This is a genomic window from Vibrio sp. 10N.261.45.E2 (genome assembly GCF_002875705.1).
Taxonomy (GTDB): domain Bacteria; phylum Pseudomonadota; class Gammaproteobacteria; order Enterobacterales; family Vibrionaceae; genus Vibrio.
On record NZ_MCZZ01000025.1, the window covers coordinates 1 to 57,671 of the forward strand.

Annotated in this window: 57 protein-coding genes (1 of these 57 running past the window's edge); 31 read left to right on the forward strand and 26 right to left on the reverse strand. The window is 44.3% G+C overall.

The genetic code is table 11. The features are described 5' to 3' along the window. Nucleotides 1-215: 215 nt before the first annotated feature. From BCT34_RS01205 to BCT34_RS01215, 3 genes are all read left to right on the forward strand, one after another. Nucleotides 216-1,205, forward strand: coding sequence for a rhodanese-related sulfurtransferase (locus BCT34_RS01205; RefSeq protein ID WP_076654035.1), 990 nt, complete (start codon nucleotides 216-218; stop codon nucleotides 1,203-1,205). A 183-nt stretch (nucleotides 1,206-1,388) separates the two neighbouring features. Next, nucleotides 1,389-1,646 (forward strand): YdcH family protein, encoded by a 258-nt coding sequence (locus tag BCT34_RS01210; protein ID WP_009846137.1) that lies wholly within the window; start codon nucleotides 1,389-1,391, stop codon nucleotides 1,644-1,646. Nucleotides 1,647-1,769: 123 nt separating this feature from the next. Then, nucleotides 1,770-2,246 (forward strand): GNAT family N-acetyltransferase, encoded by a 477-nt coding sequence (locus BCT34_RS01215; RefSeq protein WP_076654036.1) that lies wholly within the window; start codon nucleotides 1,770-1,772, stop codon nucleotides 2,244-2,246. Here the strand turns inward: BCT34_RS01215 and manA are convergent. The 6 genes from manA to BCT34_RS01245 form a co-directional block, all read right to left on the reverse strand. Next, nucleotides 2,243-3,448: a mannose-6-phosphate isomerase, class I gene (manA, locus tag BCT34_RS01220; RefSeq protein ID WP_076654038.1), complete on the reverse strand. Its 1,206-nt coding sequence runs from the start codon at nucleotides 3,446-3,448 to the stop codon at nucleotides 2,243-2,245. The two genes, BCT34_RS01215 and manA, sit on opposite strands and share 4 nt — an antisense overlap. Nucleotides 3,449-3,746: 298 nt before the next feature. Continuing rightward, a complete protein-coding gene (gene uhpC / locus BCT34_RS01225) occupies nucleotides 3,747-5,087 on the reverse strand; it encodes an MFS transporter family glucose-6-phosphate receptor UhpC (protein WP_076654040.1) in 1,341 nt (446 codons plus the stop codon). 8 nt (nucleotides 5,088-5,095) lie between these two features. Further along, nucleotides 5,096-6,592, reverse strand: a complete 1,497-nt coding sequence (gene uhpB, locus BCT34_RS01230; RefSeq protein ID WP_076654042.1) for a signal transduction histidine-protein kinase/phosphatase UhpB — start codon at nucleotides 6,590-6,592, stop codon at nucleotides 5,096-5,098. Beyond that, on the reverse strand, nucleotides 6,592-7,200 hold the full coding sequence (gene uhpA, locus BCT34_RS01235) for a transcriptional regulator UhpA (RefSeq protein ID WP_017061545.1): 609 nt from the start codon (nucleotides 7,198-7,200) through the stop codon (nucleotides 6,592-6,594). Before uhpA ends, uhpB begins: the two co-directional genes overlap by 1 nt. Before the next feature lie 147 nt (nucleotides 7,201-7,347). Next, nucleotides 7,348-8,742 carry a hexose-6-phosphate:phosphate antiporter gene (uhpT, locus tag BCT34_RS01240; RefSeq protein WP_076654043.1) on the reverse strand — a complete coding sequence of 465 codons (1,395 nt, stop codon included), beginning with the start codon at nucleotides 8,740-8,742 and terminating at the stop codon, nucleotides 7,348-7,350. Nucleotides 8,743-9,145: 403 nt separating this feature from the next. After that, nucleotides 9,146-9,484: a DUF1840 domain-containing protein gene (locus BCT34_RS01245; RefSeq protein WP_076654045.1), complete on the reverse strand. Its 339-nt coding sequence runs from the start codon at nucleotides 9,482-9,484 to the stop codon at nucleotides 9,146-9,148. A gap of 315 nt (nucleotides 9,485-9,799) precedes the next feature. Between BCT34_RS01245 and BCT34_RS01250 the strand changes: the two genes are divergently transcribed. Next, the gene (locus BCT34_RS01250; protein WP_076654179.1) at nucleotides 9,800-10,990 is read left to right on the forward strand and encodes a GGDEF domain-containing protein; all 1,191 of its coding nucleotides are present in this window, start codon (nucleotides 9,800-9,802) and stop codon (nucleotides 10,988-10,990) included. 25 nt (nucleotides 10,991-11,015) lie between these two features. Here BCT34_RS01250 and BCT34_RS01255 read toward each other — a convergent pair whose 3' ends face one another. Further along, on the reverse strand, nucleotides 11,016-11,297 hold the full coding sequence (locus BCT34_RS01255) for a hypothetical protein (protein WP_076654047.1): 282 nt from the start codon (nucleotides 11,295-11,297) through the stop codon (nucleotides 11,016-11,018). 157 nt (nucleotides 11,298-11,454) lie between these two features. Between BCT34_RS01255 and BCT34_RS01260 the strand changes: the two genes are divergently transcribed. Further along, on the forward strand, nucleotides 11,455-12,327 hold the full coding sequence (locus BCT34_RS01260; RefSeq protein WP_076654048.1) for a pirin family protein: 873 nt from the start codon (nucleotides 11,455-11,457) through the stop codon (nucleotides 12,325-12,327). 196 nt (nucleotides 12,328-12,523) lie between these two features. On the opposite strand, the gene BCT34_RS01265 is transcribed toward BCT34_RS01260, so the two are convergent. Then, nucleotides 12,524-12,805, reverse strand: a complete 282-nt coding sequence (locus BCT34_RS01265; RefSeq protein ID WP_017057600.1) for a pyrimidine/purine nucleoside phosphorylase — start codon at nucleotides 12,803-12,805, stop codon at nucleotides 12,524-12,526. Nucleotides 12,806-13,112: 307 nt separating this feature from the next. Here BCT34_RS01265 and BCT34_RS01270 point away from each other — a divergent pair, with 307 nt between their 5' ends. Together BCT34_RS01270 and BCT34_RS01275 are read left to right on the forward strand one after the other, a co-directional pair. Beyond that, entirely contained in the window at nucleotides 13,113-13,577 is a 465-nt protein-coding gene (locus tag BCT34_RS01270) for a DUF2850 domain-containing protein (protein WP_076654050.1), read from the forward strand. A gap of 396 nt (nucleotides 13,578-13,973) precedes the next feature. Then, on the forward strand, nucleotides 13,974-16,514 hold the full coding sequence (locus tag BCT34_RS01275) for a glycosyl hydrolase family 18 protein (protein ID WP_076654052.1): 2,541 nt from the start codon (nucleotides 13,974-13,976) through the stop codon (nucleotides 16,512-16,514). Nucleotides 16,515-16,671: 157 nt separating this feature from the next. Here BCT34_RS01275 and BCT34_RS01280 read toward each other — a convergent pair whose 3' ends face one another. Then, nucleotides 16,672-17,520, reverse strand: coding sequence for an alpha/beta hydrolase (locus BCT34_RS01280; protein ID WP_076654054.1), 849 nt, complete (start codon nucleotides 17,518-17,520; stop codon nucleotides 16,672-16,674). Nucleotides 17,521-17,655: 135 nt separating this feature from the next. Beyond that, the gene (locus tag BCT34_RS01285; protein WP_050620178.1) at nucleotides 17,656-18,249 is read right to left on the reverse strand and encodes a TetR/AcrR family transcriptional regulator; all 594 of its coding nucleotides are present in this window, start codon (nucleotides 18,247-18,249) and stop codon (nucleotides 17,656-17,658) included. A gap of 428 nt (nucleotides 18,250-18,677) precedes the next feature. Here BCT34_RS01285 and BCT34_RS01295 point away from each other — a divergent pair, with 428 nt between their 5' ends. Further along, entirely contained in the window at nucleotides 18,678-19,634 is a 957-nt protein-coding gene (locus tag BCT34_RS01295; RefSeq protein ID WP_048610304.1) for an AEC family transporter, read from the forward strand. A gap of 123 nt (nucleotides 19,635-19,757) precedes the next feature. Further along, nucleotides 19,758-20,798, forward strand: coding sequence for an acyltransferase family protein (locus BCT34_RS01300; RefSeq protein WP_076654056.1), 1,041 nt, complete (start codon nucleotides 19,758-19,760; stop codon nucleotides 20,796-20,798). Nucleotides 20,799-20,920: 122 nt separating this feature from the next. Here the strand turns inward: BCT34_RS01300 and BCT34_RS01305 are convergent, their stop codons facing one another. Both BCT34_RS01305 and BCT34_RS01310 read right to left on the reverse strand, forming a co-directional pair. Further along, nucleotides 20,921-21,799, reverse strand: coding sequence for a 6-carboxytetrahydropterin synthase (locus tag BCT34_RS01305; protein WP_076654058.1), 879 nt, complete (start codon nucleotides 21,797-21,799; stop codon nucleotides 20,921-20,923). A 231-nt stretch (nucleotides 21,800-22,030) separates the two neighbouring features. Then, nucleotides 22,031-22,855, reverse strand: a complete 825-nt coding sequence (locus BCT34_RS01310; protein ID WP_076654059.1) for an AraC family transcriptional regulator — start codon at nucleotides 22,853-22,855, stop codon at nucleotides 22,031-22,033. Between the two features lie 110 nt (nucleotides 22,856-22,965). On the opposite strand from BCT34_RS01310, the gene BCT34_RS01315 reads away from it, so the two are divergent. Together BCT34_RS01315 and BCT34_RS01320 are read left to right on the forward strand one after the other, a co-directional pair. Next, nucleotides 22,966-23,442 carry a YHS domain-containing (seleno)protein gene (locus BCT34_RS01315; protein WP_076654061.1) on the forward strand — a complete coding sequence of 159 codons (477 nt, stop codon included), beginning with the start codon at nucleotides 22,966-22,968 and terminating at the stop codon, nucleotides 23,440-23,442. Nucleotides 23,443-23,660: 218 nt separating this feature from the next. Next, nucleotides 23,661-24,296 carry an START domain-containing protein gene (locus BCT34_RS01320; protein WP_076654063.1) on the forward strand — a complete coding sequence of 212 codons (636 nt, stop codon included), beginning with the start codon at nucleotides 23,661-23,663 and terminating at the stop codon, nucleotides 24,294-24,296. A 41-nt stretch (nucleotides 24,297-24,337) separates the two neighbouring features. Here the strand turns inward: BCT34_RS01320 and BCT34_RS01325 are convergent, their stop codons facing one another. The 4 genes from BCT34_RS01325 to BCT34_RS01340 form a co-directional block, all read right to left on the reverse strand. Further along, a complete protein-coding gene (locus tag BCT34_RS01325; RefSeq protein WP_076654065.1) occupies nucleotides 24,338-24,862 on the reverse strand; it encodes a DNA mismatch repair protein in 525 nt (174 codons plus the stop codon). Nucleotides 24,863-24,870: 8 nt separating this feature from the next. Then, complete coding sequence (locus BCT34_RS01330) at nucleotides 24,871-25,257, reverse strand: MAPEG family protein (protein WP_076654066.1); 387 nt, start codon at nucleotides 25,255-25,257, stop codon at nucleotides 24,871-24,873. A gap of 634 nt (nucleotides 25,258-25,891) precedes the next feature. Further along, nucleotides 25,892-26,359: a YjiG family protein gene (locus tag BCT34_RS01335; protein WP_076654067.1), complete on the reverse strand. Its 468-nt coding sequence runs from the start codon at nucleotides 26,357-26,359 to the stop codon at nucleotides 25,892-25,894. Then, nucleotides 26,359-27,096 (reverse strand): nucleoside recognition domain-containing protein, encoded by a 738-nt coding sequence (locus BCT34_RS01340; protein ID WP_048610036.1) that lies wholly within the window; start codon nucleotides 27,094-27,096, stop codon nucleotides 26,359-26,361. The genes BCT34_RS01335 and BCT34_RS01340 overlap by 1 nt, the downstream gene beginning before the upstream one ends. Nucleotides 27,097-27,628: 532 nt before the next feature. On the opposite strand from BCT34_RS01340, the gene BCT34_RS01345 reads away from it, so the two are divergent. Both BCT34_RS01345 and nhaD read left to right on the forward strand, forming a co-directional pair. Next, nucleotides 27,629-27,799, forward strand: a complete 171-nt coding sequence (locus BCT34_RS01345; RefSeq protein ID WP_165690300.1) for a hypothetical protein — start codon at nucleotides 27,629-27,631, stop codon at nucleotides 27,797-27,799. A 243-nt stretch (nucleotides 27,800-28,042) separates the two neighbouring features. Then, the gene (gene nhaD / locus BCT34_RS01350) at nucleotides 28,043-29,482 is read left to right on the forward strand and encodes a sodium:proton antiporter NhaD (RefSeq protein WP_076654068.1); all 1,440 of its coding nucleotides are present in this window, start codon (nucleotides 28,043-28,045) and stop codon (nucleotides 29,480-29,482) included. 14 nt (nucleotides 29,483-29,496) lie between these two features. Here nhaD and BCT34_RS01355 read toward each other — a convergent pair whose 3' ends face one another. From BCT34_RS01355 to BCT34_RS01365, 3 genes are all read right to left on the reverse strand, one after another. Then, nucleotides 29,497-29,883 carry a hypothetical protein gene (locus tag BCT34_RS01355; protein ID WP_076654069.1) on the reverse strand — a complete coding sequence of 129 codons (387 nt, stop codon included), beginning with the start codon at nucleotides 29,881-29,883 and terminating at the stop codon, nucleotides 29,497-29,499. 116 nt (nucleotides 29,884-29,999) lie between these two features. Then, a complete protein-coding gene (locus BCT34_RS01360) occupies nucleotides 30,000-30,482 on the reverse strand; it encodes a methylated-DNA--[protein]-cysteine S-methyltransferase (protein WP_076654071.1) in 483 nt (160 codons plus the stop codon). Between the two features lie 64 nt (nucleotides 30,483-30,546). Further along, the gene (locus BCT34_RS01365) at nucleotides 30,547-31,923 is read right to left on the reverse strand and encodes an AlkA N-terminal domain-containing protein (protein ID WP_076654073.1); all 1,377 of its coding nucleotides are present in this window, start codon (nucleotides 31,921-31,923) and stop codon (nucleotides 30,547-30,549) included. A gap of 237 nt (nucleotides 31,924-32,160) precedes the next feature. Between BCT34_RS01365 and BCT34_RS01370 the strand changes: the two genes are divergently transcribed. After that, the gene (locus BCT34_RS01370) at nucleotides 32,161-32,364 is read left to right on the forward strand and encodes a hypothetical protein (protein ID WP_017072361.1); all 204 of its coding nucleotides are present in this window, start codon (nucleotides 32,161-32,163) and stop codon (nucleotides 32,362-32,364) included. Between the two features lie 187 nt (nucleotides 32,365-32,551). On the opposite strand, the gene BCT34_RS01375 is transcribed toward BCT34_RS01370, so the two are convergent. Next, nucleotides 32,552-33,442 carry a LysR family transcriptional regulator gene (locus BCT34_RS01375; RefSeq protein WP_017630336.1) on the reverse strand — a complete coding sequence of 297 codons (891 nt, stop codon included), beginning with the start codon at nucleotides 33,440-33,442 and terminating at the stop codon, nucleotides 32,552-32,554. A 154-nt stretch (nucleotides 33,443-33,596) separates the two neighbouring features. Between BCT34_RS01375 and BCT34_RS01380 the strand changes: the two genes are divergently transcribed. Both BCT34_RS01380 and nagB read left to right on the forward strand, forming a co-directional pair. Then, nucleotides 33,597-33,950: a DUF413 domain-containing protein gene (locus BCT34_RS01380; RefSeq protein WP_019819999.1), complete on the forward strand. Its 354-nt coding sequence runs from the start codon at nucleotides 33,597-33,599 to the stop codon at nucleotides 33,948-33,950. Between the two features lie 603 nt (nucleotides 33,951-34,553). Further along, on the forward strand, nucleotides 34,554-35,354 hold the full coding sequence (gene nagB / locus BCT34_RS01385; RefSeq protein ID WP_076654075.1) for a glucosamine-6-phosphate deaminase: 801 nt from the start codon (nucleotides 34,554-34,556) through the stop codon (nucleotides 35,352-35,354). A 262-nt stretch (nucleotides 35,355-35,616) separates the two neighbouring features. Here the strand turns inward: nagB and BCT34_RS01390 are convergent, their stop codons facing one another. The 3 genes from BCT34_RS01390 to BCT34_RS01400 form a co-directional block, all read right to left on the reverse strand. Next, on the reverse strand, nucleotides 35,617-36,153 hold the full coding sequence (locus BCT34_RS01390) for an MltR family transcriptional regulator (RefSeq protein ID WP_198593486.1): 537 nt from the start codon (nucleotides 36,151-36,153) through the stop codon (nucleotides 35,617-35,619). Between the two features lie 50 nt (nucleotides 36,154-36,203). Then, entirely contained in the window at nucleotides 36,204-37,352 is a 1,149-nt protein-coding gene (locus tag BCT34_RS01395; protein WP_076654078.1) for a mannitol-1-phosphate 5-dehydrogenase, read from the reverse strand. A 183-nt stretch (nucleotides 37,353-37,535) separates the two neighbouring features. Beyond that, nucleotides 37,536-39,434: a PTS mannitol transporter subunit IICBA gene (locus tag BCT34_RS01400; RefSeq protein WP_076654079.1), complete on the reverse strand. Its 1,899-nt coding sequence runs from the start codon at nucleotides 39,432-39,434 to the stop codon at nucleotides 37,536-37,538. Nucleotides 39,435-40,010: 576 nt separating this feature from the next. On the opposite strand from BCT34_RS01400, the gene BCT34_RS01405 reads away from it, so the two are divergent. From BCT34_RS01405 to norW, 4 genes are all read left to right on the forward strand, one after another. Continuing rightward, on the forward strand, nucleotides 40,011-40,877 hold the full coding sequence (locus tag BCT34_RS01405; RefSeq protein ID WP_076654081.1) for a glycerol kinase: 867 nt from the start codon (nucleotides 40,011-40,013) through the stop codon (nucleotides 40,875-40,877). Nucleotides 40,878-41,168: 291 nt separating this feature from the next. Continuing rightward, the gene (locus BCT34_RS01410; RefSeq protein ID WP_076654083.1) at nucleotides 41,169-41,825 is read left to right on the forward strand and encodes a nitroreductase family protein; all 657 of its coding nucleotides are present in this window, start codon (nucleotides 41,169-41,171) and stop codon (nucleotides 41,823-41,825) included. Nucleotides 41,826-42,081: 256 nt separating this feature from the next. After that, nucleotides 42,082-43,590, forward strand: coding sequence for an anaerobic nitric oxide reductase flavorubredoxin (gene norV, locus BCT34_RS01415; protein WP_076654085.1), 1,509 nt, complete (start codon nucleotides 42,082-42,084; stop codon nucleotides 43,588-43,590). A gap of 1 nt (nucleotide 43,591) precedes the next feature. Then, nucleotides 43,592-44,761, forward strand: coding sequence for an NADH:flavorubredoxin reductase NorW (gene norW / locus BCT34_RS01420; RefSeq protein ID WP_076654086.1), 1,170 nt, complete (start codon nucleotides 43,592-43,594; stop codon nucleotides 44,759-44,761). Nucleotides 44,762-44,863: 102 nt separating this feature from the next. Here the strand turns inward: norW and gltS are convergent, their stop codons facing one another. After that, entirely contained in the window at nucleotides 44,864-46,090 is a 1,227-nt protein-coding gene (gene gltS / locus BCT34_RS01425) for a sodium/glutamate symporter (protein ID WP_076654088.1), read from the reverse strand. A gap of 316 nt (nucleotides 46,091-46,406) precedes the next feature. Further along, nucleotides 46,407-46,763 carry a YibL family ribosome-associated protein gene (locus BCT34_RS01430; protein WP_076654090.1) on the reverse strand — a complete coding sequence of 119 codons (357 nt, stop codon included), beginning with the start codon at nucleotides 46,761-46,763 and terminating at the stop codon, nucleotides 46,407-46,409. A gap of 313 nt (nucleotides 46,764-47,076) precedes the next feature. Here BCT34_RS01430 and BCT34_RS01435 point away from each other — a divergent pair, with 313 nt between their 5' ends. Beyond that, entirely contained in the window at nucleotides 47,077-47,874 is a 798-nt protein-coding gene (locus tag BCT34_RS01435) for a DUF4344 domain-containing metallopeptidase (protein ID WP_076654092.1), read from the forward strand. Nucleotides 47,875-47,999: 125 nt separating this feature from the next. On the opposite strand, the gene BCT34_RS01440 is transcribed toward BCT34_RS01435, so the two are convergent. Beyond that, nucleotides 48,000-48,386, reverse strand: coding sequence for a tautomerase family protein (locus BCT34_RS01440; protein ID WP_017070218.1), 387 nt, complete (start codon nucleotides 48,384-48,386; stop codon nucleotides 48,000-48,002). Between the two features lie 252 nt (nucleotides 48,387-48,638). On the opposite strand from BCT34_RS01440, the gene BCT34_RS01445 reads away from it, so the two are divergent. From BCT34_RS01445 to BCT34_RS01490, 10 genes are all read left to right on the forward strand, one after another. Next, a complete protein-coding gene (locus BCT34_RS01445) occupies nucleotides 48,639-49,259 on the forward strand; it encodes an LON peptidase substrate-binding domain-containing protein (RefSeq protein WP_076654093.1) in 621 nt (206 codons plus the stop codon). Between the two features lie 110 nt (nucleotides 49,260-49,369). Further along, nucleotides 49,370-50,017 carry a sigma-70 family RNA polymerase sigma factor gene (locus BCT34_RS01450; protein ID WP_076654095.1) on the forward strand — a complete coding sequence of 216 codons (648 nt, stop codon included), beginning with the start codon at nucleotides 49,370-49,372 and terminating at the stop codon, nucleotides 50,015-50,017. Beyond that, the gene (locus BCT34_RS01455; RefSeq protein WP_076654096.1) at nucleotides 50,010-50,690 is read left to right on the forward strand and encodes a ChrR family anti-sigma-E factor; all 681 of its coding nucleotides are present in this window, start codon (nucleotides 50,010-50,012) and stop codon (nucleotides 50,688-50,690) included. Before BCT34_RS01450 ends, BCT34_RS01455 begins: the two co-directional genes overlap by 8 nt. Nucleotides 50,691-50,821: 131 nt before the next feature. Then, complete coding sequence (locus tag BCT34_RS01460) at nucleotides 50,822-51,769, forward strand: DUF523 and DUF1722 domain-containing protein (protein ID WP_076654098.1); 948 nt, start codon at nucleotides 50,822-50,824, stop codon at nucleotides 51,767-51,769. After that, nucleotides 51,766-53,181 carry a deoxyribodipyrimidine photo-lyase gene (gene phrB, locus BCT34_RS01465; RefSeq protein WP_076654100.1) on the forward strand — a complete coding sequence of 472 codons (1,416 nt, stop codon included), beginning with the start codon at nucleotides 51,766-51,768 and terminating at the stop codon, nucleotides 53,179-53,181. Before BCT34_RS01460 ends, phrB begins: the two co-directional genes overlap by 4 nt. A 14-nt stretch (nucleotides 53,182-53,195) precedes the next feature. Next, complete coding sequence (locus tag BCT34_RS01470) at nucleotides 53,196-53,627, forward strand: nuclear transport factor 2 family protein (RefSeq protein ID WP_076654102.1); 432 nt, start codon at nucleotides 53,196-53,198, stop codon at nucleotides 53,625-53,627. Further along, entirely contained in the window at nucleotides 53,627-54,358 is a 732-nt protein-coding gene (locus tag BCT34_RS01475) for an SDR family NAD(P)-dependent oxidoreductase (RefSeq protein WP_076654104.1), read from the forward strand. The genes BCT34_RS01470 and BCT34_RS01475 overlap by 1 nt, the downstream gene beginning before the upstream one ends. 2 nt (nucleotides 54,359-54,360) lie before the next feature. Continuing rightward, entirely contained in the window at nucleotides 54,361-55,632 is a 1,272-nt protein-coding gene (locus tag BCT34_RS01480) for an FAD-dependent oxidoreductase (RefSeq protein ID WP_076654106.1), read from the forward strand. Then, nucleotides 55,629-56,435 (forward strand): DUF1365 domain-containing protein, encoded by an 807-nt coding sequence (locus BCT34_RS01485; protein ID WP_076654109.1) that lies wholly within the window; start codon nucleotides 55,629-55,631, stop codon nucleotides 56,433-56,435. Before BCT34_RS01480 ends, BCT34_RS01485 begins: the two co-directional genes overlap by 4 nt. Nucleotides 56,436-56,553: 118 nt before the next feature. Continuing rightward, nucleotides 56,554-57,671 carry the 5' portion of a cyclopropane-fatty-acyl-phospholipid synthase family protein gene (locus tag BCT34_RS01490; protein ID WP_076654111.1) on the forward strand. Its footprint extends 163 nt past the window's final position, so 1,118 of the gene's 1,281 nt are visible here — the first part of the coding sequence; its start codon is at nucleotides 56,554-56,556; its stop codon lies off the right edge, out of view.

Here is a 57,671-nt window from a genome sequence, read left to right on the forward strand (position 1 = left end):
CCGCGATGAACCTTTTTTATCCCTCAGACCATAAATCCATAATAAAACAGGTGATATATAGCCCTACGTTTGGTTGGTTTTTGTCCCGCACCGCCTTGGTTATACTGCGCCTGATTTTAATAAGCCATCATGACGAGCTAGGTTTCAATACCCAGCTATGATCAGAATAGGCAACCGCTCTGGATTTACGTTCCAGCTCGCAGAAAGGAAAAACCATGTCTCAATATGTTGTATGTGCTCTGTATAAATTCGTAGCACTTGATGATTACCAAGAAATTCGCCAACCACTCACTGAATTGCTAGAAGCCAAACAAATTCGCGGTACTTTGTTACTTGCGAGTGAAGGCATCAACGGCACCGTTGCTGGTAAGCGCGAATCTATCGACGCCCTTCTTCAATGGTTCAAGCAAGACTCTCGCTTGGCTGATGTCGTTTACAAAGAGTCGTTCAACGAAGAACAACCATTCAACCGCACTAAGGTTAAGCTTAAGAAAGAGATCGTAACCATGGGCGTTGAAGGCATCGACCCTCGCCACGTTGTCGGTACGTACGTTAAGCCAAACGAATGGAACGACCTGATCTCAGATCCAGATGTGATCTTGGTGGATACTCGTAACGATTACGAAGTCGACATCGGCACATTCAAAAACGCGGTAAACCCAAACACGGAAACTTTCCGTGAATTCCCTCAGTACGTTGAAGACAACCTCGACCCTAAGAAGCACAAAAAAGTCGCGATGTTCTGTACGGGTGGTATTCGTTGTGAAAAATCAACAGCCTACATGAAAGAGCAAGGCTTTGATGAGGTTTATCATCTTGAAGGCGGCATTCTTAAATACCTAGAAGAAGTGCCAGAAGAAGAGAGCATGTGGGAAGGCGACTGCTACGTATTTGACGGCCGTGTTGCGGTTAACCACCAGCTAGAAAAGAGCGGTTATGACGTGTGTAACGCGTGTCGTTTGCCAATCACTGACGAAGACAAAACCTCTGAACACTTCGAGAAAGGCGTAAGCTGCCCTAAATGTATTGATAAGCACAGCGACGAGCAGAAAGCCCGTTTCCGTGAACGTGAAAAGCAAGTTCAACTATCGAATGCTCGTGGCGAAACCCACGTAGGTGCCGAAGCTGCTCACCTTATCGAGCAACGCAAGAAAGAGAAGCTTGCACACAAAGAGCAGCAACGCTCTGGTAAGAAAGCGAAGTAAGCTTCACACATAGACCTAAAGTTATAAACGTATAACGATAGACACAAAAAGGGCGCAAGTTCGAGGATCATTCCACGAGTTTACGCCCTTTTTTGATCGCTTTACGGCTTTGTGTTTTGAGCCACATTTCTTTCAAAAAATAGCTTCTATACTGTTAGTAATCCGACTAGAGAGGAAGTGCCAATGCTCAATGAAAACCATGCCTTTATCTTAGATTTCCCAGATCTTAAATTAGACATTGTTCAGCTCAACCACGACGACGAAAAATTCAAAGCAGACATGCAGAAATACCATCAACTCGACTACGACATCCGTCAGCTAGAAATCTCCGGCAGCCCTATCGATGATGACAGCATGCACAACCTAAAAGTAGAACGCATGGAGCTCAAAGACTCGCTTCACAAGCAACTCACTCGACATCACGCGCTTAAGATCGTTTAAACGAGTTCTACAAATATGACTTTTAGAGCCACGCACACCGCGTGGCTTTTTCGTTTAATTCGTCTATCAATCGATTATGGTATTTTTTGCTTATAAAAAGCTCAGAATAAGGAAGTGGAAAGAGTGAAAATCAAGGGTGACAAACTACAATTCCAACTCATTTCAAACTCAGAATTCGAAGAGCTGTTTGCGTGTGTTAAGCAAGGTATCTTTATACACGTGGATAGCGTTTTCGGCTGGGATGATGACTTTCAACGTCAACGCTTAATCAATGATTATCATCCCTCTTGGTTTCATTGGATCTATCACGAAAAGAAACGTGTGGGGCTCGTCTGCTTTAAGCCTTATGAAAACGCATACCATATTCATCTACTGATCATTTTCCCTCAATATCAAGGCCGTTCGCTTAGCATACAAGTCATGACTCTCATACATAAGAGAGCCATGGAACAGCAACGAAGCCACGTCAGTCTATCGAGTTTTAAAAGTAACACTCGTGCCATTAGCTTTTATCAGGCACTTGGCTATCAAATTGTTGATGATAGGGATGATAATTTCGTGGGAATGAGGCTCGACCTAGACCACAAACTCCACCGTTAATTAAACGCCCTAGCCACTCTACCATTACTGCTCAATTCGTAGTGACCAATATAGGCTGGGATAAATACCGATTGCCCTTTAGTGAGGGTTAAGTGTTCACCTTTCTGACTCATTAGCGTTAAATCATCATCTATTGCCATCAAAATTTCAGCACCGCTTGTGATGACTTCTTCTTGATGTGGGCTATGAAAAATATTGAAATTGAAATCACTAACCGGGATGTCATAGCTATCGCATTGACCCAGTTTTGAGGGCGCGAATAACAAGCGTTCAAACGGGATCGGTTTGAATTCTGTACAGGCAACCAACTCGGCGACATCAATGTGTTTTGGTGTTAAACCTGCTCGCAGCACGTTGTCTGAATTTGCCATGATCTCGAGCCCAGTTCCCTTAATGTAAGCATGCGGAGTGTTCGCATTCAAATACATCGCTTCACCCGGCTTTAGTGTGATCAAGTTAAGCAGCAGAACACAAAACAGACCGATGTCGTTCGGGTACTGATGGCTAAGCTCAGTAACCAAAGCAAACTCTGCTTGGTCTTGGTGAGCTGCTGCGTAATTCAGAAGTTGCTCTAATGCTTGATGTTTGTGTTGGTCATTTAGCGTTAACAGATCACGGAAAAACGCTTCTAAACCTAGAGAATCAAGGTTGTTACCAAACTCTTCAACCAAACTAGCCAGCTCGCTCGAATCCAACTTTCTGAACAGACTTAATATTTCATCGAATTCTCGAAAGCCATTCATCGCTTGATATTCAGTGATCGCGTAAACCAATTCAGGTTTGTGGTTCGAGTCTTTGTAATTACGGTGTCCAGCGCTCAGAGGAATGCTTGCTTGCTCCTCTCTTGCAAAGCCAATTTCGGCTTGACGCTTGTTTGGATGAACCTGAACAGACAGCGCTTTTTCTGCCGCTAAGATCTTAAACAAGAACGGCAGTTCACCGAACTCCTGCGCAATATCATTTGATAGATAGGCCGGTTTATTCTTATTAATCAGATCAGATAGAGGCACCAAATGCTGGTCAAGCTTAACCATTGAACAACCTTTCGGATGCGCTCCCATCCAAACTTCCGCTTGCGGTTCTTGTGACTCATTCTTAAAGCCAAACAGTTCACGTATCGAAGAAATGCTCCCCCATGCATAATTTTGGATGGTGTTTTCCATTGGGAAAAATGAGTGTTCAGAGAAGTGGCTGAGTGACATGGCGTTTTCCGTAGTGAGCCCTTTGAACACAATTCAGAGAGCTGATTTCTAATAACGTAAATAATTAGAAAGACTACAGAGCGCGGCTAAAACCCACATGAGATGGGGTCTTAGACGCAATAGGAAAAATTCTTAGAAACGGGTGAGAACGATGAAAAGCGTGAAAAGAGTCACATTTGAATATCACGCATAGAAAGTACCGGAAATAAGATAGCGGCTTGTATCGCACTGGTTACAGCAGCGATACAAGCATCTACAACGAAAACACCAGTGACTATCTTGCTACCGAGAAGCAGCCTTAAAAGCCAGAAGGAGCTTCTGCACTTTTCTGAGGTGATTGAGCTTGCAGGAAAGGCAGTAGCAGTAACCCGATGACAGCAGCACAAGTAGAGATGGTAATGAAGAACCCACTCCAACCGTAGGTTTCTAAAACGAGCGCTAATGGATAACCCGAGAGTGCTGCTCCCATGTAAGCAAATAAGCCAACAAAGCCTGTCGCTGCCCCGGCAGAATCTTTGTGCGAACATTCAGCCGCCGCCATACCAATAAGCATTTGAGGGCCAAAAACAAAAAAGCCTACACAAAACAGCCCAGCAGCTTGAAACACAAAGTTGGTTAAAGGCATAAGCCATAAAGCCGATACCGAGAGGAAAATACCAATCGCAAACAGGATGTTCATTGGACCGCGGTTACCACCAAACAACCTATCCGATCCCCACCCAGCAACAAGTGAACCAACAAAGCCACCAATCTCAAACAAAGACAAAGCTGCGTTCGCATTGATCAAACTGTAATCGTGCTCTTCGGTTAAGTATAAATTACCCCAGTCGTTGACTGCTGTTCTTACGATGTAAACCAACACATAACTAAAGGCGAGCAACCAAATATACTTGTTGCTGAACACGTAGGTTTTCAGGATTTCTCGATAGCTTAACCCTTGCCCGTGGCTCTCTTGTGCCAACTCTAGATGGTCATTGCGCCACTTTCCGACTGTCGGAAGCCCCATTGTGGTGGGCTTATCACGTAAACGCCAGCAAACGATAAGACCAATAAAAACACCAATCACACCCGGCCAGATAAAACCTGCTCGCCAACTGAATTGCAGCGTCAGGTAACCCACGAGAATAGGGATTAGCGCCCCACCGACGTTGTGTGCTGTATTCCATATAGCCCAGCGAAAGCCTCTTTCAGAGCGAGAATACCAAGTCGTCAATAACTTAGAACACGATGGCCAGCCCCAACCTTGGAACCATGCATTGAGCACCCAAAGCAAGATAAAAGCCGCCAACGAACTAGAAAAGCCAAACGCGATATTGATCAAGCCTGTCGCGATTAAGCCAAGCCCCATGAAGTAGCGCGGGTTTGAACGATCCGATATCGTGCCTGAGATAAACTTAGATAAGCCGTAAGAAAGATAAAAGAGCGTGCCAATTAAGCCGATATCACCTTTGTCCAAGCCAAGATCGGTGATCATAGCTGGCGCGGCATAGTTAAAGGTTTTACGAGTGAAGTAAAAACCTGCGTAGCCGACATACATTCCTATCATGATGTGGAGGCGCCAGTAGCGATAACTCTGATTGACCTCATCATCAGTAAGAGCATAACTCTTGGACGTTGTTGAACGCAGAAATCCAAACATATTCGTTCTCACACTTTAGGTAATGTAACGCTGATATTGGTACCCGAAAATGAGCCACTAGCGTTGATTGTCATCTTGCCGCCGAGCGCCTGAACACGCTCCTGCATACCACGAACCCCCATTCCTTTGAGAAGGTCTTGCGCTGTAAAGCCAACGCCATTGTCTGTGATCTGAAGATAAGCCTGATCATCTAGAATCAGTTCAATTCTAATTTCGCTCGCTTGAGCATATTTATGAGCATTGTTTAAAGATTCTTGGCACAGACGGAAGAGAGTGACCTTAAGCGTGTCACTCAAGCACGAGTAATCACCTTGCCAATTTAACTGGATATCAACGCCGTGATCCGAAAACTCCATCTCTCGAATAAGCTGCTCTACAGAATCTTTTAGATCAAGATCGTCCAACATCTTAGGTCTTAGTTTCGTGAGTAGACGTTTGGTGGTGTCATAAACATTCAAAGACAATGATTCAATCGTACCCGCACAACGAACACTCATATCAGCGGCATCGACACGTTTAATAATACTTGCCTGCGTGCGAATAGCAGTGATGTTCTGGCCTATTTCATCATGCAGCTCACGGGCAATATCACGACGAACCGACTCTTCAGCCGTTACCAGCTGACGTGAAAGATTTTGATTTCTGGAAAGCTCACTTCGCAATTTCGAGTTAAGATCTTTCTGCTTTTGAACCGCTAAACCAAGCAATATACCGGTAATAGTTTGAGCGGATAGAGACAAGAGTAAGTCGGTAATTTCAAGTTTTGACGTTCCACTATGAGCTGCAATCAGCGCGACGCTGTTTAATAGAGTCGCCAGTAATGCGCCCTGCCATCCGTAACGAACGGCAAGCAGGATAATAGGGATAGCCATACAGAATGGGGCGAAGCGTCTTAGCTCATCAGGCAAACTGGTTTGTATCAAGATACTGGCCACCAGCAACACACTGTATAAAGCGATGTGACGGACTTTGAACTCAACAACATTGTTGATTAAGTAAGAGCTCAATGGCGCCCACTTATTTTGAAATAAGTAGTTCCAGACCAGATAACACATCGGCACCAACATCAAACCACCTGTGATACTCACCAACCACACCATGTAAATAGCCGGAACATGAGAACTGACCACGGCAACATTAATGAGTGCTGTGACCATGATTAAGCTCGCCATCACTAACAAGTGACGATTCTGGTCACCATAGTAATAACGTTTGGCAATTAACGTGGCAGGGATGCTCAATCCACTGGCGATGAGTATTGTCAGCCATTGAGGTTCATCAAGTAATAAGGCTAAAGCGATCGCAAGCCCCCACTCTGCAATATAGATCGCAGGCCAGTAGTGAGTGCGAGTATGCAGCGTCATTCCCAACCTGAGTGAGAATGGGAAAAGCAGTATGGCTAACTCGGGGTCATTAATGAAATAGAAGGCAATAACCCACAAACAGAACCATGCACAGCCAGCCATAAAAACCCCGCACAAAGAGGTGGCTAGATAAGAGCGCATTAGTACTGATCTTGAGTGAACAATTTAGCTAACTCAACGTTGTTCTTAACATTGAGTTTGTCCATCGCATTGGCACGATGGACATGCACCGTTTTATGGCTAACCCCTAGCTCTACGGCGATAGATTTCACGTCGAGCCCTGTTGCCAATAGCTGACACACTTCGCTTTCTCTGCGGGTTAGTTGATTTAAAGAGGCTTTATTCTTCATGGGTGTCGCAAGTTTAATAGCAATATCTGGCGTGAGATAACAGCCACCATTCGCACTCGTGTGTACGGCTTGAATCAACTCATCAGGGCTACAGCGCTTGCTGAGATAACCTTTGGCTCCTAATTCTAATGACTTTTCAACCATCGCCGGAGAGTCATGAACGCTTAACATGATACTGGCAATGCCTGATGGGATCTCTTCCAATAAGCTCAAACCACTTTCGTCTTGCATTGAAATATCTAAGATCACGACATCAGGGTGACAACTTGGCAGTCCAAGGCGCGCTTCTGCCGCAGAGTTGAATTCACCCACGACCGTAATATCAGCCTCAAGACTGAGTAATTGAGCAAAGCCAGATCGAACAATGACGTGGTCATCAACTAACGCAACATTAATCATGATATTAACCAAAATTAAGAGTAAGAAAGAAAAATAGCCCCGACAGGAGCTATATAAAATTTAGTTTATTGGTAGAGATGATACTGAATCGAACTCACGATTGGTATGATCTCACGTGCTTTAAACCAATAAAGCACGTGAGACTCGCTACGCGTTTTGAGCCGCTAAGTGCATTTTCTTAGCGTGGCGAATCTTCTTCTCTTCCGCTACCGCTACAAATAGCAGTAACACTATACAAATTGCTGCTGACGTATCGAGTGCTGCGAACGTTCCTTTCCAACCCGTTAAGCCGAAAATAGGCGTTCCGTCTGCAATCATACCTAGGCCAAGTTTGGCAAAGCTGTCACCAATTAAGTAAGCAAATGTGCCTTTCACACCATCTGCAACACTGATTGCTTTCTTAGGCACAAAACCTACCGCAGCAACACCAATCAGCAACTGAGGACCAAACACTAGGAAGCCAAGCACGAATAGTGATGCGAGGTACATGAATTCACTCGTTGCATGCTGGTAGAACTCTAGAGAAACAATGATCAGAGCTAGCGATACACAAGCAACCAAAGCACGGCGTCCGTTAGCAAGGTCTGACAGATAACCCCACATTAGCGTGCCGACTAGTGCACCAACCTCAAACAGCGTGAAACCTGAAATTGCCGTTTCTTTTGATAGACCTAGCTCTTGATACGCATAAACGGTAGACCATTGATCGATACCGATACGAACAATGTATAAGAAGATATTCGCGAAGCAGAGCAACCAGATCACTTTGTTTTTCAGAATGTATTCAACAAAGATCTCTTTCTTGGTCATTTGGTTCTCTTCAGCGGCCGTATCTTCTTCGCTGACTTCTTCACCAAACAATTCTTCAACCGTACCTAGACCGTATGCTTCTGGAGAGTCATTACCAAAGCGCATACCAATAAAGCCAACCACAATCGCGATGATCGATGGGAACACGAACATACCAATCACGTTACCGTCAAATAGGTAGTTTGCACCGAACAGAGCAACACCAGCAGCACCTGCGCCGCCCACATTGTGTGACATATTCCAAAGGCCTAAATAAGAGCCTCGCTTGTTACGAGGTGTCCATTTAGTAATGGTCGAGTAACTTGATGGCCCACCGGTACTTTGGAAGAAACCACTCAACGCATAGAAGGCAACCATCATGAATAAGCTAGCACTGCCGCCGCCCATACTGAAGCTGAAGCCCAACATTGCAATACCCGAAAGAACAAGCATGAATGGCAGGAACTGCTTGGTGTTTTTACCATCGGCATAATAGGAAACGACGGTTTTACCGATACCGTAAGTGATAGAGAAACCCAGACCGATAAGACCTAGATCCGTCATCGATAACCCATAAGTAGAAATCATGTCGTTTTGCGCGACATTGAAGTTCTTACGGATTAGATACATGGTTAGATAACCAATGAACACGACTAGGTAAGATTGCAGGAATGGTTTAAACCACATTTTTCTTCTGGTTTCGACCGGAAGATCCAGCGTCGGTTTTCTAACCTGATCTAGGAACTTTAACATTGTGAACTCTCTTATTTTTTGTGAGGTCTGCACGGCATAATTGCGACCATGCATTCTTTGTTAGTTGACCGTGAAATAATAAGGAGTCTAAAAATCGACCGCATGAGAGAGGGTCTTAGAATAACTAGGAAAAATTCTTAGTTCGGAATTGGGAGTCAAGAAACCGTGAACAGCATCACTTTGTTTACGGTGTGTTATGTATTGATATTACGATAACAAAAGTCGCTCATTTCAAGGCTGACGAACCTTGTAAATAAACAGAAACAAGTGAAACGTTTCGCAGCAAACAAAGTACCAGGGTCGATTCATCACAATCAAACTCCATGGCATAACCGACACTGGTTCAACATTCATTCCTATTAAAATAGATTCGATAGGCTTGTTACGTTTTGCGCGAATCGAACTACAGTAGTTTACCGCTGCCGTCTTCCCACATAACTTCGCACTCTTCTTTGATAGCGGCTTTCAACAGTTCAACCAACGGAAAAGCTCGGCTACCGATATTGACAGGCACTTCAATAACTTCTTCTTCATTGTCGTCATCAGCATTTTCTTGCTCGACTGGTTTGCTTTGCTCTGCAGCGATCGCAGCACGTAAATTATTCAAAGCTTGAGGAACGTCTGGAGCATCAATGGCTCCCGGGATCGCGCCACTATGTCCAAGCATCTTAATGAACTGAAGACCGACTTCACCAAACATCGTGACGCTAGCATGAGCCTTGCAACTAAAGGTAATTAACATAATGAGCCTCTCTCAATTTTGGTTATCTACAAACTATGTTGAGTAACACACTGGAAAGCAAGTAGATAATGGTAAAGCCGTATCTTCGAACTCGAACCTTGATAGTTCCATCTTCGAATTAGTTTGTACCGTCAGTGATACACGTCACCATTTATTATCGGTTGAATAGTCTTTCATATGAAAGCTTGATAGTAGTCACACTAAATAGAGATTAAAGCCTCCGCGTAGCTTATTATTTAATCTACTATTAACACCATTATCAAAAACTTTGGCACAAATCACATGAAAAGGCTCGTCGGCAGACACCTAGAAGAAATGGCGGACATACGATCGACCCGCAAACAAAAAATTGTCCACTCCTTTTCAATGACTGCCGCTACGTTATTCATTTTCTATACTTGGGCTTACTTCCAAGGCCAACACTATACGCTGTCAGCTTTCGAATTGTGCTTTGCCATTATTGCCATCTCTAACGCATTTTACGTAAGAAAAGTCTCCAATCCTGAGTACTCCGAATTAATTCTGAGTGGTGTTCTTCTAGTTCAGGGCATCATCCTATTCTTGTACAGTTATGCTATTCCCGACAGAATACTTTGGCTCTACCCGATCTTAGCTGCTGTCATATTCATTAACGATTTCAGAATTGGCGTTATCTTGAGCACCTCATTTTGTGTGTTTATCAGTACATTGATTACTGCAATGCCTAACAACTTTTCTTTGCCATTTAACAGTACACACAGGTTTATCCTTAGCTTATTTACCATGAGCTTGGTGTGCCATACATCCGCCTATTACTACACAAAAGCCGTCAGTTATATCCAACGCCTTTATCAAGAAGGCATTGAAGATCTGGCCTATAGAGATCAACTAACAGGCTTGGCAAACCGTTGGAGCTTTGAACGCTGGGCGACAGAAAAGTTAGCGACTGTGGATAGTGAGCGATCACTTACCGCATTGGTCTTTTTGGATATTGATGACTTCAAAGGCATTAACGACAGCTACGGGCACGACGTCGGAGACAGTGTTTTACAGCATTTTGCTAATCGCTTGAGTAACAATATTCGAACCAGAGACAGAAAAAGCCACGAATACGATTATTCCATCGCGCGTTTTGCCGGAGACGAATTTGTTCTGATGCTCTACGATATCCCTACTCGTAAAGACCTAGATGGTATTCTCGATAGGATTTGCGGGCTGTTCGAAAGCGGTTGCCAAACAAACGAGAGAATCAAGGAATTGACGCTAAGTGTTGGGGTTTCTTTGTATCCACAAGATGCGACAGAATTGCATGAGTTAACAAGGTGTGCAGATAAAGCCATGTATGTAGCTAAGCACTCAGGGAAGAACCGATATGCTTATTATCATGACAACCCAGTATCGACATTGATAGAAGAATTACCGGCGAATCTAGCTAGCTCAGAATCGGATTCTTCTGAACTTGGAGATTGTCTTGAAACGAAAGTGGAAGGAAACAATGTAACACTGTTAAAAACACGTCAACGCTAGCCTGCCATACAACTCAGCGGCGATGTTAGCCTGCAATGTACATAAGCCAAAGGCTTACTAGCCCAATCACAATAATCCATACAACTTGTCGGGTACGGTCCGGGTTAACACGCTTGGACCTAGATACTGGTTTAAAGGCGACTTGTTTCTCCGAATGCATAAAAGCCGCTTCCACCTCGCGCTTTTTCCCCCGCCGCTTGACGGCATTATTCGCTACTTCAGTAAAACGCTGACCTTGCTCCGTTGTGAAATCATTATCAAAGCCCATTCGACCGTGCCTTTCGCCATGTTTTTGCTGTACTGCCATAGCGTCCTCCTTGGCGATCTAATCTATATTGAGTATAGACTTAATTTCATATTGTTACCTGTTCAAGATTTTCGAATAAGACACTCAACGCAGTGCCATCTTCTTTCTCAATTAAATTACATAAACTACAGCTATTAAAGTTTATGAGGGTTTCAAAATGACGAATGTAAGAGCAGTAGATCATGTGATTGCAGCACATGCCACCTCAGATGGTGATGGTGTCAAAATCCAACGACTCGCTGGTTTTAATAACGCGCGTTTCTCTCCATTTTTGATGATTGATGAACTTAAGTCGGATGAAAGCAAAGACTATGTTGGCGGCTTTCCTCCGCATCCTCACCGTGGGATAGAAACGCTCACTTACATGCTCCAAGGCCACTTCCAACACAAAGACCATATGGGAAATGTTGGAGAGCTACGTAGCGGTGGCGCGCAATGGATGGCTGCAGGACGTGGTGTTATTCACAGTGAAATGCCAATAATGGAAGAAGGTGCGCTGCATGGTTTTCAGATTTGGATAAACCAACCTGCGACACATAAAATGCAGCCAGCGCAATATCACGACTTCCAAAGTGAAAGCATCTCGGAGCATCAAGGTGAACAAAGTGGTTTGTTGAGAGTAATTGCTGGAGAGTTTGAACTGCACGGCCAAACTACCGGTGACTCAGAGGCTTTACGGTCACAAGGTCCATTGCAGAAAACAGGTGTACCATTAAGTGTTGCGGATTGGCGATCTCATTCTGGGCAAAAAATGACGTTAGGTACTAATGTTAATCATAATGCCATGACTTACGTGTACCGAGGCAGTATTAAGATCGGCGACAAAGTTATCAACCAAGGTCAACTTGCCCTACTCACCAAAGCTGACTTGTTGTCTTTGGATAGCTTAGAAGATTCCGGTGTAGTGATTTTTTCTGGCGAACCGATTAATGAGCCTGTTGTGCACTATGGTCCGTTTGTCATGAACTCGATGGAACAGATTGAACAAACCATTCAGGATTACAACAACGGTGTGTTTGAGACTTACTGATATCTAGACTTAGCGCTTGTGTGTTGAAGATTGAAGATTGAAGATTGAAGAGATTTTGCAACGAACAACGATTTGGTCATCCATTTGATGACTACAAAAACAAGTGACACTATCCACTGCCGGTTACTATCACTTATTTAACCACGCTCTTAGAGCGTGGTTTTTTCTTATTAGACAGAAGCTAGTTTAAGGCTTCTTATAGGTACTCACACAAGTAAGCTGTCGCTTCTTTTACCTGTAGGTCGAATGAAGAGTCACCCGCAACGTCAAAAGACTCACCAGATTGGTATGTTGTCCAATCATCATCGCCAACACGCTTTACAATCAGAGCGCCTTTAACCACTGTCATCTTTTCAGGTGCAGCAGTACCGAACGTGTACTCACCAGCCGCCATTACACCAACACTCACATCAGCACCAGACTGGTTAAACGCTAGCGACTTAACGCCACCTTCAAAGTATGTATTTTCTTTAATCATTGTACTTCCTTGTTATCTTCAAATTGCAATTACTGAGCTCACCGAGTAAGCCTGTGCGTAAATTTAGGTGATAATTGTTTTAACCAATTCGAGACGCTCCTACAAGAAATAAATACGCATAGCTTAAGCATTTCTAGAATTCACTTTCATTGATAACGCAAATACTGGGGAACAAGATTAAAAAACACTAACGCAACCTAATTTATTTGAACATTCGATCCTGCTTCTAACTCTTATAACAACTTTTGCAAACTAAGGTTTTAGTTAATAGAATCAAAAACAATATCAGTCGATAAATGAAGAGATAATGGCAAAAAAGCCAACTAAAAGCAGAGATCTATTTGCCAACTCGTTACTCTACGGCTTCCTATTAGCTGGCTTTATGATTGCCCTCACCGCTGGCTATTTTGCTTACCAAGCCCACCAGAAATCTGTCAGTCCAAGTAACGTCTATGGCACATGGATAGAGATTGCAGCTCCACCTTACAACACCGATATCCTAACGCTTTCAGAGAAAGGTGTGATGATGAATCATCGTCTTATCACTACCTCATTCGATTTTGACGGTAAAATTGTCACGATCAACACAGGCTCTGGAACCACCGTTTACACCATCAGTGGCACCTACGACTCGCCTCGCTTGAAGCGACTAGAACCAAGCGTCCCGTCTCAGCAGTTTGTTAAAGAAGGCTACGAAGATACTGCAACTGGTGATACCCATAGCATCATGCAACAACGACGCGCTTCGTTAGCTGAGCAATTCAAAAGATAGTCCCTCTCTTTACTCTGAACAGCATTATTCATCAGATTTAGTCGTCGTTCTGATCTTCTCGCCCAACAGACCTCACTTTGTGACACCGCTTCAATTCACAATATTTTCTTATAGTTTGTCGCATCTTTTTATAACTTCGTGTCGTGAATTTTCACTTATGAGATTTTCCTACTGAAGAGGGTTTTATTTTATAAAACATGGACTCAGTCTCTCATTCATTAAGCAACAAAATTGTAACAAGATACAATTTTTTAGTTGTCCATCGAAAACGAATTTATTTTCAGTTATGAAATTAAAACTCTCTCGAATACTGACTGGGAAGCTCCTTCAAAACTGATTGGAGCCGTTTATGGGGCCATTTGGTTCTCGTAACCTTCAAGGAATGAGAGAAATAGTATGATTCGTATAAATACCTGTGCTGCGAGCATCGCTCTAGCGCTATCTGGTACAGCATTAGCTGCTCCAACCGCACCTAGCATCGACATGTATGGTTCCAACAACCTGCAATTTTCTAAAATTGAACTCGCGATGGAAACCACTTCTGGCTACAACCAGATGGTGAAATATCACGACAAAGCAAAGGTCGACGTTAAATTTAACCAATGGAGCGGCACGTCAGGAAACACGTACAACATCTACTTTGATGGCGTTAAAGTGGCAACAGGCCCAATCACTGGTAGCCAAACCACGGCTTCATTCGAATACGGCCAAGGTGGCTTATTTGAGATGGAAATTGAAGCATGTGACGAAACAGGTTGTAGCAAGAGAGCACCAGCTCAGATCACAATCGCTGATACCGACGGCTCACACTTAGCGCCACTTGCGATGAACGTAGATCCAAACAACAAGTCATACAATACAGACCCTAACACGGTAGTAGGTACTTACTTTGTTGAGTGGGGTATTTACGGCCGTGATTACACCGTTGACAACCTACCCGCTGACAACTTGACCCATATCCTTTATGGCTTCATCCCAATTTGTGGTCCGAACGAATCCGTAAAATCAGTAGGCGGTAACAGCTACAACGCACTCATGACAGCTTGTCAGGGTGTTAACGATTACGAAGTGGTGATTCATGACCCTTGGGCGGCTTTCCAGAAGAGCTTCCCTCAAGCAGGTCACGAATACAGCTCACCTATCAAGGGTAACTACGCAATGATGATGGCGCTCAAGCAGCGTAATCCTGATTTGAAGATCATCCCATCAATTGGTGGTTGGACGCTGTCTGACCCGTTCTTTGATTTCACCACCAAAGCCAACCGAGACACCTTCGTAGCTTCGGTTAAGAAATTCCTTAACACATGGAAATTCTATGACGGTGTCGATATCGACTGGGAATTCCCTGGTGGAGGCGGTGCCGCGCCAGATCTTGGTGACCCTGTAAATGATGGCCCTGCTTACATTGCACTGATGGCAGAGCTGCGCGTGATGTTAGATGAGCTAGAAGCTGAAAACGGTCGTACTTACGAGCTGACTTCTGCAATTGGTGTCGGTCACGATAAAATTGAAGACGTGAACTACGGTGATGCTATCCAGTACATGGACTACATATTCGCAATGACTTACGACTTCTACGGCGGTTGGAACAACGTGTTAGGCCACCAAACAGCACTGAACTGCGGTAACTTCATGCGTCTTGGTCAATGTGACGGCACAGGGCTTGATGAAAATGGCGAACAATACACTGGCCCTGCTTACACCACAGACAATGGCATCCAATTGCTGCTTGAACAAGGCGTTCCAGCGAATAAGCTTGTAGTAGGTACAGCGATGTACGGTCGTGGTTGGGAAGGCGTATTACCTTCATCACTCACCGATCCTAGCGACCCTATGACTGGCGTTGGTAACGGCAAACTGAAAGGCAGCTCTGCACAAGGCGTTTGGGAAGATGGCGTTATCGACTACAAAGGCATTAAGGCGAACATGCTTGGCGCGAATAACCAAGGCATCAACGGCTTCGAATATGGCTACGACGAAATGGCAGAAGCGCCATACGTTTGGAACCGTACTTCTGGTCAGCTGATCACGTTTGATGATGACCGCTCAGTTAAAGCAAAAGGCGCGTACGTGCGTAGCCTTGGCCTTGCGGGTCTATTCTCTTGGGAAATTGATGCAGACAACGGCGACATCCTGAATGCGATGCATGAAGGTCTTGCGGGCGGTACGACAGATCCTGTCAACCGTAAACCAACGGCTGCTGCAGGTGCCGACCAATCAGTTGAAGGTCCCGCTTCTGTTTCTCTAGATGGCAGCGCTTCAAAAGACAGCGACGGTACAATCGCTAGCTACGCTTGGTCACAAGTGAGCGGGCTAGCCGTGACACTGGCGAATGCCAATGCGTCTGTTGCAAGCTTCGATGTTGTGGAAGTCGCACAACAAGAGACTCTAACATTCAGCCTAACCGTAACAGACGACGAAGGCGCAACGTCAACAGACACGGTTGTTGTAACGGTAAATCCTAAAGACACGGGCCCAGTCAACACAGCTCCGGTAGCAGTGGTTACGGCTCCGGCTGAAGTCAATGCGGGTGACGTTGTTGTGGTTGATGCGTCAGCGTCTAGCGATGCGGATCAAGACACATTGACCTTCGCTTGGGATGTACCTGCTGGTATTGATGCAACGGTTCAAGGTTCTTCAGTGAGCTTTGTCGCAGCGGAATACACGCAAGACACAGTACTGAACTTCTCTGTAACCGTTAGCGATGGCACTGATACATCGGTAGCCGCTACTTCCGTGAAAGTTCTTAAGAAAACCACAGGTGGCGGTACGTGTACTAACGCTTGGGATTCAAGTGCAATCTACACTGGCGGTGACCAAGTGACTCAAGGCGGTAAGGTTTGGGAAGCGAAATGGTGGACAACAGGCGAAGATCCAACAACAACAGGTCAATGGGGCGTGTGGAAAGAGATCGGCCCAGCAAACTGTGCTAACTAAAAAATAGCATTTAGTTAAACACTAACTAAGAATCAACTAAACACCTAAAAGCAAAGGCCAACCAGATAATGTCTGGTTGGTCTTTTTTTATATGTTTTCTGAGCTTTGAGCTTACGATTTTTTTTACTGGCAGCCTTCTGACTTGCGATCGTTAGACTTAGCCAATTAAGTTATCAAAACTCTCGAATACTTGTGGGCACTTCATCACTCGTCCGTGGCCTTGGCCTTGAGTGGCAATCAAGGTCACGCGACCCATTTCATTCGCCGCACGCTGAGACACATCAAACTTAGTAAACTTATCTTGTTCATCATGAACAATGATCGTTTGAGACTCACGAAGTGCTAGCTTGCCATAGGGATCAACAGATTGAATTGGGTAGTTAAACTGCTCTTCGACTTCTCCAACTACGGCCTCAAACAGTTTCATCGAGTAACCAGAACGCGCCACGCTACCGAAAAGGTTTTCTAGATAATCAAGTACAGGTGCAATCAGCAATAATGGCTTGTTTTCTAATTTAATGTGCTTGCATTCCAACGCGGAAGCTGTACCCATGCTGTGACCGACCAATCCAGCCACTTCACCTACCGAATCGAGAATAGCTTCAAGGCCATTCACAAACGCTGGGATATGACCATGTACACCATCACTGCCCCCATGAGCCGGATGGTCGTAAGCCAGAGCCGTAAAGCCTTTCGCAGCGATATGCTCCATTAAAGGGAAAAACTGACTCGCCGTACCAGACCAACCATGAGTCAGAACCCAAACTGGACCCGTGCCCAAAGAATAGGTTTTTAAAACCCCATCACGGCCTTTGATTTCACTCTTGATAAGCCCTTGAGGATCGCCATTTTTTTGCTCAGTTCGCATTGGAGTGAGCAGTAATTTGCGCGCAGTCTTCTTCGCATGACTCGGCGCTAAAATGTAGTGCAGATTGGTGGTTGCACCTATTAGGCTGCGCTTGAAGCTGAACTTGTTCGATGTATTAAAGTAAATTTTGTCACTCATGACCGTTCCTTGTGTCGCCATTAACTATGGCGGATAGCGCTCGGCCCTAAAAATCGAACGACCGTGCTATTTGTTGATATAAAAAATGGTGCTACCGCTGACCACCATTTCTCTCAAAATTGCTCTTAGATACGCTTAAACTACTTTCCAGCTGGCAATTAAGCGCTCTACACCACTCCAAAAATGAGTGTGGCTCGCTTGTTGGCCTCGCAATGAGTAGAACAGGTTTGCACTCAAATAGAGACCGTACAACTCGAAGGTGGCTTGTTTTGGATCTAAATCAGCTCTGAACTGCTTGCTCTCAACTGCTTTCGTTACCTGAATGGTCAAGTAATCAATCCACACTGAAATGGTTTTCTGCAGTGCTTTTTGGATCACAGAGGTTTCGCTGCCTGCATCTTTCCATGCATCAATAAACATGCAACTGCCTTGGAATGAATGATTCCACCCCAACCAATTGTCGAGCAGCTGTTTTAATTTCGCTTCAATATCACCATCTCCCAGCTCTCTTGCGGGAATAATGACTCTTTCAGTGAATATCGCATTGGAATATTCGAGTACAGAGAGTTGCAAGTTCTCTTTAGAGTTGAAGTGTGCAAACAAGCCACTCTTAGACATGCCGCATTGCTTGGCTAACTCACCAATCGTCAAACTCTCAAGCCCATTTTCACTCGCAAGCGCGAATGCGTGGCTCAAAATATACTCTTTGGTTATCTTTCCTTTGCTCATTATTCACCAATTATAAATCTGATACGTTATTTTTAGCACGTTCGTTCTTTTTTTCAAGTTTTTTACTTAACCCTTGGTATTCATTTTGTCTTATCTAGGGCGTGTTGACCTTTCGCGGTAAAATTTTGTTCGAGATAAAAGCGTTTTAATCGCGGCGAGGGGGGAAGTAGCCTAGTCATTCTAAGCAAATCCCCCCCCAACAAAGAGTAAAACGCTTTTAACCGAACCCTTCGGGCAGCGTTTGCTGGTCATTTCTACTGCGTTATCGGCCTTTCATGTAGGCTAGCTACACATCAAAGCCTCTGCCTTGTAGACATACCCAGCAATTCGCTGCAAAAATCAGCTCGAAAGGTCCACATGCCCTAATAACTGTGGAAAAATGCGACAGCATTCAAAGGAAATTGAAATCGACTAACAAAGGAAAAACAATGAACACACTTTGGGAACAGTTTGCGTTTTCGGCGTCAGTAACAGGCCCTATCTGTTTAATGCTGTTTCTTGGTGTGATGCTCAAGCGAATCGGCTTGATCAATGATAATTTCATTGATGTCGCATCTAAGGTCGTGTTTCAAGTCACCCTACCCGCGATGCTATTTCTAAGTATTGTTCAATCGAATCACAACTTTTCAGCCAGTAGCGCGTTAGTTGCTTTTGGCGTCATCGCTAACTTTGTCTTTTTCTTGTTCACGATTTTCTCAACCAAGTTGGTATTCAAAGGTTCGAAAGATCAAGGTGTGATTGTCCAAGGTGGGTTTCGCGCTAATACTGCAATTATCGGCCTCGCCTATGTGGCTAATATCTATGGCAATCAAGGCGTGGCATTGGCGGCTATCTATGTCGCATCCCTAACCGTGCTATACAACATTCAAGCCGTGATTGCACTGACACCAAAAGGTGAAGACACAGGCGCGAAAGCGATCAAAGTAATCGCTAAGTCGATTACCAAGAACCCATTGATCATCGCTATTTTCTTAGCGGTCGTCTTCTATGCACTTTCGATTCCTATCCCCAAAATGGTGACTGACGCTGGTCAATACTTTGCTAACATGACGTTGCCTTTGGCTCTGCTGTGTACCGGCGGGTCGCTGGATATCAGCTCACTCAAACAAGAAAAATTGTCGACGTGGTTCGCCTCTAGCTACAAGTTAATTGCCTCACCGTTACTGATTACACTAGCTGCCGGGTATTTAGGATTTGAAGGGCTCGATCTCGGGCTTATCTTCTTAATGAGCGCAGCACCAACAGCGGCGGCAAGCTACGTTATGGCTCGTGCGATGGGAGGAAACTCAACACTGGCAGCTAACATCATCGCGCTTACTACTGTTGTTTCTCTTATCACTTGTACACTCGGTATTTTTGTACTTACTGCAATGGATTTAATATAGCTGCGACAGGCTTCAAAAAACCGACACTAGCCTTGAAACAAAGGTCATAAGCCTTGATTTAGGACTAACTGGTTAGGCATAAAGGCTGCTAGATTTCGTAAAAATTTTACTAAGAGATCTGATATGTCTTCCGTTCAACATATGCCTTCGCAACACATCGCCAGTATCGAATTAGGCCGAGTGATAGCTATCTTGGCGATCATTGGTTTACACGGCCAAATGGCGCTCACTTATTGGCAAATAGATGAAGTGCCTTGGATCGGTTATGTGCTCAACCAAACTGCCCGTTTTGCGGTCCCTCTTTTCTTCTTAATTTCCGGTTATCTTATTCAGCCCAAGCTGATTGCATCCCCATGGGAAACCGTCATTAATTACTCGAAACCACTGCTTAAGGTTTGGTTAGCATGGAGCATCATTTGCTTAGTGATGCCATTCAACCTCGCGAAGGTAGAAGAGTTTGGCTATCTAGGTGAGCGCGAAGGTTATTGGGGTTTCTTAATGAACACGCCACTTAACTCTTTCTTAGAGGGCGGTTTGGTGCATTTATGGTTCATTCCAGCTCTGGTATGCGCAGTGTTGATCATCTCTCTATTGGTTGAAATGAAGCTCAATAAGCTTCTATTGCCGCTCGCTATTGCGCTGTATGGCTATGGTGTTTTGGCAGGAAGCTACGCAACGCTAACCGGATTAGAAGCGCCCTTCTTCACGCGTAATGGTCCGTTCTTTAGCACTTTGCTCGTTACCGCTGGCTTTCTGATTCGCCAGCACCAATTGCAGCTATCATCAGCAAAAGCGTTGGGCTTACTCGCAATAGGAATGGTCATCCACTTTTCAGAAGCAGCATGGTTAAGCCAATTTGATGTCGCCTTTAATATTCACGATTTCTTGTTTGGTACCGCTTTGTGGGGGATTGGTGTTTTCATGTGCCTTTTAGCTAATCCCAACATGGGTAACTACGCTTGGGTTCGTGCCATTTCTAATCGCATGCTGGGTATCTACGTTTGCCACTTACTGATCATTATCTTGCTGTTCAATATCTGTGGAATCTTCGGCATTACAGAATTGGCAAAAGACATTACGGTATTTTTTGGCACCGTACTGCTGAGTTTCGGCTTGGTCGTTGGTATCGAAAAAACACCACTACGACGCGTACTGCTTCGTTAGTATTTTCACCTAAAACTGTCGGTTAAATCAGTTTTAAAGAGCAACAAAAAAGAAAGGCAAGATAACTGAATATCTTGCCTTTCTTTCATCATATTAGAACTGAGACTCTCTCTCGTGAGGTGTTATCGGAACGCCATCGCGCCTTTACCTACCCCTTCATAAGCCACAATTTGTAGTGATTGGTTTTCTACCAAACTTGGGGCTACTTGATCCGCAATGTAGCCTGCCAGTAATTCCACCGTGGTATCGGTTGGTAAGATTTCCGTTTCGCTCTTAGCAATCGCTAGCTCAAATTCGCCTTGTGGCGCTGTGTAGCGGAAGCCATAGTGACTTTCATCATTAACACTGTTCGCTTGTTCACTCAGGTTAAGTGATGAAACTGAAACTTGGTCTTCTTTAGAGCCTAAGTAAATGTCTTCCCAGCGCTGAGCAAACGCCAGCTCGCGTTGTTCGTCACGCTGGCCATCAACCACAATTTCGACTGGAGAACGGTGACCATGCGCAATACGTTGGCAATTACCATCATGCTTTTTCAAGCCATGGGTGTAGTGGTAGAACGCGCCATTAATATTTTCATGGCGAAGGGTGATTTCTAACCCGGTAACGTTGCTTGGTAGATTATTGCGAAGAATGCCATAAACATGAGCAGTTACGCTCTCGGTGGTGATCGCTTCAGCATCAATCAGGCAATAAGCTTCATCAGGGCAATGTAAGTGAAGGCTCTTGTCACCGCGCAGTACATCAACTTTAGAGTAGCCCGCTTTGCTCGCTTGAAGAACAATTGCAGCGCTTTGCATTGGCAGTAATAAACGGTGATCAACGTGCTCATCAACGAGCTGTTTGATCTGCTTTTTGACCTTGCTAAAATCCAGCACCATGCTCATTTCATTAAGTTCACCAGACATGGTGACATCTAAAATCCAACTATCTCCTACGACCCCTCTGCGTTCACAGATGTATGAAGAATCGATAACGGTAAGGTCTCTTACAAATAGGTTCAAGTTGAACTCCTTAATACTTTAATGAGATACGGGAGGCTGAATAATGTTCAGCAGGCACTTCGTCTCATTGGTGTCTAGATAAAATAGGACGGGCAGGATGTTACAATGAGCTTATAAAGTCCACCTTTTTACACCCTCTTCCGATAAAAGAACAAACTACATACAACTTCCGCTAAAACTTAGACCAGCACGATGCGAATAGCCATAAACCGAGTGAGGTTGCCCGACGCATCACGACACATTTTGCTTTAACCAAAGACGCGGTGATACGCCAGCAACATGTTGAAAAGCGCGAGAGAACCCTGAATAACTATTGTAACCCACTTCATCAGCGACCCAATTGATGGGCTTATTTTGCAATAACAGAGATTGAGCCACAGAGACTCGCCACTTTTGCACATAGTCACCCGGCGTCTCACCCACTTCTCGTTTGAATGCTTCAATAAACTGAGTGCGAGACATCGCGGCCAATGACGCCATTTGCTCTATCGAAAAGTGGCGAGCAGGCATTAGATGAATCGCAGTAACGACCGGAGCAAGCCGCGGATGAGCAAGCGCAGAAAATACGCCTTGATCGATCTGCTGTTGTTCAATGAGATGGCGGAAAATCAAAGCCATCAAGGCGTCACTCAACTTGTCCATTAGATATTGTTGCCCCGATGAATCTTGGCTCGACTCTCGAAATAGCACCTCTATCACTGGCATTAAGTTAGGTGCATCCGCAAACGGAATGACTATCACGTCAGGCAAAGCCGACAATAAAGGATTCATTTGCCCTGAACGATATTCGACATTCGCACACACAACCTCTGCGCCGTCTCCCACGCCTTCAATCACATGTGGTGTGCTATTTGGAAGGTAAACAATGCAGGGCTGTGACAGCTGCTTGGACTCCGTGTACGCGCTAGACAAGGTCAACTCACCCGCGCTCAATACATGAAGATGCCCTTCTTTACCTTGTAGCGGCTTAAATGACGACACTCCGCACAAATTGCCAGAATAGAAAACACCGGTACGTATTGAAAAGTGTTCCATTAGTTGTGAAAGCAGATCCATGCATCCTCCGAACGATTCGCTTACTTTTAAGTTCTTTTGTCCCTCTATAGACCGGACGAGTGGGCTAAATTATTTCAAACAAGATAACCAACACTGACAAGGAACTTGAAATGTCACACATGAAATCGACCAGTCAAAAAATCACTCTATTGGCCGCGTTACTAGGAACCAGCTTTTCACTGATGGCAGCAGACATCGACATGAGCGTTGATAGCAATGACATCGCGATCAAAGGCTATGACCCTGTCGCTTATTTTGCCGACGAAGGGCCAGTTAAAGGTACATCTGAGTTCACAGCGACCTATAAGAACGCGATCTATAACTTTGCGAACAATGAAAACCGAGATAAATTTCGAGCCAATCCAGAAGCTTACGCACCTCAATATGGCGGGTACTGTGCCTTTGGAGTAGCAATGGGTAAGAAATTTGAAACCGACCCTCTCGCTTGGAAGTTAGAAGATGGGAAGTTGTATTTGAATTTAGACAAATCGGTTCAAAAACGCTGGCTAGAGAATACACAAGAGTTCATCCAAGACGCCAATACCAACTGGACCACCATCAAAACAGTAGAAGCCTATAAGCTGTAAGTTCTAAGTTCTAAGTTCTAAGTTCTAAGTTCTAAGTTCTAAGTTCTAGCCTACAGATCTTATCCATTGCCCATTAATAAAAACGGAAGCGACTAAACGCTTCCGTTTTCATTTTGGCTTTCCCCAAATAGGTAAACACAAAGCGATTAGTCACACGTACAAAGCTCATTTTTATTCTATACTCCTAGCAGATAAGCTTTTCTTTTTATGGAAGAATAATGATATTACCTAGGATATTGGTACTCGGGCTCTTCACCCTATCAACACTGACTTATGCCAACCCGTGGCAGTTCATCAAAAGTGAAGATGGCATCATGATTGATAAAAGAGCACACAGTGAAGGCTTAGTCGAAATACGAGCACAAATGCAAACGCCCACCACTTACTCCGGTTTTTTGTTGTTACTGGAAGACAGCGAAAACGTGCCAAACTGGATCGATAATGTCTCGCAAAGTCGTGTGTTGATGCAGATATCTGAAACTGAAAACATCGTCTATACCCAGTTCAAAGCACCGTGGCCTGCTAGAAATCGCGATATGGTGACCTATTCAAAATACAGCATCGAAGATGGGCAGTTTGTTTTGTCGATAAAGGACGCATCGAACTACTTGGCGAAAGAATCAGGGTACATTCGAATCTACGATGTGGACGCACTTTGGACACTGCAACCACTGACTAATGGCAATACCTACATCACCTACACCGCGTATGCAAACGCAGGTGGCATCTTGCCAAATTGGTTGATGAACAAGTTATCGATAGGCAGTGCACTGAGCACGTTCAAGGGGCTAAAAGAACAGTTACCAAAGTACCAAGGTCAACAACACCCTAACCTGCCAAGTGAGTCTCGCTAGCGGTATAAGTAGATGGGAAATAGGGAAAGTAAGATTAAGAGCTATGGCCTTCTAGCGAGATCGCGCGCTAAGATAAGCGCCAAACCAAATACCTGCAGAAACAAGGCAATGTTCTTGTAGAAAGCCATTTTCTCATCAAGCCTTTGGATTAACTCAACCAAGGTCAAGTTATCCAGATAATAGTCATCGATTCGAGTTCGTTGGGCTTCTTGGGCACTGTTTATCAGTGTCATCAGTTTCGGTAAATTACCCAAAGAGATACTTGGCACTTCGCTAGTCACCCAACGCTTAAGTTGTCCACGTAGAGCTTCATCGAGAACAGAGGTAGGCTGCACCGTTTCTGGTTTATCAAGGTGAATCAGGATCGCCTCACGCTTGCGCTCTAGGGTTTCAATCGTATTCCAAGCAAGCTGTATTGAGTACACATTGCCGTATTTTCGGTCGTTGTATTCCGCTTTCTCAGCTTCGATTTTATCGAGCACCAAGCTCGACATGACAATCGCCATGATGTTGAGTATCAAGCCTGCGAGGACAATCGCCCAAGCAGGAGGAAGGCGCAACGCCATAATGCTCCCTAGAACATTTTATCAAAAGGTAGGTAAGCTAAGTTTAGGACAATCAAAGAGATCATACAGATAAGCGTTAACACCATCCCCACTTTTCGACCTTTGAAATTCTTCGCTAAGATCCCTTTCGCATGAATCACACGGCCCAAAATAAACGCGACACCAATAACATGAATCAGCCACACACCGGCACCGTTCATCTCTAACAATCCCATCAAAATTACCGTGATTGGGATGTAATCCATTGCGTGACTTTGTGCCGAACGTGCTATCTGTAACGACTCAACACCACCATCGGCATGAGCAACCAGATTGATGCGCCTTTGCTTAATCACCTCAATCGCCAACCAAATCATTACGACCGTCAGCAAGGCTGCGTAAAGTGCTGTAACCATCATATTTCCCTATTATTTTGTGTTTACTCAGTGTTCTTTCTTAATCTGATCGACAACACCCGCCGAGATAAATGAAAATCGCGCCCGAGCACTTGTAAGAGATCTCTCACACCGAACGTAAGAGATCACAATCAAGCTTCGCAGAAAATTCCTAAAATACAAACCCAAGCCCTTGTTTTGTATGAATCCACGCATCTTTCTTTCGATTAGTGGGTACATTTATTTCTTGAGGTGGATTGTGAGTAAAGCCTCTACGGTGTTTAATACACATGTCGACAGGGAGTTGGCAGGAACAGGAAAAAGCCTAACGGATTAGGTATCTTCAGGATGAAGATTTGATGGCTTAGGATGAGTTATCAGCAAGGAAGTTACGCTCTAGGATAGAGTCACTTGTCAGTGATGATGAGTTAGCAAGGACACCGCTAGGATGGCGATGAATTGGATAGGTTAAAGGATTTAGCCACGTCAAGGAACGATGCAGGGAGCACCAGTTACCTATTGAAAGATAAGTAACGCGCAGTAGCAGGATGGCTACGAAAAGAATAGACCCCGTTTGGTGAAAGCCAAACGGGGTTTCCTTTTTTGTAACGTCTAAAAGCTATTAACAGCTAACAGTTAACAATCAAAAGTCACGTTACAAAATAATGTTCATCAAGAACATTGCACCAAATGCATTCAATACCGAAATCGCGATCATTACTGGGATGTAACGACCTTCAGTACCGATTGGTCCCATGATACGACCCATGTATTGCACCTGAGAACCCATCAAGTAGATAGCGGGTGCCAAGATGGCAATATGGGTGCCATTCAAAATGCCTTGGTCAAACAGTGTGATAACCACACCCACAGCACCACCCATCGACATCCACGCGCCAATCAATACCGCTGCCGCTTCGCCAGGTAAACCAAATACTGCCATGATTGGGGCAAACACGCTGCCCATCAAATCCAGCGCACCGGTGATCTGCAATGCCTTAATGATCACAAATGCCATCAGAACATTCGGTACTGTAGAGGTCGTTGCAATAACCCAGCCTTTCTTAGCACCTTCAACGAAAATATCAGTAACCATTGGTATCTTTGCTTTAACTTCGCTCATTATGCTACTTCCTCTTCCAGTTTTTGTTCTTTGTCTGATTTTGGTTTGTCTTCTTTGCCTTCGGTAATGTTCAGGTAAATACGGAAAAGGTTCGCGCCAACGAACTTAAAGATGAACATCACAGCGACAGCAAGACCAATTGACGATGTCACTGCTAAAGAGCCGTCCATCGCGGTGAGAGTGAACAGCACCGCACCTGAAGAGAAAAAGTTAACGATAGCCGCACCCGCCGTAAACTGGAACATGGTGAACACATCAGTTTCACGCTTAGTCAGGTGCCCTTCGTCTTTCAACTGACGTGTCATCGCAGCACCAGCATCAGTACTTTGTAGCGAAGCGATCAGTGCTAAGCCTGAGTTACCCGGAATGCCCATCAGAGGGCGAAGTAGAGGTGTCAGCAGTTTACGTGCTGCATCCAGTGCACCGTAATGCTCAAGCACGTTGATCATACCCAGAGCAAACATCACGGTCGGGATAAGTGTCAAAGCAAAAATGAAACCGTCGCGTGCACCACTACCGCCTTTACCACGCAGTGACGTCGTTGCCGCTTGAATACCGTCGGCCGTTTCACTCACATCGTAAGCGACCTTACCGAATGAACCGTTGAGCGTTGTAAAATCGAACACCCCATACCATTCATTGGATTGCATTAAGCCTGAAAAGAAAACAATCGCGAATGCGAGTGCGATATAGCTGCCAATCGTAACTTTACGATCGGTTTTGGTTGGATTAGTCATAAGGACCTCTATACATCTCGTTTATGTGGAACAGAACACGTATAGATAGTGCAAACTAATAAGCGAAAGGTTAATGACCAAAATCAAATAGCGTATCGGTTTGAATAAAAGAAACACAGCAACATATAAAACTGTGATTTGGATTTAAAATCAGAGTTATACGCTAAATAATTTAGAATATTTCACATACAAAACTAAACAAATATTGCCTCAAAAACGCAACCAAAAATGCACACAATCACCACGCAACTCTGGCTTCTAGTGAGAAGTCTTTACCTAGTGCGATCTCTGATAATGTTGTAAGAGATCTCTTACATAATTTTTTTGTTCAATTTTAATTCGATTATAATACAAACACTTAAAAGGTGATTTCGCTTCCAAAATGCAACCGTTTGCTCGTCATTGATTGAGTTTTGAGCTAAGCCCAAACAGTGAGCCATTTTATAAAGAATTTGAGCTTGATTCGAAATTCCAACTCTCAGAGGTGCTATAGACTTCGCGCAGCCAATATAGAAGGAAAACGGTGATTACTATGGAAATGAAAACGCTTAAATATCAAGTAATGGGCAAAGGCATGTGGATCACTGCAACGGTATCTCGCGTAGTAGCGGACAAACTTGCGCTTGAATATCAATCCTATGGCTGGCCTGTTGAAGTATGTGCTGCAGAACAAACACTGACGTTTGATCTTAATGCTGCATAATATTGGCAATTTCGAATAAGCTCTATCGGCACTTAGTCCGGTAGGGCTTTTTCTTTACCCGTTTGCGAAGGCAAAACAATAATACAGTGTATGCTTACCGCAAGGCCGTATTTCGTTCATATCACAGTCTATTGCTTTCACTATAATCTATTGAATTATTAAGATATCTATCACACTCCACAGGGTTATTTAAGTCTACGCTTTTACGCGTGTTAATAACTTATTAACTTTGGAGCGTAATTCATGTTAGGTACCCAGCTTGCAGCTGTTCTCTCTTTATTCTTCTTTTCTTCGGTAGCAGGCGCGGCAACCTCTCAGTTAGGGGAGCCTCTCAAGCTAACGAGTTCATTTGCTGGCTACCTATCACTGACCATTTTTGTTATTGCCTACATTGTGGTGATGATGGAAGAGTATCTAAAGCTTAGAAAGTCCAAACCCGTGTTACTTGCAGCTGGCCTGATCTGGATAATCATTGGTTTTGTCTACCAAGAACACAACCTCGTTGAAGTCGCTAAACAAGCACTCGAACACAACTTGCTGGAATACGCCGAGTTGTTACTTTTCCTCCTCGTCGCCATGACCTACATCAGCGCTATGGAAGAGAGAAGATTGTTTGATGCACTACAAGCATGGATGGTAGGTAAGGGCTTTAATTTCCGCTCTCTTTTCTGGTTAACCGGTATTCTTGCCTTCTTTATCTCACCTATCGCCGACAACCTTACGACAGCCCTTTTGATGTGTGCCGTGGTTCTGAAAGTTGCAGGGTCTAATCCCAAATTCGTTAACCTCGCCTGTGTGAATATCGTCATTGCCGCTAACGCTGGCGGTGCATTCAGTCCATTCGGAGACATCACAACGCTGATGGTGTGGCAAGCCGGTTATGTGAGCTTTAGTGAGTTCATTCCCTTGTTTATTCCATCAGTGATGAATTACCTCGTCCCTGCACTGATCATGTCCTACTTTGTTCCCACAACCCAACCCGACACGGTGCATCAACACGTTGAATTAAAACGTGGTGCAAGACGCATCGTGTTGTTGTTCATCATGACGATAGCGACTGCGGTTGCTTTCCATGCCGTACTTCACTTCCCTCCTGTGATGGGCATGATGATGGGGCTGGCATACCTACAATTCTTTGGGTACTTCTTGCGTAAGACCTTGCCAAATTCACTGGCGAAGAAAAAAGCGGTGGCAATTGCCAACAATGATGAGGGGGCATTACAACGACTCGGTTCTGTTGTGCCATTTGATGTATTTCGAAGAGTATCGCATGCCGAGTGGGACACGCTGTTGTTCTTCTACGGCGTGGTAATGTGTGTCGGAGGCTTGAGCCTGCTTGGGTACTTGGAGCTTGCCTCTGGCGTGATGTATAGCCAATGGGATCCAATTTGGGCCAATATTATGGTCGGGATCTTATCTGCGATTGTCGATAACATTCCAGTGATGTTCGCTGTGTTATCAATGGAACCCCAAATGTCGATGGGCAACTGGTTACTGATCACCTTAACCGCAGGTGTTGGCGGCAGCTTGCTGTCTATTGGTAGCGCAGCAGGTGTCGCATTAATGGGGGCGGCACATGGCAAATACACTTTCTTTGGTCATTTAAAATGGATGCCAGTGATCATGATTGGCTATGCCGTCAGTATCGCGGCTCACTTATGGCTTAATGGCGGGCTTTTCTAATTCGGCAATATTTTCTAATTAGCCTTACCTTTCATAGGCTTCTCAACACGTGTCCAGACGTTACTCAACTGTATCGCTGGGCACTGGTTGCAAGTTAACATCTCTCCCTGCTTTTGAATTCGCATCACTAATCTAGAGTCAGTTCGACTGCTTCCAGAATTGAACTCAATGGTGATCAAGTCATCATCGACACGATAGGTTCGAGTTACGGAATTATCCGCAGTTTGATAAGTCACTTGCCCAGATTCAAACAGTAAATAACTGCCATTATCTGCGTTCTCATACATACCGTTGAACAGAGCAAGTTGTGGCACCTCGAAGGGGCGACTGGTATCAGTTAAGCAGCCTGTCAACAATAATGCGCAGCTGCAACCAGATACAAGTAAGGGGAGTCTATTCATTTGGGCATCCTTGCCTAGAGAACATAGTCAAAGAATATGCAACCAAATCGATATTTTCCAGTAAACGCTAATTATGATGCAAAGTCTCGTTTAAGTCTCATTAGCCGAACCGCAGGCTAGTCTTGCTCTCTTCCCTCAATAACCAATAAGCGCTGTTTACGTTCTACACCGCCCGCATACCCCGTCAGCTTGCCATTTTTTCCAATCACACGGTGACACGGCACAATCACTGAAACCGGATTTTTACCATTCGCCAAACCTACCGCTCGAACGGCTTTCGGATTGCCTATCGCATCAGCCAGTTGTGCATAGCTCCAAGTCTCACCATAAGGAATGGTTGTCAGTGCCAGCCAAACCGATTGTTGGAATGGCGTCCCCTTAGCGGCGATCGGCACAGAAAACTGGATGGCTTCGCCTGAAAAATAGCGATTGAGCTGCTCGGTCGCCAATGCAAAGATCGGAAAGCTATCATCTTGAACACCTAATTGTTCTGGCTTAGTCGTGTGAGTTTCAAACCAAAGGCCTAGCAACCCTTCATCGTTCGCCTGTAAAGTCACGGTTCCTAATGGGCTCTGATAATAAGTAAAACGGTTAGCCATAATATCTCCTAGCTTGGTATTGCAGATGTTTGTGGATTGCTAATGTTCGTAGATTGCTTTTCTATTAAGATTGATTCCAACAATGGAATGTTGCGTAACTCCCCCACAGTGACACGCTTTGTGTATTAATAGCAGGGCGATGCTCGATGAATTTCCTTACCACCAAATCGCCGACTAGCAGATGATTTGGTTCGCTTAAGCCCCGAAGCAGCGCATATTGAATCGTCCACGGCCCAATGCCTTTGAGGTCAATCCATTTAGAAGGATGCTCAGCTTCATTGTCGACCATGTATTCGGCAAAACGCTTTAAAGTTTCTTTGCGGCTTCCTGGCATTCGCAAGAAACTCACATCAGCTTCTGCTATCTGTTTAGGTGTTGGGAAGTAGGCCTTCTCGTGTGCATCAGAAAGCTCTCTGACCAATAAATTAAGCTGACCAATCGCCGCGGTGACTGAGACTTGTTGCCCGAGAATCGCTCGTACTCCGGCTTCCCAAGCACTCCACACGCCAGGTATGCGGATGCCACTCTTAGCCACCAAGCTAGGGTCGACAGTCATTAAGAAGTCCTCGACCTTTGCAATATCGACATCAAGGTCGAACATACGTCGGATATTTGCAATCAGGCCTCTTAATTGGCGCATATCATCCAACTCGAATTCAATATCCAAGCGGTTCTCTTTGGCTAACGTCGCCTTGAACCACCCCTTTGACCCATTCACGTTTACCGTGCGCTTGTAATAGTCGTCGCCAACATCTTCTAAGCCTTCAATCATTCTTCGTCGATAAAAACCGAGTAAATGGTTCCAGTCTAAAGGTCCATTAAAACCAAACTGAATATGATTACTCCGTGCGTCATTTGGTTTCGCTCGTCTGATTTGGCTTGGTGAAAGCTGCAGTTCTTTTTGAAAGGCATCATTAAAACGGCGCGTGCTATTAAAGCCACTTGCAAAGCCGACATCAGTAATGCTCATGCTGCTAGTGTGCAGTAACTGCTTGGCAAACATCAATTGGCTATAAAGACTGTACTGTTTTGGTGACACACCGATATAGTTGTCGAATAAGGTTCGTAAATAACGGTCAGAAATACCCAATCGCGTTGCAAGGTCAACGATAGACCCTGAATTCAGCGCGCCGTTATCAATCAACTGCATCGCACGTAAGAAAGTGGTTTCAACTCCCTTCCAAGCCGGCGAGAAAGGCGCGCTGTCTGGTCGGCAGCGTAAACACGGGCGATAACCCGCTTTCAATGCTTGAGCTTGATGAGAAAAATATTCGACATTTTCTTCTTTTGGTGGACTTGCTGGGCAAATAGGGCGACAAAAAATCCCGGTCGTTTTCACCGCTGTAAAAAACATTCCATCAAAGCGAGCATCTCGCGCATAGCGAGCTAAATGGCACTGCTCACTCGTTAAGGTACTGTTGTGATGGATATTTTTCGACATGCTGTACTCTTCCCATTTGCAATAGCGTTTGATTCGATAACTAAAAGTTTACCGTGAACCGCAATTGTCGCTAGCCATTTTCGGAAGTGAAGGTTAGATAAATCACAAAAAAGAGTTTTAATTTTATTCAATTCGGCTAAATTTAACCTAGAGAAGGCAAACTTCTCACAACGTCAACGATAGGTACTTAGCACGCTAAGATGCAGAGGCCTATCGAATATAAAAAGGAAAAAGGCTATGGTTTTACACACGTGTCGTATTGTTTTATCAAATCAACAGGTTCTCACCAGTCAATCAGTCGAGCAGTCTCTGAGCTTTCTTGAAGACAAAGCGGACAACGGGATTTCTATGATTGAGATTGACGCAACGGATGGCAATCAAATCCATTCATACATGTCTCGCTCTCTTGAAGAGTCTATTGAGAATCTGATGAACCTATAGGACGTTAAAAAAGCGATTAAAGAAGGCTACACACATACCAGGCTTAAATGATTTTATTGGAATCAGAAACGATCTCTAATTCAAAAAAAGCACATCTCTGGTTTAAAATAAAAATGTCTCCCAACTATCACTAGTTAGGAGCCATTTTTTATTTAATCAACAAAGCAATAATTTGTCGCTAATACTGTCACTCAGGTGTTTGTTCAGCGGCTTGTTGTAATGTGTATGCTGTTGATGGGTCAATCTCATTAACCAACTTCTCAACCTGCATGATCGCATCAACTGAAGTACTGCTTTTACGGTAGCTCAGGTAAATAGGACGATACCAATCTTCAACCCCTTTCACTTTGTGCAGCTGACCCGAATCGATAAACGGTTCAACTAGAGACACCGGTAGATATGCACTGCCGCCTTTCTCTAAAATAAAATCAAGGGCGATACGGGCTGTTGAAGTACGAAGATACGGCGCTGGTACTTTGGGGTGACGTTCTGCGTGTTCAGACCCAAAACGCGTGCCCCAATCCACATACACGTACTTATGTTGGAATACAGATTCCAGATCATCTTGCTGCGTTGAAACCAACACCAAAACCAAATCAGCGACTTTTTTACAGTTCAGCTCTTCCGCTTTGATCTGATCGAACGCGAAAGCCATATCTAAGGTTCGCTCTAACAAATTACGGTTCAGTTGCTCACGCCCCATCACCTCTGCCATAAAGCCATAACCGCCAAAAGAGTCGGTCACCACACTTAAACAGTTTTGCAGATACGCATCCCAAATATTTGGTGTGCCGCCCAGCGTTAACTGCAAGGCTTTACCACTCTCTAGCGACAGCTCAAATTTGGCTTGTTGTAGGGTAGACACCATAACTTCGGCATAACCAATCAAACGTTCACCGGAAGATGTGAGTTTGATGTTATTGCGGTCACGAATGAAGAGTTGCGTATCAAAATAGCCTTCAAGCTGTTTGATACGCGCACTCACCGCCGCTTGTGTTAAATACAAGTTTTCAGCTGCACGCCCAAAATGGCGCACCCTTGCAACCTCAAGAAAGGTTCTAAATACTTTCACATCCATCAAGTACATCTCTGTAATAAATCTGCTAACTAGCCGATCTAGGATTGTTTATCGTAAAGGCAAAAACGTTTTGTTTCCTATTTTAGCCTTTTAACAATATTTTCGCGTGAGCAATAAACACTAATTTCTATCTAACCACATTACTGAGGCTGATATGTCTGAGACCGAATTCCGACACGGAAAAAAACGTTTTTATGACACCATTAAATTCCCACGAGGGTTCGCTAAGTCGGGTGATTTTACTCTTTCAGAAGAGGAAATCCTAACCTTGTTTGGTGACACTATGCTTGCACTTGAAACTGGTGAACTAGCACCAATCAATGCAGAAGAAAAACACTTCATTAAAGTGTTGTCTCACCCTCATAAGGCAAAGTCCAAGTTAGAGCGTGTTTGGTTGAAGTACATTCAACTGGCTCGTGGACGCCGTCGCTTTCATACCCTAAACGGCTGCAAACGCGGTGAAGTGCCTAGGGAAGAATACGAAAGTGAGTTAGTGTTAGAAGATTAGTAAAATCGCTCAAAGTGATACCTCTTCACTTTGGGCTTTTTTTGTCTTCAAACACACATCTTCGTTGTAATTGGTAAGTTTAGCCAAACTGTTCGTTTTTACCAATATTTATATACAATTCATAGCGATAGCTTGAGTAAAACACGGCTCTCGTTCAATCTTATGGGAATCCATCCCAATGAGAACCATCGCTCTTCTACCTGCCTCCGTCTTTTATCACGATAGCGCTCTGTTGCCATCATTATTTTTCTAGCTTCAACTATACTCTCAGCGTTTGTATAAACAGCGAACAGCGTTAATACACTAAAGTTCTCTAGTGTCTCGGCAACACCATTTCAGTAAACACATATCAAGATATAGAAGCGCACCAATCCTTTAGGCTCTGAATTAGATCAGTATTGCCTTATATGACAAACGTATTAATCTTGTTTAACGCTACCAAATATCCATACAATAATTGTGCAATTTTGAGAGTTCCAGTCACAGATACGACGAAAAAAGCAAAAACTTGACCTAAAACAATAGCGGAACTGGATAACTTATTTTATAATGCGAATTAATGTTTCAGAACACTATAAAATTTTATTTCTAGGGGCAAAATCAATGAGACTTATTCCATTAAGCAACAAAGCAAAAGTAGGTAAATGGGCTGCTCGTCATATCGCAGATTCGATCAACAAATTCGCTCCAACAGCTGAGCGTCCATTTGTACTAGGTCTTCCTACTGGTAGCACACCTCTAACTACTTACGCTGAGCTAATTGAACTTTACAAAGCTGGCGAAGTAAGCTTCAAGCACGTTGTAACATTCAACATGGATGAGTACGTTGGTATCGAACCAAACCACCCAGAATCTTACCGCACATTCATGCACGAGAACTTCTTCAACCACGTTGATATCCAAGCAGAAAACATCAACCTGCTAGACGGCCAAGCTGACGACATCGATGCTCACTGTGCAGCATACGAAGAGAAAATCCGTTCATACGGCAAGATCAACCTGTTCATGGGTGGCGTAGGCATCGACGGTCACATCGCATTCAACGAACCAGGTTCTTCTCTATCTTCACGCACTCGTATCAAAACGTTGACTGAAGACACTCGCATCGCGAACTCTCGTTTCTTCGATGGCGACATCAACCAAGTTCCTAAATACGCACTAACTATCGGTGTTGCTACTCTTCTAGATGCTGAAGAAGTGATGATCCTTTCTCTAGGCCACAACAAAGCGCAAGCGCTTCAAATGGCTATCGAAGGCTCTGTAAACCACATGTGGACTGTTACAGCTCTACAAATGCACCGTAAAGCTATCATCGTTGCTGATGAGCCAGCTCAACAAGAGCTAAAAGTTAAGACTCTACGCTATTTCCAAGAGCTAGAAGCTGAGAACATCCAAGACCTATAATCGATTGTCTTGAATAGAGAGGCGTTTTTAATAAAAAGCGCGTCTTAAGTAGAAAAAGCCACTGAATGTGGCTTTTTTTGTATCTGCCGATTTTGGGGTTAGTGGGAGAAGAGGCTTCGAGCATTTTTTAGAGGTGCAAAAACAATAAAGCGATTTCTCCAACTAGAGAAACCGCCATCAATTTAAGCTTTGTAATGAAACAAACGAACAGCTACAAGATATGTAGGATGTGAGACAAGATAAACAAGAATACAAACTAGAGCTAAGAGCTCAACGCATTATCTCGGCATAAGGTAGTGATAATGTCAGTGATAGCCAATACGATCGTCGACTTCACCTTTTGATTATGTCGCCCCAAGAACATTTCAAGCATTGGGCCAGACATTGTTGCCACCATCTCCGCGTCATATTCGATAGGCATAATACGCTGAATCGCGTGCACCTTGTTGAGTTCAAATATCACATCAACTTCTGTGAAGCTGGTGTCTTCACCTTGTATTTTCGCCCACTCTTTCAGGGTAACGAAAACTTCTAGATCGTCGTAAAGTTCTTTACTGATCACGCCAAGCCCAAGTAGCAACTTAGCACGGATCATGATCTCACCTAATGGGCCACCACTGTTAAGAAGTGGTTCGACAACGAACTTAATTGCAGTGTCGTCTTTCTTAAAGATATTTTTTAATACGGCATCTACCGTGTCGTCCAATGCATCATAAGCAGCCATTAGGCAGGCGCCATCACTCTCAGCTTCCGAAAGGGCTTCGAGTAATTCAGTTTCATGGCTAGTTTGTATTGGCATAAAGGCTCGACAATAAGAAAGTGCCACTGGTGTGGCACTTTGATGGTTTATCATTTCAATGCTAGATAAGCTTCTTCCGCTAGTTTAACAACTTCTGAGTCACTATTCAGCTCCGAATAATGCGCTAATGTCTCCGCAAAGCCTTTTTCTGCGAACATTGCTTGAAGTTCAACCGCTTGTGGGTCGTCTTCATTCTTGTAATGGAACGCAGCAGCGATTGCTTTAACTAAGTGAGCATTCGGTAGGCCGTACTCTAATGTACCGTTTAAAGGCTTAACTAGGCGGTCTTGTGGGCTCAGTTTACGAATTGGCTGACGACCAACACGGTCTACTTCATCACGTAGGAACGGGTTAGCAAAGCGACCAAGAATCTTTTGGATGTATGCTGCGTGAGCTTCTGGATCAAAGCCGTAACGCTTAATCAGAACCGCACCGCTCTCTTCCATAGTAGCTGTTACTTCAGCGCGGATTACGTCATCTTCGATAGAATCTTTGATTGTCTCGTGACCTGCAAGCACACCAAGATATGCTGTTACCAAGTGACCCGTATTTAGCGTGAACAGTTTACGCTCAACAAACGCCATTAGGTTGTCAGTGCATTCCATACCTGGGATGTTTGGAATCTCACCTTTGAATTGAGTTTGATCTACGATCCACTCGCTAAACGTTTCAACCGTTACTGCTAGAGGATCTGTTTCACCCGCTTCTGCCGGTGGCACAATACGGTCAACCGCTGAATCAACAAAGCCGATGTGCTCTTCAGTGAACGCTTTCATTTCATCAGAAAGATGCTCTAACACTGCTACTTTTAACTGGCTCGTACCGCGAACCATATTCTCTGCCGCGATGATGTTCATTGGCGCAGTATTGTTTGCAGCTGCACGTTTTTCAATGCCTTGAGCAATAGACTTAGAGATGATTTTAAGAACCGTAGGGCCCACTGCTGTCGTCACAAGATCAGACTCAGCAATGCAATCTACCACAGCGCTTGTCGCTGAATTCACTGCTGTCACATTCTTAACAACTTCTACAACGCACTCTTCGCCAACAATTTTAACTGGGTATTCTTGACGTTCAATTAACGCATTTACAACCGTTTCATTTACGTCAGCAAACGTAACCTTCATACCAGCATCAGAAAGAAGCTTACCAATGAAACCACGACCGATATTACCTGCACCAAAATGTAACGCTTTCATAATTTTGACCTTATAAATATTTGAATCTAGATAGCTAACTGCTCAACAACATGCCTTGACGATGTGCCCTAGACATTAAGCAGTAAGCTATTCAGACTGAATCTTGTAAGAAAGATTAAGACCGAAAATGAGGCCAGTAGGGGGATACTGGCCTCCTTCACTCAGGAGCTTGACTAGAGCTTTTTAGTTTCCGTTGAGAATACGTAGAACATCAGCAGGGTTTGTTGTGTTCTGTAGGCATTCCACAGCTTCTTCATCATCGAGTGAATTGGTAATAGCCATCAGCACCATGTTGTGCTCATCGCCTTGTGCGGCAATACCGATAACCATTTTCGCGATATCATCTTCATCTTCATCTTCACCCCACTGAATACCTTCAGGGTACTGACAGAAAACGATGCCGGTTTTTTGTACGTACTGCTTCGCTTCGATTGTGCCGTGTGGCACTGCGATAGACTCACCTAGGTAGGTAGACACTAGCTCTTCACGAGCAAACATGCCGTCTACATATTCTGGTGATACATTGCCAAGTTTTACTAATTGGTCGCCAGCAAACTTGATTGCGTCTTCTTTTTGAGTCGCTTTAAGGCCAAGGAAAATACTGTCGTTAGTAAATGAAAGCTTATTACCTTCTTGTGCTGGAGCCGCTGCAGGAGCCGAAGCTTCTACTTTCGCTTCACCACTTTGAGCATCTACAAGCTCTGCAACTAGCTGGTCGTAGACACCGCCATCTAGGAAATTATTTAGAGACATATGCATTGCACTTGGTACAGTGTTTCGAGCACGGTCTGTTAGGTCTTTATGCGTAATAACAATTTGCGAATCAGCCGGTAGGTTGTTGATTGCGTAGTTGGTTACTTCAATGTCTAGGCCAGCTGCCGCTACTTTCTTGCGTAGTAGACCCGCACCCATAGCACTTGAACCCATACCCGCATCACACGCTACATAAACTGCTTTTACATCCGCTAGATTTACGTTTGCTTCTGATGCCGCACCTTTAGAAGACGCTTTCATGCCTTTCATTTGTGCAGAAGCTTTTTCTAGAGAGTCTTCTTCGTCATCTTGAGCTGAAGTCTTAAGTAAGATTGAAGCAACTACAAAAGATACTGCTGTTGCAGCGATAACAGAAAGAACAACACCAATGTAAGAGCCTTTTGGCGTCATCAGTAAGATTGCGAAGATAGAACCTGGTGATGCTGGAGAGATAAGGCCAGAATCGAACACTACGTTAGTGAATACGCCAGCCATACCACCTGCGATTACCGCAAGGATTAGACGTGGGTTCATTAGAACGTAAGGGAAGTAAATTTCGTGGATACCACCCAGGAAGTGGATGATAGATGCACCAGCAGCAGATTGCTTTGCGCTACCTTTACCAAACACCATGTAAGCAAGTAGTAGACCTAGACCTGGACCTGGGTTCGCTTCAATTAGGAAGAAGATTGAACGGCCGATCTCTTCTGACTGCTGAATACCTAGAGGAGAGAAGATACCGTGGTTGATTGCGTTGTTTAGGAAAAGGATTTTCGCAGGTTCTACGAAGATAGAAGCAAGAGGTAGTGCACCCGCTTCAACCATTACGTTAACACCAGCCGCTAAGCCAGAAGATAGAACTTTAACTGCAGGGCCAATCACGATGAACGCAATGATCGCGCAGATCATACCGATGATGCCTGCTGAGAAGTTGTTAACCAACATTTCGAACCCACTCTTCACTTTACCGTGAACAGCTTCATCGAATTTCTTAATTGCGATACCACCTAGTGGACCTACAATCATCGCACCCATGAACATTGGGATATCAGTACCAACGATAACACCCATTGTTGTGATAGCTCCCACTACCGCACCGCGGTCACCGCCAACCATTTTACCACCGGTGTAACCTATCAATAGTGGCAGTAGGTATGTAATCATAGGACCAACCATTGATGCTAACGTTTCGTTAGGCCACCAACCTGTTGGGATGAATAGTGCAGTAATGAAACCCCACGCAATAAATGCGCCGATGTTTGGCATTACCATATTGGATAAGAAACGACCAAAGTTTTGAACCTTAATCTTTGCTTCTGGAGATAACATAGGTAGAACCCCGTAATGTATTGGTTGGTCAAATGACCGAAAGTGTGTGCTCAAAAGTTGGTAAAAATGTATCACAACGTTTCCAAAATGCACCCCGACCCAACTTTCGTGACAAATGTCACACAGAAAAAACACTTCAGGGTTAATAAGCGCAATTTAGATCACAAAAACATCATGAACTTAAATTACAAAGAGAAAATACAGAGAATAAGTCTCATTCACACGAGACCTAGATCACATTAAATACTGACGCACCAAAAAATAAATAGAGATCGCCATCACACTTAATAAAAGATAGCATCTAAAAACCATATAGCCCGCACAAAAGAACACCATATTAAGCATGAAAAGTATGCATTTCGATGAACAAGATTGCCATTCATGTAATTTAATTACACAGCGAGCTACATTTAGTACAAGCTTAAAATAGGACACAATGCTCCGCTGAAAACAAATACCAATGGACTGCTGTTGGTACTGATTGATGTGATATGGTAGTGACTCATTCTAACGCTATCGCATCATATATATCTCCAACACCCATCAGCTGATCACTCCGCTATTTGAGAAAAGACTATGTCAGACAAAATTTCCACCTCCGCACTCGCTAAACAAAAAGGCATAGAAGCTAAAGCTTTATTTAGCGATCTAAAAACAGCTGGCTATATAGTGCGTTCACAAGAGCGTTGGATTCTCACTGAACGGGGAGAAAGCTTTGGTGGGGAATATGTCGAACATAAGAAGTTTGGTGTCTTTATTGTCTGGCCTGAGAAACTGCTTATCGATTTGGACTCATTCTCAGGAAAAACACTCACCGCCACCCAGCTTGGTAGTGCCTTTCAACTCAGCGCAAAGAAAATCAATTTGCTGCTCAATGAGCTTGGTTGGATTACAAAAGAAGAAGACGGTTGGCACGTCACCTCTACAGGCTTAAAAGCCGGTGGTGAACAAAGAGAAGATAAAGCGACTCAAAACTTGTTCGTGGTATGGCACGACTCACTGGTTCGCAATAAACGTTTGAAGCAGTCTGTTGTTGAATTCCTGGGGCATGATGCTGAAAGCCACTCTACTGATGTGTCTTTCTCCAGTTTTCGTCAGAAATTTGAGGCAAAGCATCGTAGCTTAGATGGGCATTATGTTCGTTCAAAAGGAGAGCTGATCATCGATAACTGGCTTTATATGGCAGGAGTGGTTCATGCGTACGAGCGCCCGCTTCCGATATCAAAAGAAGTGATCAGCGATTTTTATCTACCAAGTGGCAAAGTGTACATCCAATTTTGGGGAACCGATTCTGCACCAATCACCGAAGATAAACGTGAAATCACGAGAGCAATCTATGAAGAGCATGGTTTTGGCTTAATCGAAATCACGCCAGAAGACATCCCGAACCTAGACAGCGTACTTCCTCCATTATTGCGCCAATATGGTATCAAGGCGTACTAAGCGACTGAATCTAGAGATTCCACCTCAATTAAGATCACATAAATCGAATCATTATGGACATTATTAACCATAGTGATTTGATATGTTCGCTATTTTTCCCGAGTCATTCTTCTATTATCTTACACCCATCGACTTGAGCTACCGCAGATACTCGATTTATTGGGGCATGTTCGATAACTATTTAGACGTTCAATCTATTGAGATTCGTTTAAATTCGTTATCCGTTTATTGTTGACGTGACTGAACATAAAACCCTACAACATTTATTCTTGATAGATATTAGGATTCAACATGACTCATCCAATCATTACTGATCTAAACACTCGTTACACAGCTAAAAAATACGATGCAGAAAAACGCATCTCTGCGGAAGACATGGAAGTAATCAAAGAAGCACTTCGTTTGTCAGCTTCTTCTATCAACTCTCAGCCTTGGAAATTCATCATCATTGAGAGTGACGCAGCAAAACAACGCTTCCACAATACTTTCGAAAACATGTTCCAGTTTAACCAACCACATGCAAAAGAAGCGTCACACACGATCCTGTTTGCTTACGATCCTAAGTATACAAAAGAAAAATTCGCTAAGCGTGCAGATACAGAAGTAAGCTCAGGTCACCTACCGGCTGAAATGTACGAGCAATTCTTAGGTGCTTACGCATTTGCAGAAATGAACACTGACGAAGCGGGTTTCAACGGTAACTGGACTAAGTCTCAGGTTTACATCGCACTAGGTAACACGCTACACACACTAGCTCGTCTAGGTATCGCTTCAACACCTATGGAAGGTGTGGACGCTAAAATGATCAGCGAAGAATTTGCTGACGAACTAGAAGGTCACGTTGTTGATGTTGCACTCGCTATCGGCTACCACAAAGATGGCGAAGACTACAACTACGGTAAACCAAAAGCGCGTCTAGCTCTTGATGAAGTCGTTACTACGCTGTAACAGCTGACACAAACAAATCGCACTGCTTTATTTGGCCAGACTCATGTCTGGCCTTTTTTGTATCAGATATTCATCCAAGCAACTACCACTTAGTCATAAAGACACATTGGATGTATTTTGATTACAAAGATGAAGATGTCATAAAGACACACCACAGTGTTAAAAAACCAAACAAACATCAATAAAACAGCTACTTAAAAACATGGCACAGCTAATGCAATGAGAGCCTTAGATATTTCAATAAGGTATTATCATTATGACTATTCACGTTAAATCAAATGTTCACTGGGTCGGCGTCCACGATTGGGAAACCGAACACTTCCATGGTAAGGAATACCACATGAACAAAGGTACTAGCTATAACTCGTACCTGATCCGTGAAGAGAAGACCGTGCTTGTCGATACTGTCGATCATCGCTTTACTGAGCAATTCCTTGCAAACCTTGAGATGGAGATCGATATCAACGACATCGACTACATCATTTGTCAGCACGCTGAAGAAGACCATGCAGGTGCCCTTTCAGCGCTATTAGCCAAAATTCCAAACACGCCTATCTACTGTACTGAAGCGGGTGTGAACTCGATTGTTGGTCACCACCACCAGCCAGACTGGAATTTCAGAACCGTAAAAACCGGTGACACACTTGATGTCGGTAACGGCAAGCAACTGATCTTCGTAGAGATGAAAATGCTGCACTGGCCAGACTCAATGGCTACCTACTTAACAGGTGACGAAATCCTGTTTAGTAACGACGCCTTCGGCCAGCACTACTGTGATGAGAACCTATTCAATGACCAACTAGACCAAGTCGAATTGCATGAACAATGTCTACGTTACTTCTCGAATATCCTGACTCCGTTTGCGCCGCTGGTAAAAGCAAAGATTGAAGAAGTACTGAGCTTAGGCGTGCCCATCGATGTTATTGCAACTTCTCACGGCTGTATTTGGCGTGACAATGCGACCCAAATCGTTGAGCAATATTACGAATGGTCGAAAGCCTACAAAGAAGATCGCATCACAATTGTCTATGACACTATGTCGAACAACACTCGCATGATGGCTGATGCTATCGCTAAGGGGATCCGAAAAGGCAGCCCAGAAACGGCAATCAAGGTGTTCAATATTTCTAAGCACGACAAGAATGACATCCTTGCCAATATCTTCCGTTCAAAGGGTGTGCTCGTTGGATCATCGACCATGAACAATGTGATGATGCCGCAGATCGCAGCCTTGCTTGAAGAGATACACGGCCTTCGCTTTTCTGGAAAAAGAGCAGCAGCTTTCGGCTCTTCAGGTTGGACTGGCGGCGCAGTAAAACGCATTGATGCTCGCCTACGTGAAGCGAACTTCGAGGTTAGCGCACCACAACACATCCACTGGAAACCTGACACAGACGCCCTTCGTCAATGCATCGATTACGGTATGACACTGGCTGAAGTTTGGCGCACAGATGCGAGTGAGGTTAGTGAACCTAAGCTAGTTGAGCGCAGCGTAAAGAAAATCGACACTCCAGACAATCAAACAGAGCAAGTGACAGCGCCAGAAGCGGTTACCCCTGACACAGAAGCACAACACACAGATGTACAGTCAGCTCACAGCGCAGACTGCACCTGTTGGCGCTGCACTGTTTGTGAATGGGTATACGACCCACAGCTGGGTGAACCCTACCAAGGCGTTGAACCGGGCACACCTTGGGCACAAGTGCCTGATGATTTTCTTTGCCCAGAATGCCATTTAGGTAAAGAAGTGTTTGTGGAGAAGTAACATGTCGAACATTGTGATTGTGGGTGGTGGTTTCGCCGCCCTACAAACCATAAAGATGGTACGTAAGATTGATCAAGCTATCGCGATTACCATGATCACCGCCGATACTGGGGTTGAGTATAGTAAGCCGAATCTTTCACACGCGTTTAGCCAAGCACAAACACCGGAATCCATGACCGTTAATAATGCTCAGCAATTGGCTGAACAGTACAACGTCGTCATCAAAACCGGGGCTTTTGTCAGTGACATCGATACCAAGCAGCAGTGTGTTCATGTTGACGGGCAAACTGTCCACTATTCGAAGTTGGTATTAGCAACAGGCGCGACGCCTTTCATACCACCAGCAGAAGGGCTTAAACACAGTGAGACCATCACGTTAAATAGTTTAGAAGAGTTCGAAAAACACAAAGCTCAGATCGACGACGCTCAGCGCATCACTGTAATTGGCGGGGGCTTGATCGGGGTAGAGCTCGCATTCGACCTTCAAACAGCGGGTAAAGATGTCACGATTATCGAACCCGCGAGTTATCTGTTGAACAGCCTTGTGCCGCCCTTTGTGTCACTCGAACTGGAAAGAGCGCTAACAAAAGCCGGGGTTACCGTGGAAACAGACTCTGCGATTTGTCGAGCGACTTACTTACCCGATGGAGTAAGGCTGCAAACGACCGCTTCTCGATTGATACGAACGGATACCGTGATTGCCGCAGCAGGATTAAGGCCAAATACGGCTTTAGCAACGCAAGCAGGAATAGTGGTAAACCGAGGAATTGTGGTCGATGACACTTTGAAAACCAGTGCCAACAATGTATACGCGATTGGTGACTGCGCTGAAATTGAAGGGCGTGTGATGGCTTATTTGCAGCCCGCCATTTTGTCGGCAAACGTGTTGGCGAAGCAGCTGATTATGGATAAAGGTGAGATCAAAGTGGGCGAAGCAAAGCTCAGCCTGCCTCATATGATCACCAAGGTGAAAACACCGAGTTACCCGATTCAGCTCGCAGGGCGTGATATTCACACCGCTCAGAGCTGGGAAACTCGATTCGATCCTAAAGGCATTATCGCTAAAGGCTTCAATGAAGATAACCAGCTGGTTGGATTCATTGTCACGGGAGAGCATACCAAAGCGGTATTCCCTCTACTCAAGGAACTCCAAACGAGTTGCCCTGCATAAACTGCAGAGCATTCGCTAGATAATAAAAAAGCCAGTCAACTGACTGGCTTTCTTGTATTCATATTAGTGCGATGAGCTCATGTATTTAAGCAAAGGCGAACATTAACCAATAAAAGAGATGTAACCTTGTAGGATAATCAGGTTAACGATATCAATGAAGAAAGCACCGACGATTGGCACTACCATGAACGCCTGTGGCGATGGACCAAAACGGTTCACCAAAGAGCCCATGTTCATTACCGCTGTTGGTGTTGCACCTAGGCCGAAACCACAGTGACCACCCGCCATAACCGCAGCATCGTAGTTAGAACCCATTACTTTGAATGTCACAAAGTAAGAGAAGAGCCCCAACACCACAGCTTGAACTGCAAGGATAACCAAGAACGGAATCGCAAGGTCAAAGATGTTCCAAAGCTTGAGACTCATTAGCGCCATTGCTAGGAATAGTGACAATGACACCGTACCAAGAATATCAACCGTTTCGCTGTCTGTTTTGTGCAACTTGGTCACTTCAAAAACGTTTGTGATGAACACACCGATAAACAACGCGTAAACGAAGTCTGGAATCATCAACCAAGAAATTTCAAAAGTCGCCACCCACTGCTCTAAGTACTTCGCACCTGTGATACAGATAAGAAGGATGAACAACACTTCAATCACCTTCTTCGCCGTCACTTTGTCTTCTTCATACTCGTTGTAAGTAACCAGTTCAGGGAAACGTTCGTGCGTTTGCGTGCCAGTGCCATACTCAGATTCAAGCTGGTTTTTATCAATCAGCTTTTGCGCCACTGGGCTACCGATAATACCACCGATGATCAAACCAAAGGTTGCGGAAGCCATCGCGATTTCAAGCGTATTTGCAATACCAAATGTGTCTGCAAAAGTTTGAGACCAAGCAGCACCCGTGCCGTGCCCACCCGAAAGCGTGATAGAGCCAGCAATCAAACCCATCAAAGGTTCAAGACCTAGTGCCGTTGCTAAGGTTACGCCTACACCGTTTTGGATAATGATGTAAACCGAAGCGACCCCTAAGAATAGGAATACCTTGGCACCACCTTTCATCAGCTGCGTGTAGTTAGCCGCAAGGCCGACCGTTGCAAAGAACATCAACATGAAGGTGTTCTGCAAGGGCAAAGAAAACTCAAGATCAAGGCCGTTAAAGTGCAGGGCTGTAATAGCAAAAGCGACAATCAAGCCGCCGACAATGGGCTCTGGGATGTTGTACTTTTTGAGAACCGGAAGCTTTGCATTGACGAAATGACCTAGAAACAAAACACTAATCGCGATTAGGAAGGATTCTAGTGGTCCAATTGAAATTAATTGATTCATATAACCTCTATTTTTTTACGTTCTCATCTTCCCTAATGAGTCTAGTTTTATCTGTAATTATTTGTGCTGCTCTACCTATATTTATACAAACTGGAGAGAAATTGTGGATTCGAAAAGCGAACACATTACTGCGAACACTTAGTGCCATGTTAGTAGCACGTTAACTTTTAAAGGAGATAAAAGGATTTGTGACAACAATCACCTCCAAAAAGTTGAAAACGGCGTGAGTATTCTTGCCGCTGACTCTGCTTTTTTAGTACCTAAAAAAGCAAAAAGGAGCTATTGCTAGCTCCTCTTTCATCACCATCGCTGGTAATTAGAATTTTTTCGGTGCGTAACCAGTCATAACCTCAATGCGAAGTTCTTTGCCGATCTTCGTCATTGGGTGAACAACTACCAGTCCTTTAACAGACTTTTTAAGTTTACCCATATCCGCTTGCTCAGCCTTAGTAATTTCACGGCTAAATGGCATATCAATCAGAGATTTACGCTCTTGATTCACATCGTAGCTTTCTTTGTGTTTAAGCTGGGCAATTTTCTTAGTTAGCTTTTTAATCTCTTCCTCAAACTGACGAACAACAGGACGATCATTACGAGTTTTAGCAGCATCTAACTTGTGGCGACACTTGTCTAGACGGTTGTTAATTTGTTGAAGTTCGTTTTTAACACTCATAATAATTTCCTAAGATTAAACAAGCCAATTCGGATTGGGGCGCGGAGTATAGCACAAGGGTTCACTTGAACCGAAATTTATCTGTTCATTACCAACAGAAACGAATCACATCGATACCGAACATTCATCTCACCTATTCTTTGTGGTGAGTCTCTAAAACAAATTATTCATTGATAGGATAGCGCCTACTTCAAAAATTGCAGTCCTCGATACATCAAAACTCCGTCTAAACTTATACTCTAACGCAATAAATAAATTAGGGCGCTCGCCCCAGTAACAGCTCCGATTCTCAGCATAATCAAAAGGATAGCCGATGACATTATTGAAACGAACACTGACCTACAGCCTAGCCCTGAGTTCAATGTTTGCCGCAACTTATGCATCTAGTGAACAAACAACCCAAAGTAACCTGATCGTCGAGTTCTCTGCCCCGCAAAATGCCGAAGAAGAGCAGCTCAAACGCGAGATACAAAACAGTGGCGTTAATGACACCGTGATTGACCTATCAAACCAACTTTTTATGTTTGAGAATCCATTAACCATTCAATACGGTGGGGAAGAAGGACCACTCTACGATCCACAAACGCATCAAGTGTTGATTCCCTATAGCTTTTACGCTGATTCAGTCAATTACTTTGAGAAAAACCAATACGAAAAAGAGTATGGAAAGTCGGCACAAACTGGCGCTATCGATACCTTATTACACACCCTACTGCACGAAGCTGGGCATGCGTATATCGAAGACCAGAACATTGCCATATTAGGTAAAGAAGAAGATGCCGTTGATAACTTGGCCACGGTGCTACTGCTTAACTACGTAGAGCATGGATCCGATGCCGCTATTAGCGCAGCAGACATGTTCGCTTTCGAGTCAGAAGATCGCCCGGAATATTACGACATGGGAGAATACATCGACGAACACAGCTTTGATCTACAACGTTACTTCTCCACCTTATGCTTGGTGTATGGCAGCGACCCTGATGCTTTTAAAAACTTGCTCGATGAAGTAGAAAACGACTACTTAAAAGATAGAAAAGAGTTCTGTGTCGAGCACTTTGACGTGATAAATGAAAATTGGCATCGGTATTTAAAAGAAAGTGACGATAGTTAAAAAGCAGTCTCGATGACTAAAAAGCGGCTTTGGCATTAAATGCCAGAGCCGTGATTGGATAGTTTGGCTTAAGTCTTACGTTTTAAGAGTTAAGAGTTAAGAGTTAAGAGTTAAGAGTTAAAACCCTAGACCTTCACTTTATACTTCAGATCTTGTGCTTCATCGCCCGTCATACCTCGGAATCCCCAGCAGTGCGATGGCTGTTCTTTAATGGTGATTTCTATATCAATAGGAGAGATAGCTAACTGCTTCTCTATTTCCGAAAATATCTTCTTAATTAAGCGCTTCTTAGTATTTACCGCTCGACCTTCCATCATATTAATTTCAATGACGGTATAGGCTTCCGTTCTTCCCTCTGGATAAAAGAAGTCGTCTCGTTCCAATGGCACAAATCGATGTGCTCGCTTGTCATCGGGTAAACCCATCTCACTATTCAAGCACTGCTGCAACACATTTGAGAGCTGCAACTTAATCGGATTTAAACACTCTTTGATACCATAAATAACAATCATGACCATTCCTTTGATGCGATGTTAGGTATAGAAGAACGTTAGATAGAAGCACCTTCTGGCAACTATCCATTCGCTTACTATTTGTACATATATTACCTAATGACGCGCATGAAAAAAGGCAAAAACAATGAATTTATGAACAAGTGCAACAAAATACCTATCCCTTTACAAACATAAGCCAAAGCGAATTGATCGAACACCACCCTATCCGCGTATATCTTCTCAAATCACATTCGAACTAAGGAGTGCTATGTGCCGAATTCACCTAGGAAGACCACGCGGAAAGACGCCAAACAAGAAACACCCGTAGAGTCTTCTCTAGAACTCGCTGTGTTTCCCCTGCCCGTCTTTCTCTTACCAGGGGGTAGACAAAGGCTGCGCATTTTTGAGCCCAAATATCTCGCAATGGTTGCTCATGCCGCTCAGGGTGATGGTTTCATTATTGCCACTCAAGACAACACTAATTCTGAACACCTGAGTTCATGGGGGACGAAGGTAACTATCGTTGACTTCAACATGTCTGATGACCAAATCTTGGAAATTGATGTCGAAGGTGAAAGGTTGGTTCAACTTCATGATTCGCACCGAGACAGTGATAACCTGATCAAAAGTAACTACAGTTTGTTACCTCACTGGCCAGCTCATGAATACAAAGTACCCAACGTTTTTACCGCATTTTTGGTTCAGTTGTTTCGCGATCACGACTCGATAAGAACGCTCTACCCCACTCCAGATTTCGAGAGCCCACAGTGGATCTGTGCGCGATTACTCGAAATGATGCCTATTCCTTTGGAAAAGAAAACAGAATTTACTGAACCAGCTAGCTTTCCGTCTCTAGTTCCCTTTTTGAATCAAATCATTACGGGGCAATAAACACTTTTCTTCACTATAATTTTGTATAGTGGAAATTAATTTAAATAAAAGTGATCCCAATCTTCTCCCTTCGCGTAGTGCCTACCAAATTCGCATGATGGTTAGTTACTATGCAAGTGGAAAGCAGAAGTTCAGGGAACGGCAAGGAGCATGTCATTATCCCAGATAAAAAAGCACAGACAGACAACAAAGTCCCAGCAGAGCTGTCGAGCTGGCTGGTTTTAGTTGGCTCAGACCGAGACAAGCAGGCTTTTACCTACTTGTTTAAGTTTTTCGCTCCTAAGATAAAGCGCTTTGGAATCAGTAAATTGGGCGGAGAAGCCGCTGCCAATGAACTCGTTCAAGACACTATGACGAACGTTTGGAAGAAAGCACATCTTTATAATGAAGAGAAAGGTGCAGCAACTACGTGGGTCTACACCGTCATGCGTAATGCTGCTTTCGATATGCTTCGCAAAGTAAAAGCGAAAGCTGAGCAGACAATAGCTGACGACATTTGGCCATTTGATGCCATGGTGGCGGAATCTCAAAGCGAAGATTTACCCTTTGGCGACCACTTGATGAGCCGTCACGTAATGACTCAAATCGAGAAGTTGCCTCTTGCTCAAAAGACCATTGTTAAAGGCGTCTACTTTCAAGAACTTTCTCAAGAGCAACTCGCTCAGCAACTTGGCGTCCCACTTGGAACCGTAAAATCACGTCTAAGACTCGCTTTAGCCAAACTTAAGGTTCACATGGGGGAACAAAGCCATGATTAAACATCACCCAAATGCAGCAATTCTGAAAGGTTTCGTCGATGGAACGCTAGCAGACTCAGTGTCCTTGATTGTATCTAGCCACGTCGAACTGTGCGAACACTGCCAACAGCAAGTAAGTCAGATTACAGCCGAGGCTGCGAACCATGCATTTGAAGCTCAGCCAGCATTTTCAAATGAAGAGTCAGGCAACTTTTCGTTTGACGATATGGATTTTGACTTCGATGCAATAGAAGCAATCACAGCCGATGCTTCCCAGTCAGTCGAAGTGACTCCTGAAGTCAATCAAGTGACCGTAGCAGACACCACGTTTACGGTTCCGCGCGCGATCAATTCAATTGCGAGAAAAGACTGGATGAACCTAGGCAAAATCTCACGAGCAAGACTCGATTTTGAAGACGAATCTCTTCATACCAGCCTTCTTCACATTGATAAAGGTGGCCAGGTTCCTTGCCACACACACAAGGGCTTTGAGATTACTCTTCTATTGGAAGGTAGTTTTGAAGACGAAATGGGTGTCTACAACAAGGGCGATTTCATTTGGCTAGACGGTAACCATACGCACCAACCAGAGACCAAAGAAGGGTGTGTTTGTCTAACCGTTTCAAGCGATGCATTACACTTTACTAAAGGCGTAAGCCTGCTGTTCAACCCGTTAGGAAAATACATTTACTAGGTTCATCACAAGAATGAGAAAGTGGGCTAGGAAAGGCAAAACTTTTTGGACTACAGTATTCTATATAAGATAGGCAACAAGCCACATACAATAAAAATAGCACTGAGCACAAAAGCGAAAGGAATGGACCAATGGATAAAAAAATAAAAATAGGCATTAGCGCATGTGTCGCTGGTCATAAGGTTCGATTCGATACAGGGCATAAGCGATCTCGTTTTTGTACGGAAGACCTAGCAGATTACGTCGAACTAGAGCCAGTGTGCCCAGAAATGGCGGTTGGCTTACCGACACCTCGACCGACAATTCGTCAAACGAGAATGCTTGACGACATCATCCACGTTTCTCGCCCTGATGGATCAGGGGACGTGACCAACGAGTTGATTGAGTTTGGCCAAACTTATTCAAAAAACAATCAACATATTGCAGGTTTTATCGTGTGTCAGAAAAGTCCGACCTGCGGTATGGAGCGCGTGAAGGTGTACCACCACCATGGCCGTGGTTCTGAATCGACAGGCGTAGGCATGTTCACACAACAAGTTATGGACGGTAACCCGTTACTACCTGTTGAAGAGAATGGTCGCCTAAACGACCCTATTCTGCGTGAAAACTTCATGACACGAGTGTTTACCTACCAAAAGTGGCTCGATCTGGTCGATGAAGGTATTACTAAGCACAAGCTGATTCAGTTCCACAGTGCTCACAAATATCTAGTAATGTGCCATCACGTCGAAGGTTACAAGAGTCTGGGTAAGCTTCTAGGCGGGAATGATCTTGAAATCGACGAATTGGCCACTCAGTACATCGAAGGCTTGATGACTGCATTGTCACATCATGCCAATCGAGGCAGTCACGCAAATACCCTGCACCACTTGCAAGGTTACTTTAAGAAGCAGCTGAGTAGTGCTCACAAACAAGAGCTTACCAACCAGATTGCTGCATTCAGAGAGGGCGTAATTCCGTTACTAGTGCCGCTGACACTGATCAACCACTATCTAATGGAGTACCCAAACGAGTACTTGGAATCTCAGGTTTACCTGAACCCTCACCCACAAGAACTTAAATTGAGATACGGATATTGAGCGACATTTTATGGATACGACGAGACCTGAGGATTCACGATAACCCAGCGCTCGTCGCAGCGATTGAAAACGGCGTATCGACCGCTGTTTTTATTTCAACCCCACAGCAATGGAAGCTGCATCACCTAGCACCAATCAAAGCCGATTTCATTCATCGCCATCTAAAGCAACTCGAATCCCAACTCGCGGAATTCGGTATCACTCTGCTGCACCTCAAAGCTACCGATTTTGACGACCAATCCAAACAGCTGACCGACTTGTGTCAGCAGCTTGGTAGCAAATGCGTCTACGCCAACTCAGAGCCAGAGGTCGATGAGCAAGCTCGCGATCAAAAACTGATATCGAGTGGCCTCAATCTTCTGATTAGTGATTGTGATGTAATGCTTCCATTAGGTAGTGTTCTCAACAAACAAGGTGAGATGTTTAAAGTCTTTACGCCATTTAAGAACGCGTGGCTAAAAGAAGTACAGATGAAAGGCATCATCTGCAGTCCAGCTCCAGTTGTACCGACTGAACGTTCACAAGAACAGCTTCCAGACGATTTAAAGTCCTTAAAAATCTCCGCTGACTATGATTTCGACTTCCCTCAAGTTGATTCAAGCCGTTGGCCACTGAGCCAAGATGTCCTGAGTAACGTGATTCCCAACTTCCTAGGGAGTAAGGTCAACGATTACGCGCGACTGAGAGACATTCCCTCTGTTAAAGGAACATCCGGACTGTCGCCTTATTTGGCTATTGGTGCTGTGAGTCCACGTTGGTTAGCAATTCAACTGATTCAGCAACAGCCCGACCTGTTATTTGACACACAACTGCCAGCCTTTTCTTGGCTCAATGAACTGATTTGGCGAGATTTTTATAAGCACTTGATGTTCCACCACCCTAAGTTGGTCAAAGGTGCGAACTTTCAGCAGAAATACAATGGTTTAGATTGGTATCACGATCACCCTAGCTTCAAAGCTTGGTGCGAAGGAAAAACAGGGTACCCATTGGTTGATGCAGCCATGCGTCAGCTCGTTGAGACAGGCTGGATGCACAACAGGCTAAGAATGGTGGTGGCAAGCTTCTTGACCAAGCACCTGCTTATTGACTGGCGCTGGGGCGAGCGTTTCTTTATGTCGCACCTGATCGACGGTGATTTTAGTGCCAACAATGGTGGCTGGCAGTGGGCTTCAAGTACTGGCTGTGATGCTCAACCTTACTTCCGAATTTTCAATCCCATCACTCAGAGTGAAAAGTTTGATCCAAAAGGAATTTTTATTCGTAAGTACATACCAGAGCTGCAAAATATACCGGATAAGCATGTACATTTTCCACATGACTTTATCGCTAAAAACGGAATAGACAGCGAATACTGGCAACCCATCGTTGAGCACAAAGAAGCACGATTGAGAGCCTTAGCCTTCTTCAAATAATTAGAGTGAATATTATGGATAACTCTCTATGGCTTGATAACTTTCTCAACATGTATCGAGAACTCGGAACTGACAATTTCGACGTGCTTAAGACGGTTTATCACCCTGATATTGAATTCCAAGATCCGCTGCATCATGTCAGCGGTATTGTGGCGCTGACTCACTACTTCGAAAATCTCTATACACAGGTAACGAGCTGCTACTTCCACATCGAACACACCTTTGAAGTGAACAACGAGGCTTCTGTCTATTGGACAATGCAATTCGCTCACAAGCAATTGAACGGTCAAAAGCCAATCGAAGTACAAGGACACAGCCATATCAAGATGCTTGACAGTCAGGTCATCTATCACAGGGACTACCTCGATGTCGGCTCCATGTTGTACGAACATATTCCAGTGTTAGGCTGTGCAATTAAGTCCATCAAAAAGAGAGCGAGCCGATAATGCGTATTATGATCACAGGCGCGACCTCAGGTATCGGCCAAGCCCTCGCGAAAGATTACGCTCAGCAAGGGCATCAGGTCATTGCCTGCGGTCGAAACCAAGACAAACTGCAAGCCCTAGTCGATTCGCACGAGACGGACATTGCGGACTCATCGATTACACCGCTCTGCTTCGACTTAACGGATTACAACAATTTTCCAGAACTGGATGAAAGCCAGTCACTCGACCTGCTGATCTTGAACGCGGGAGATTGCGAATACATCGACGACCCACTAAATTTCGATGCCGAACTTTTCGAGCGCGTTATCAACATCAACCTAATTTCAACTGGCTATGCCCTTAAGGCTTGGTTAAAAAACATCAAACCCGGCGGTCGCTTGGTTTTAGTCAGTTCCAGCGCCAGTTTTTTACCTCTACCAAGAGCAGAAGCTTATGGCGCTTCAAAAGCAGCCCTCACCTATTTAGGCAGAACACTGGCGGTCGACTTAGCCGATCACAACATTCACGTCTCAATTGTGCACCCAGGCTTTGTTGAAACGCCATTAACCGAGCGAAATACGTTCTCTATGCCTATGATTATTAGTAGTGAGGCCGCAACTCAGCGAATCGTAAATGGTATCGCTCAAGGAAAGAGTGAAATCGATTTCCCAAGACGATTCATCATGTTGATGAAGCTACTAAGAATGCTTCCAACTTCAGTTTGGCAAAAACTCGCTTCAAGGATGGTATAACAATGAAGAAAATCGCCATTATTGGTTCAGGCATCTCTGGACTCACTTGCGCGCACATATTAGATAAACACCACGACGTAACGGTATTCGAAAAGAATGATTATGTCGGGGGACACACCGCCACCGTTGATATTGAACATCAAGGCTCGGCTTTTTCTATCGACACCGGTTTTATCGTGTTCAACGATCGAACCTATCCAAATTTCAATCAGCTACTCGAACAGCTGGGGGTTGAAAGGCAACCCACTGAGATGAGTTTCAGCGTTCATAACACCACCACCAAGTTTGAGTACAACGGCCACAGCATCAATTCATTGTTTGCACAACGTAGCAATGTTTTCAAACCTCAGTTTTGGTCTTTGATTTCTGACATTCTGAAGTTCAACAAGCTCTGCAAAGCCCAGTTTGAAAGCAATGAATTCACACCGGATGTTACCCTTGGCAATTTCTTACGCGACAATCAGTTCTCAGACTTTTTTAGCCAGCACTACATCTTACCGATGGGCGCGGCTATTTGGTCAACAAGCCTTGAAGATATGGAAAAATTCGAACTCAAATTTTTCATCCAATTCTTCTACAACCATGGGCTTCTAGATATTGCGAATCGCCCACAGTGGTACGTGATTCCAAAAGGTTCTCGTTCTTATGTTGAAATCATCCTTTCACGCTTGAGTAAGCCTGTTGCACTGAACACATCAATTAAACAGGTAACTCGCCAAGAAACGGGCGTCACGATTGAATTTGAAGATGGCAGCACACAAAACTTCGACGAAGTGGTATTTGCCTGTCACTCAGACCAAGCATTACGTCTTCTAGGCGACGCGACAGAACAAGAGCAGCAGGTGCTGGGCGAAATCCCATACAGCCGTAATGAAGTGGTTCTGCATACCGATACCCGCTTATTACCAGACAGGAAACTGGCATGGGCAAGCTGGAACTACATGTTAGATGGCGACAGTAAACGACCAGCGTGTGTCACTTACAACATGAACATTCTGCAAGGTATCGAAAGCCAAGACACCTTCTGTGTCACCTTGAATCAAAGTGAAGCCATTGATCCAGAAAAAATCATTCGCAGCTTCGTTTATCATCACCCCGTTCTTAACTCGAACACCGTTGAAGCTCAGCACAAGCGCGAGCAAATTTGTGGCAAAAACCAGACTCACTTTGCAGGCGCGTATTGGTACAACGGGTTCCATGAAGACGGTGTCCACAGTGCACTCGATGTGACCAAGCGCTTCGGTTTAGATTTGAGTACGAGTTCAGCGCTATGAACAGCCAAACCCTAGCACCCGATATGGAGATCGCATCCGAAAAGAGTGAAGAGCTCAGTGGTATTTATTGGGGTAACGTCAGACATCGCCGTTTTGGCGACATCACGCATGAATTCAGTTATCAGCTTTATATGATGGGGCTCGATCTTGATGAACTGCCCCAAACCACATCGCGTAGTGCGCTGTTCGGAACTCGATGGTACAACCCGATTCGCTTTGTCGAATCGGATTATCTCGCTGAAAAAAAAGAAAATGTCACCACAGATGAACCAAAATCACTTAAGCAACGTATAGCTTCCAAAGTGCAGGAACTTGGTGGGGTTTGGTCTGATTCAAACCACGTGACGATGCTGGCTCAATGCCGATGTTTAGGCATCTATTTTAGCCCAATCAACTGTTTCTTCTGTTACGACGAAACTGGGGATTGTAAGTACATGTTGGCTGAAGTGAGCAACACACCTTGGCGACAAAGACATTACTACCTCATCGACATGCACCAAGAGTTGAAAGTTAAAAAAGAGTTTCACGTTTCGCCGTTCATGGACTTGAACATGACTTATTTTTGGAAGATCAAGCCACCAGCGAAAAGTACGTTAGTCCATATCGAAAGCCGCCGAGACGACAAGCTTTTCGATGCGACACTGGCTCTGACGAAACAGTCAGTAACTAAGACAAACATTAGACGAACGGTATTTAAGATTCCGGCGATGACGATAAAAGTCGTGATGGGAATTTATTATCAGGCTCTCAAATTATTCCTGAAAAAAGTACCGTTTGTGGCGCATCCAGACTCAACGTCTTAAGCGCCTTCACAGCAATTAGATAATAGAACTCAATTGAAGCTTGGGTTCGCTCCAACCAAGGAGCAAAACTCAGCTTAGTTGGCACAAAATATTAGAATGAGTTATCAGCGAGGTTTACATGGAACAGCTTGCCAAACAAAACAACAACATTGAACAACAAGCTAAAGCCGTTGCTGTTTCAAGCAACTGTAAATATCGAGCTTTAATCTTCAAGGTTTTAGAAAGCCTGCAATTCGCGACGCTTGAGATCATTGAGCGCGACCAGCATTCTGTGTTCGGCGATCGAGAAGCAAACTTGAAAGGTCGAATCGTGATTCATGACGCGACCTTTTTTAGAGATGTCGTCATCAACGGCAGTATCGGCGCATCTGAAGCGTACATCGATGGTAAATGGACCAGCCCAAATCTGACGCGCGTGATTCAAATCATGGCTCGAAACCAAGCTCAATTGGATGAGCTTGATGATAAGACGCAATGGATTTCTCGCATCAAAAATCTGTTGTTACGTCGTAAAAATGCCAATACCGAACAAGGCTCTAAACGAAATATTCTTGCTCACTACGATATCGGCAATGAGCTGTATGAGCGTTTCCTAGACAGCTCAATGCAATACTCGTCAGCAATCTACAGTGAAGAAGCAGAAACCCTATCCAAAGCTCAGCAGAACAAGATGAGAACGATTTGCGAACGCTTAGAGCTGTCTGAATCAGATAGTGTGGTTGAGATAGGTACTGGGTGGGGTGGCCTGGCCATATTTATGGCTCAGCATTACGGATGCAAAGTGACGACAACTACTATTTCAGATGCTCAACACGCTCTCGCAGAAGAGAGAGTAAGAGCACTCGGCTTAACCGACAAAATCACCCTCCTCAAAGAGGATTATCGAAACCTCTCTGGCGAGTATGACAAACTGGTCTCTATCGAAATGATAGAAGCGGTCGGACATGAATATCTAGAGACCTTCTTTGAAAAGTGTTCTTCATTATTAAAGCCTTCGGGAAAAATGTTGATTCAAGCGATCACCATCGCCGACAGTCGTTACGACAAATACCGTAAAGGCGTCGATTTTATTCAAAAATACATCTTTCCTGGCGGCTGTTTACCTTCAGTTTCAGTGATGACCCAGCATCTCGCGACTAGCACAGACCTTGTGGTCCAAGAAATTGATGACATAGGCCTGCACTACGCTCGCACACTCAACGACTGGAATGTCGCCTTCGAAAACAGCTGGGAAGA

Coding starts and splice junctions, on each gene's coding strand:
- BCT34_RS01440 (WP_017070218.1), bottom strand. CDS start 48,386: ATGATTGTTATTTATGGTATCAAAGAGTGTTTAAATCCGATTAAGTTG.
- BCT34_RS01295 (WP_048610304.1), top strand. CDS start 18,678: ATGAACACACTTTGGGAACAGTTTGCGTTTTCGGCGTCAGTAACAGGC.
- BCT34_RS01210 (WP_009846137.1), top strand. CDS start 1,389: ATGCTCAATGAAAACCATGCCTTTATCTTAGATTTCCCAGATCTTAAA.
- nhaD (WP_076654068.1), top strand. CDS start 28,043: ATGTTAGGTACCCAGCTTGCAGCTGTTCTCTCTTTATTCTTCTTTTCT.
- BCT34_RS01355 (WP_076654069.1), bottom strand. CDS start 29,883: ATGAATAGACTCCCCTTACTTGTATCTGGTTGCAGCTGCGCATTATTG.
- BCT34_RS01400 (WP_076654079.1), bottom strand. CDS start 39,434: ATGTTATCTCCAGAAGCAAAGATTAAGGTTCAAAACTTTGGTCGTTTC.
- uhpC (WP_076654040.1), bottom strand. CDS start 5,087: ATGTTTGGATTTCTGCGTTCAACAACGTCCAAGAGTTATGCTCTTACT.
- BCT34_RS01335 (WP_076654067.1), bottom strand. CDS start 26,359: ATGAGCGAAGTTAAAGCAAAGATACCAATGGTTACTGATATTTTCGTT.
- BCT34_RS01265 (WP_017057600.1), bottom strand. CDS start 12,805: ATGATTAAAGAAAATACATACTTTGAAGGTGGCGTTAAGTCGCTAGCG.
- BCT34_RS01380 (WP_019819999.1), top strand. CDS start 33,597: ATGTCTGAGACCGAATTCCGACACGGAAAAAAACGTTTTTATGACACC.
- nagB (WP_076654075.1), top strand. CDS start 34,554: ATGAGACTTATTCCATTAAGCAACAAAGCAAAAGTAGGTAAATGGGCT.
- BCT34_RS01285 (WP_050620178.1), bottom strand. CDS start 18,249: ATGAGCAAAGGAAAGATAACCAAAGAGTATATTTTGAGCCACGCATTC.
- BCT34_RS01480 (WP_076654106.1), top strand. CDS start 54,361: ATGAAGAAAATCGCCATTATTGGTTCAGGCATCTCTGGACTCACTTGC.
- BCT34_RS01270 (WP_076654050.1), top strand. CDS start 13,113: ATGGCAAAAAAGCCAACTAAAAGCAGAGATCTATTTGCCAACTCGTTA.
- BCT34_RS01205 (WP_076654035.1), top strand. CDS start 216: ATGTCTCAATATGTTGTATGTGCTCTGTATAAATTCGTAGCACTTGAT.
- gltS (WP_076654088.1), bottom strand. CDS start 46,090: ATGAATCAATTAATTTCAATTGGACCACTAGAATCCTTCCTAATCGCG.
- BCT34_RS01455 (WP_076654096.1), top strand. CDS start 50,010: ATGATTAAACATCACCCAAATGCAGCAATTCTGAAAGGTTTCGTCGAT.
- uhpT (WP_076654043.1), bottom strand. CDS start 8,742: ATGTTAAAGTTCCTAGATCAGGTTAGAAAACCGACGCTGGATCTTCCG.
- BCT34_RS01395 (WP_076654078.1), bottom strand. CDS start 37,352: ATGAAAGCGTTACATTTTGGTGCAGGTAATATCGGTCGTGGTTTCATT.
- norW (WP_076654086.1), top strand. CDS start 43,592: ATGTCGAACATTGTGATTGTGGGTGGTGGTTTCGCCGCCCTACAAACC.
- BCT34_RS01430 (WP_076654090.1), bottom strand. CDS start 46,763: ATGAGTGTTAAAAACGAACTTCAACAAATTAACAACCGTCTAGACAAG.
- BCT34_RS01280 (WP_076654054.1), bottom strand. CDS start 17,520: ATGAGTGACAAAATTTACTTTAATACATCGAACAAGTTCAGCTTCAAG.
- uhpA (WP_017061545.1), bottom strand. CDS start 7,200: ATGATTAATGTTGCGTTAGTTGATGACCACGTCATTGTTCGATCTGGC.
- BCT34_RS01340 (WP_048610036.1), bottom strand. CDS start 27,096: ATGACTAATCCAACCAAAACCGATCGTAAAGTTACGATTGGCAGCTAT.
- BCT34_RS01365 (WP_076654073.1), bottom strand. CDS start 31,923: ATGTCGAAAAATATCCATCACAACAGTACCTTAACGAGTGAGCAGTGC.
- BCT34_RS01405 (WP_076654081.1), top strand. CDS start 40,011: ATGTCAGACAAAATTTCCACCTCCGCACTCGCTAAACAAAAAGGCATA.
- norV (WP_076654085.1), top strand. CDS start 42,082: ATGACTATTCACGTTAAATCAAATGTTCACTGGGTCGGCGTCCACGAT.
- BCT34_RS01310 (WP_076654059.1), bottom strand. CDS start 22,855: ATGGATCTGCTTTCACAACTAATGGAACACTTTTCAATACGTACCGGT.
- BCT34_RS01370 (WP_017072361.1), top strand. CDS start 32,161: ATGGTTTTACACACGTGTCGTATTGTTTTATCAAATCAACAGGTTCTC.
- BCT34_RS01345 (WP_165690300.1), top strand. CDS start 27,629: ATGGAAATGAAAACGCTTAAATATCAAGTAATGGGCAAAGGCATGTGG.
- BCT34_RS01450 (WP_076654095.1), top strand. CDS start 49,370: ATGCAAGTGGAAAGCAGAAGTTCAGGGAACGGCAAGGAGCATGTCATT.
- BCT34_RS01435 (WP_076654092.1), top strand. CDS start 47,077: ATGACATTATTGAAACGAACACTGACCTACAGCCTAGCCCTGAGTTCA.
- BCT34_RS01315 (WP_076654061.1), top strand. CDS start 22,966: ATGTCACACATGAAATCGACCAGTCAAAAAATCACTCTATTGGCCGCG.
- BCT34_RS01275 (WP_076654052.1), top strand. CDS start 13,974: ATGATTCGTATAAATACCTGTGCTGCGAGCATCGCTCTAGCGCTATCT.
- BCT34_RS01390 (WP_198593486.1), bottom strand. CDS start 36,153: ATGCCAATACAAACTAGCCATGAAACTGAATTACTCGAAGCCCTTTCG.
- BCT34_RS01325 (WP_076654065.1), bottom strand. CDS start 24,862: ATGGCGTTGCGCCTTCCTCCTGCTTGGGCGATTGTCCTCGCAGGCTTG.
- BCT34_RS01245 (WP_076654045.1), bottom strand. CDS start 9,484: ATGTTAATTACCTTTAGTTGCAAGGCTCATGCTAGCGTCACGATGTTT.
- BCT34_RS01410 (WP_076654083.1), top strand. CDS start 41,169: ATGACTCATCCAATCATTACTGATCTAAACACTCGTTACACAGCTAAA.
- uhpB (WP_076654042.1), bottom strand. CDS start 6,592: ATGCGCTCTTATCTAGCCACCTCTTTGTGCGGGGTTTTTATGGCTGGC.
- BCT34_RS01475 (WP_076654104.1), top strand. CDS start 53,627: ATGCGTATTATGATCACAGGCGCGACCTCAGGTATCGGCCAAGCCCTC.
- BCT34_RS01300 (WP_076654056.1), top strand. CDS start 19,758: ATGTCTTCCGTTCAACATATGCCTTCGCAACACATCGCCAGTATCGAA.
- BCT34_RS01375 (WP_017630336.1), bottom strand. CDS start 33,442: ATGGATGTGAAAGTATTTAGAACCTTTCTTGAGGTTGCAAGGGTGCGC.
- BCT34_RS01460 (WP_076654098.1), top strand. CDS start 50,822: ATGGATAAAAAAATAAAAATAGGCATTAGCGCATGTGTCGCTGGTCAT.
- BCT34_RS01485 (WP_076654109.1), top strand. CDS start 55,629: ATGAACAGCCAAACCCTAGCACCCGATATGGAGATCGCATCCGAAAAG.
- manA (WP_076654038.1), bottom strand. CDS start 3,448: ATGTCACTCAGCCACTTCTCTGAACACTCATTTTTCCCAATGGAAAAC.
- BCT34_RS01320 (WP_076654063.1), top strand. CDS start 23,661: ATGATATTACCTAGGATATTGGTACTCGGGCTCTTCACCCTATCAACA.
- BCT34_RS01360 (WP_076654071.1), bottom strand. CDS start 30,482: ATGGCTAACCGTTTTACTTATTATCAGAGCCCATTAGGAACCGTGACT.
- BCT34_RS01330 (WP_076654066.1), bottom strand. CDS start 25,257: ATGGTTACAGCACTTTACGCAGCCTTGCTGACGGTCGTAATGATTTGG.
- BCT34_RS01255 (WP_076654047.1), bottom strand. CDS start 11,297: ATGGCAGTACAGCAAAAACATGGCGAAAGGCACGGTCGAATGGGCTTT.
- BCT34_RS01260 (WP_076654048.1), top strand. CDS start 11,455: ATGACGAATGTAAGAGCAGTAGATCATGTGATTGCAGCACATGCCACC.
- BCT34_RS01470 (WP_076654102.1), top strand. CDS start 53,196: ATGGATAACTCTCTATGGCTTGATAACTTTCTCAACATGTATCGAGAA.
- BCT34_RS01250 (WP_076654179.1), top strand. CDS start 9,800: ATGGCGGACATACGATCGACCCGCAAACAAAAAATTGTCCACTCCTTT.